This window comes from Paenibacillus polymyxa, assembly GCF_015710975.1.
GTDB classification, from domain to species: Bacteria; Bacillota; Bacilli; order Paenibacillales; family Paenibacillaceae; genus Paenibacillus; species Paenibacillus polymyxa.
Map to the genome: position 1 here is coordinate 922,744 of NZ_CP049783.1, position 57,671 is coordinate 980,414.

The window sequence follows — 57,671 nt, forward strand, 5'->3', positions numbered from 1 at the left end:
GCTTGTGGTGCAGAAAGTTGTTCGCTTATATAATTAACAATCTCTAGCAAGTCTGATTGTGCTAGGGTGAGGTAACGTAATTTATACTTCTTTTCCATTAGAGGACTCCTTTAATTTTGATTACGTATTATGAATTCCTAATTTTTCAAGCAGTACTTGCTTTTGTATGACAAATCTTTCTTTAGTTTCTTTGATTATTTCTTCATATTCCTGTTTGTTATATTTGAGTTTCTCACCTACTTCATTCATTAATTCTATAGTAAATGTCGGGACTTCAAGTTGCTCTAATTTAGAGGGATTAATTAGTTTAATTGTAGTACCAGTTTGTAGACCATCAATCATTCTACGTCCCACCTCACTTTGTAAAAATTCATACAAAACATATACGTTGTACCGTTTAGGATCCACTCGAATAATCGATAAATTCCCGCTAATAAATGCCTTTTTATATGGCTCTTCGACAATGACAAACTTGATAGTTGAGCCTTTGGAGGTAATCAGAATATCCATTGGTTGAATCGCAAACTTTTCCAACCAATCTGGCTTTTTATAAGTTATTTTTGACTCCTCATCATAAGTAATTCTTCCATTCTCTATATCTTTAATATTTAGAAGATAGTGTGTAGTAGCTATAGAAAGTTCTTCATATTCCTCTTTAGACAATTGAACACCACGTCTAATCTCAGCAATCTCAGCAAGCTTAACTGTTTGGTGAAATGAATTTTTAAGAATATCAAAAACTAAATATTCTTTTGAATTAAGACTGTACTTGTAGTGTCTGATTTTTTCAACATCAATAAATCTACAAAACCATTCTTCTTCTGTCCCAGTCCAATAAGCGTCAATTATTTTACTTATTCCATCTTCAGTAATAGTATGTTGATTTCTATTAATCTTATATGAATGCTCACTAGCATCTATAAACAATATTTTTCCAAGTCTACTTTTCGGCTTAGCTTTATTAAAAATGATTAACTCCGTACTAATACTAGTCTTAGAGTAAAGACTCTCAGGCAGCGTGATAATTGCTTCGATTAAATCATCTTCAATAATTGCTTTTCTTATGTTAACCTCAGTGCTTCTAACTAATGTTCCTTTTGTCCCAACTACAATGGCCTTGCCTTTCTCATTCAGATGATATAAAACATTCTGATAAAATGCCCAGTCAGCAGAACTCCTTGGCGGAATACCATACTTGTATCTAGGATCATTAAGAGCGCTCTCACTATTCCATTTAACTCCAAATGGGGAATCTGATAAAATAAAATCAAAGGTTTGCTGCTCACCTTCTTTGCTCACAATGTCTAAAACATCTTTATTAATGATAGTTGTATTTGGCACTCTATTTACAATCATTAATAGCTTTGATATCAAACATGCGGAAACATTTATCTCTTCTCCATAATATGACATGCGGCTAGCTTCCTCTAGTGTTTCTAAACGACGAGACATCTCAAGAGCTACACTAGAAATCCCCGAGCAAAAATCAGCAAATGACTGAATATATTTAAAATCTACTAAACCCAAAGACAGTTTAGTTATCGCATCCGGAGTTTCATGTGCGCCTTCCTCTTTACTAAATTCAAATGCCAATAAATTAATAAGCTGAACAATTTCTTTTTGATCAATAAATTGAAAACTACTTAATCTGTCTATCACTATTCTTAATGTCCGCATAGTAGAGATGCTGGTAAATTGAAGGGACGAATCAATAAGCCCCGTGAATATTCCCTTTAAATCTTCATTATGGAACTCCAATTGTTTAATTTTATTGACTAGATTATCAACTATTGAATTTTCTACTGGCTGCACCCAGTTCTGCTCAAATTTCTTTGAATTATTTTGTTCAAAGCTATCCAGGTAATAACTGGATACTACGACTAATAAAATGCGAACAGATTGCTCACTAGTATACAATCCCCTTAACTCATCAAGACATGCCTGCATTAATTTATTTAATTCAATTTCTCTATAAATCACAAGCACTCTCCTTCCCCTTTAGGTATAGGTATACCTAATTAAAATATCAAAAAAAATAGGTATTTATATACCTAAAATATATCTTAACATGGTGTAAATTGGTTTGTCAAACACTCCCAATACCTTTTGTATCCATCATATCACTAAAAACCGGGAGCAATCCCCGGTTTTCATGACACGACTTATTCCTCTTGTTTAGTGCTAATTTTCATTCTTAATTTATTAAAGACCTCAGCGTGGCTATAACGTAATTTCGAACTATCTGCCTCTAGCTCTGCCTCTTTCAACTTTATAAAAATCTCGTTATCGTGCTGAATATTCTCATATTGCTCAATACTCATGACAACCATATCGCCATATCCGTTTTTTGTGAGGAAAACTGGCTCACGGCTCTCGTGAACAATTTTTGATATCTCAGTAAAATTATTTCGCAGATCGGATACAGGCCTAATTTGTGGCATAGAATCCCCTCCTTTACATATCGTTATATTATCATTATTATGATAACACTTCAACAATTCTAATTCATTTTGTGACTAATTTTGACCCCACCTCTATAAAGCGTCCTAAAAGAATACCTTTCAATATGAATCCGTATATCTATACCACCGACTTCTCATGCTTTTGAATTAATAAAATATATTCCCACACTCAATCCTAAAACGTTATTTGGAATGCAGGAATATATTCAAGTTGCTCTTAAACCCTCGTTCATCAATGCTTCTCATCTCGATATATTACTACCACGGCCTCCACATGCACTGTATGCGGGAACATATCCACAGGCTGTACTTCCACTGTTTTATACCCGCCGTCCTCCAATATCCTTAAATCCCGCGCCAGTGTGCTTGGGTTACAGGATACATACACCACGCGCTCTGGCTTCATCTCCAGGATGGTGTGGAGCAGGCGTGGGTCGCAGCCCTTGCGAGGCGGATCGACGACGATAACGTCGGCGGTGATGCCTTGTTCTTTCCACGCAGGAATGACATCTTCGGACGCGCCTACCTCAAACTTTACATTACGCATTTCGTTCAATAGCGCATTACTTCGTGCATCGTCAATGGCTTCTTTGACGATCTCCACCCCATACACCTGATCTGCATGCTGAGCGAGGAACAAGGAAATCGTGCCGATGCCGCAATACGCATCAATTACTGTTTCTTTGCCTGTGAGTCCGGCGTATTCGACTGTTTTGCTATACAGCACTTCCGTTTGTACGGGATTCACCTGATAAAAGGATCGCGCGGAAATCGCAAACTGGACGTTTCCAATGTAGTCGTAGATCACGTCACGACCCCACAGTACACGAGTCTCGTCGCCAAAAATAACGTTCGTTCGCTTTGTATTCACGTTCTGGCATATGCTTGCCACGTGTGGAATATGCTCACGGATACTGCCGATCCACGCATCTGCATGCGGAATATCTCGTCCATTCGTGACGAGCACCAGCATCATTTCACCCGTGCGGAAAGCAGTCTTTACAACGACATGGCGCAGCAGCCCACGTCCGGTTTCTTCATTATATGCACTGATGCCCAGCATTCGGCCAATCTCTTTCACACGTGCGACAACTTCGTCATTGCGCTCGTCTTGAATGAGACAAGTGTTCATATCCACGATGCGATGGCTGCCGCGTGCATAGAAGCCGCCGACAAGCCCGCCCTCGGTGACACCAATCGGGACCTGGGCTTTGTTGCGGTACCGCCACGGCTCACTCATACCAAGCGTAGGATGCACCACTACACCTTGTACATGCGGCAAATCAACGGATGTGTCGTCGTCATCCGCCACACTCAGCTTCCCGATACGTTCCAGCACATCCACTACATGCTGTCGCTTCCAACTGAGCTGCGCTTCATAGCTCATATGCTGGATCTGACAACCGCCACATTGATCGTAGATGGCGCACGGAGCTGCAATCCGGTCAGGGCTAGATTGCACAATATCCAGCAGCTTGGCATAGCCATATTGTTTTTTCGTTTTCAGCACCTTGACCCGTACCTTTTCACCCGGTAACGCACCTGGAACGAACAGTGTAAAACCCTCGACACGACCTACACCCTCGCCGTCATGGTTCATGCCGATGATGTCTAACACGGCCTCATCATTCTTTTGCACAGGCAGATCGCTACGCTCTGCATTAGACCTGCTACGATTGGAAGCTTCCTGATTCCGTCTATCGTTACTCCGTTCACCTTTGGAAAAATGACGAGATTTCCGTTCATTCCCCCGCATTTCCCGATCCGAATTATCCATATTTCCATTTTTGTTTTCGGTTCCAGCCCGAAGCATTCTATTCCCAGCTCCAACTCGTGACTGTTCCAGTTCTCTCTCTTTTTTCACCTGCATGGTCTTTTTGTGCTGATTCCCTTGAACTGGAGTTGTTGTTGCTGTATTCCGGCGGCTTTTTCCACGTCCGCTACGGTTATTCGTCATGATGGTCACTTCTTTCTGTTCTTCTTTTCATGCTTATCTTCATTCAGCCATATCATTCAAATCGTCATCTAGACGATGTTTAAACATCAACTCGAAAATGCCGTTACTCCCCACGGAGAACGGCAAGGACCGATATGTTCCCTACATAAACAATTATCTACTCTGCGTTCTGTATGTCGCACTGCTCAACCAACTGGGAACCAATTCATTCCCGTTCATTTCCTTACCGAAAAACATTCAAATGATGCGGAAGATTCCGGAAGGTCGCTGGCAGTGTGCCTCCTAATTCGCCATCCAGATTAAGCTGGACATAGCCAGGTGAGGTCACTTCCATGTAATCTGTTCTGAAATAAACGATTTTTTTGTCCTGCAAGTGCTCCCCGCGCAGCGCAAGTGTAACCAAGCGGATCATTTCCGCCAAATTGCATTTGCGCACAGCGATGACATCGAGCAGTCCATCATCTATTGTCGCCCCAGGAGCAAGCTTTTCAAACCCGCCCACCGAATTTGTATTCGCGATCAGGAAAAGCATAAATTCGTCGTGGATCACTTCCTGACCCGTTGCCTTGATGATCAGCTCCTGTGGAGCAAGGCTGACCATTTTCTCCATACCTTTAAAATAATACGCCAATTGGCCAATCATCGTTTTGAGCTTGCTTGGAACTTCATACGTAAGCTCGGTTAAAGTTCCGCCGCCTGCGATGTTGATAAAGTAGCGGTCATTGGCTTTTCCGATATCCAGTGGCTTCGGATTTTGACGAATAACGAGGTCACAATAATCCTCCCAGTGCTTGGGAATGCCCAGTGCTCTGGCAAAATCATTCGTCGTTCCCAGAGGAAACACACCCAGAGGCGGGCGGTTTTCCCTTTCAGCCATCCCGTTAATGACCTCATACAATGTACCATCGCCACCAGCGGCAATAATCATATCATAGCCACGCTCAACGGCCTCTGTTGCGGCACGCGTTGCGTCCCCTTCTCCTGTAGTTGCATGGCAAGAGGCCTCAATGCCACCTTCATCCAGGCGCTGCAAGACATCCGCAAGGCGACGTTTCATTTCCTCACGCCCAGAGGTCGGGTTATAGATTAATCTAGCTCTTTTCATTCCGTTACGCCACCCGTATATTTAATGATATTTATATTCACATCGCAGTTCATCACATTCAGTCTGTACAAAATATCATCATACTGGAAAAAGACCTCTTTTACAATAAAAGAAGCCAGTCACTATCCAAATAAGGGAATTTCAGGTTAGAAACACTATCACCGAATTCAGACCATCTTATCTATTGTCAGTCCTTGCTTGTTTCTGCATACTCTGTAACAGTTCACAAACTTGTCTGTCCATCCAGCTTGTAAGCAAAGGATGCGGCAATAAAGGATCTCCTGAGTAACGATAATCGAGTCCCTGTAAGCGTTTGGGAATCATATGCCTTGTAAAATAACCCGAACTCAAAAACAGCGGTGCCACAATAACATCATGACCCCGCTCCTGATTCCAATACGCTGCCTTGTCATGCACACCCTCAGGATTTAACAAAGCGTAATCCGTGATGATACCACTCACGTTTTGCACCGTACGGGCCAACGAGGAAATCCCTTGCTCCCAGCGCTGAAGAAAGCCGTTGTGCACGCTCCCGTGTCCTACGAGTAAAATGACCTCGCGCGCAGGATCGACTGACAACGAGCGAACCTTGTCCCACACCATGCGGGCAACATCTTCGCCATCATCCAATGGACTACCAAAATGCACACGTGCCTTCAATCGAAACGGCTCCAAATCCGTTTCTTTGTCTGGCGCAGCTTTGACTCCCAGCGCATAGCTAATTTCATCTACATGCGTACTGCCTGATGACACAAACAAAGGAATAACTAGTAAATCTGTTACCCCCAAGGCTTCCAAACGGTCAATCCCATCTTGAATCAATCTTCCTTTAACCGTTTCCAAAAATGAAACCTCTATCGGCATTTCTTCCAGCAATTGAAGCTTTGCAACTGCCTGATCCACCTGTTCCACCCAATATGGCTCTCTAGAGCCATGACTGATGACCAGTATCCCAGGGATCTGCATTAGCGACCTAAACGTTCCAGAGTCATTTTATACCCGTCATTCCCATAGTTCAGACAACGTTTCACACGTGAAATGGTGGCTGTACTGGCGCCTGTCTCAGCTTCAATCTGATTATATGTGCTGCCTTTACCAAGCATACGGGCAACCTCCAGACGTTGGGAGAGGGATTGAATTTCATTAATTGTGCACAGATCATCAAAAAATACATAGCACTCTTCCAAATTTTTAAGAGTTAAAATAGCTTCGAACAATTGATCAATACTTTTATCATTAAGCTTTTTAAGCTGCATAGATTATCATCTCCCAAAGGTTACAATCTCTCCTCATTGTACTCGACAAATAGTTAGTTTTTCAAGCATTAACGGTTTCACGCATTACAGAACAACATTACATGACTACAGAAACTTCCTGTACGAATGCCCAAATCCGCTTTTATACCTCATTTCAGGACACGCGCCTAAACCCACTGTGCGTTTGTAACATACAGTAGAGTATCAATCTGCAAAGGAATGTGATCTCATGCCTGGACATTACTATCATCGGAGGGCGCAAACGCGTTCCATTTCCGATCCGTATAGTTCAACTCCTTATCCTGGACTCGATCCCTACAGCGAAGTTCCGCAAGTCGATTCCTCCGCCGTGGTGCCTTATGAGGCACCAGCGAGCATAACAGATGCCGCCGTGGTCACGCCAGACCCCGCCCCAGCCAAAGGAGGGCTGCTTGGCGGTCTTGGCAATCTTGGTAATCTCAACGATATTAAAGGTATTATTGACCGTATGGGCGGTATTGACGGGATTGTTGCTACGGTCGGCAAGGTACAAAAGATCATGTCTAGCGTGCAGCAATTTGCTCCGATGGCAAAACTGATTATGGGCTCGCTCCCAGCATTCAACAAAAACGCAAGCAAAAAAACGACAACACCAATTACTGAGGAACTGGATGAATATACACCACCACGCCGACGCCGGAAAAAGACATTGCGCAAAAGTACCACAACCCCGCGCAGACGTCCGCGCAAACGCACAAGAAAGTAGGCTATTTTATTTAAACCAACCTCGGCGCATAAACCACACCACCATCGCAACACTCAATAAGAACATAAAGAGCAGTACGCCAAAATATCCATATTTCCAGCCCAACTCGGGCATATTCGAAAAATTCATACCATAAATTCCTGCAATCAGCGTCAAGGGCATAAAAACGGTCGTAATTACAGTCAGCGTCTTCATAATTGAATTCATGCGATTGGAATTAAGCGATATGTAACTGTCTCTCAGGTCGGCTGTCATCTCGCGGTCGGCCTCCAGCATGTCCGTCAGCTTCAATAAATGATCATAGATATCCGTAAAATAAGCCATATGATCCCCCTGACCCTGCACATGCTGCGAATTTAAAACACGGTACATCAGATCACGCATCGGGACGATTGTACGGCGCAGCTTGAGCAACCTGCCACGCAGGTCAAACACCTGCTTCATTAATTCCTCTACCGATTCGTGTGCGCCCAAACCTTCCAGTTCGGCTAATTCATCCTCAATGATGAAAAGGCTTGGAAAATAGTTGTCTACCAGCTTGTCCATCACTGTATAAGCTGCAGCCAGCGGTCCGCGAGACCATATTTTGCGTTCGTTCGCATGCTCGACAATCCGCTCCCAGGCCTGATCCAGCTCCTCTAGTTCATGATGGTGATATGTAACCAAAAAACGGCTGCTAATAAACATATCCACCTCTTCCGCCTCTAATGTATCTACATCAAGCGCATGTACCACCAGAAACTGTACATTCTCGTAATAATCCAACTTGGGACGTTGCAGAACATGCATACAATCCTCTACAGCCAGCGGGTGAAAATGAAAATAACTCGTCAGCAGCTCTGACTCTTGATCTGTAGGCTCGTTAAAGTCAGCCCAGATCCATATGTAATCTTCCATGACAATCTGCTCTAACGGTTGTCCCACCGTCACCTGATGATCGTGCCCTATAGTCAATGTACGTATCACCGTACGTCCCCCTCGCATATACTGCCGTCTTATGTGTTATTTATATTTTATATAAGCCATTCCACATTATACAAATCTCAAGTTCTAGGTTTCATATGCTCTAATGAAGAAAAGGATATCTCCGGGCCAGCACGCTCCCGAAGATATCCTTAAAATAATTCATTCGTTACCCCTTAAATCTTTTTTCATTTCTTATACAGTTGTGGGATGCCCTGTTCCACCATTCAAATCGAATGATGCTTACTCGCTATATCCCCCTCGGCGCAGCAAGCAGAGCGCTGCGCCAATTCCCTCTGCCTATCCCACCTATTTAAAAGTGGGGCAGGCTTTTGCCAAGAAAGGAGCAGATTCAGCGGGCAGTAGCGGAGCGGTACATTTGAATCTGGAGAAGCGAAGCGCTCGCCTTTGCCCCTGAATTCTAACCTTTTCATGTGTTACATAATCCAAAAAAATTCAGAGGCAACAGCGATCGGAAGATCAAATGGAACGCGGAGCGGTCTCCTATGTCTTCGCCTGCACTCCCGGCAAACCCTGTCCCACTTACAATACTTTCTCCAAGAAACTTATAGTCCGCTCGTTTTTCGGATTACCAAATACCTCTTGCGGTGTTCCTTCTTCCACGATGTAACCACCGTCCATAAATACGACACGGTCACTTACTTCACGCGCAAAGCCCATCTCATGCGTTACGATCATCATCGTCATGCCTTCGCGAGCCAGATCTTTCATTACGCCGAGCACTTCGCCCACCATTTCAGGATCAAGCGCCGAGGTTGGCTCGTCGAACAGCATAATGTCTGGGTTCATTGCCAGCGCACGTGCAATCGCCACACGCTGCTTCTGACCGCCGGAAAGCTGTCCTGGCAATGCATCTGCCTTATCGGCCAAACCTACACGATCCAGCAGCTTCATAGCTGTCTCACGTGCCTCTGTCTTCGTCTGTTTGCCCAGTTCAGTCGGTGCGAACATAATGTTCTTGAGCACCGTCATATGCGGGAACAGATTGAAATGCTGAAACACCATCCCTATATTTTCACGGACCTTGTTAATGTCCACGTTTTTGTCACCTAATTTGTAATCATCGACGATGACCTCACCAGCTGTAATTTCCTCCAGCATATTCATACAACGTAAAAACGTACTTTTCCCTGAACCCGAAGGGCCAATGACGCATACAACTTCGCCTTCCCGCACTTGCATGTCAATGCCTTTCAGCACCTGGTTACTGCCATAGCTTTTTTTCAGGTTTTTAACGATAATTTTACCCACGGCGAACTCTCCCTTCAAGACGGTTGGAAATTTTGGTCAGGACTGTAATGACGATAAGATACATCACCGCAACGACCAGCCAAATATCAAAGGATTGGAACGTCCGTGCAATAATGATCTTGCCCGATTGAGTCAATTCAACCAGACCGATAACCGACAGAATGGACGTATCCTTCAACGTAATAACCAACTGATTGATAAACGACGGGATCATGATTTTCACGGCTTGTGGCAAAATGATCTTCAGCATGGCTGTCCGATACGGCAAACCAAGCGAACGAGCGGCTTCCATTTGTCCCGGATCAATGGACTGAATACCCCCGCGAATAATTTCGGTCACATAAGCACCAGCGTTTAGGGATAACGTCAACACCGCCGCGACAAAAAGCGGCATTTTAAAATCGAGTGCCTGTGGGATACCGAAGTAAATAAAGAATGCAAGTACGATCAATGGAATACCACGGAATACATCAACGAAAACAGTTGCAATACCGCGGAACACCTTGTTATGGCTCACTTTCATAAAGCCAAACACCAGTCCCAGCAAAAAGGCTACGAGCAAGGATACCAGGGTGTACAACAGCGTATTTCCCATCCCTTTAATCAACGCAGGCAGCGAAGCGGAAATGAGTTCCCAGCGGCTGCGTTCTACAGGAGCCACACCTTTGCCGGATTCTCCCAGGTATTTGGACATAATTTTGTCATATTCCCCGCTGTTACGAAGATTCACAAGCCCTGCATTGAATTTTTCTAGCAGCTCCGCATTTTTGCCTTGGTTGACAGCGAAACCGTAAGAGCCACCTTTTTCCTTATCAGTCACCAGCTTAAGACCATTATTCTGAGTCACACCGTATGCCAGTACCGGATAATCATCAAAGCAGGCAACCGAGTTACCTGTTTTAACTTCATCATACATTTGAGAAGAATCGTCGAACGGAACGGTAGTAAAGCCATATTTTGCCTTAATGGATTCCGCGAATGTGTAGCCTTGTGTTCCTGTTTTGACAGCGACACGCTGTCCTTTCAGGTCCTCATAGCGTTTAATCGTATCATTATCCTTACGGACCGCCATGACAACACCTGAGTCGAAATAGGGCTCAGAAAAATCAAATTTTTGCTTGCGTTCATCTGTAATACTCATCCCGGCAATGACACCATCCACTTGATTCGTTTCAAGGGCCTGCACTGCCGCGTTAAAGCCAAGTGGCTTAACGGTATACTCAAAATTCTGGTCCTTAGCAATAGCTGCCAGTAAATCCATATCAATTCCGACAAATTTACCATTTACATCTTCAAACTCAAAAGGCGCGAACGTTGTATCCGTGCCGATATCATACTTTGTTTTATTTTCTGCGTGGGCCACTACACCGAAATTACCGGCCAGGGCAACCACAGAAAACAAACAAATCATGAGTGCTATTAGTTTTCTTGGTTTTTGCATAAGATCCTCCAGTCAGTTGAACGGTTCAAAGTTTTCTGTTTATTCTACAGGAGTTATTAAAAATTGACTACTTTGATGTCAGGTATTTTTTAAAAAACATCTCATGGAACTATCTGGATGTGTAAACTTTAGAGATGTATTTTTGCCCGAGAATGCCAATAAGCCCCTGCCGCAAAAAGCGGACGGAAGCTTATTGTGTATCCTATATTGTATGTTCTTTTTCTAGAAACCATGAAGAAAACTAGAAAAGAATTTTGAATATCAAACCTGACAATAGCGCAGAAATTGGAATCGTTATTACCCAGGTTATTACAATACGACCAGCTAATGACCAGCGAACCGCACTAAAACGCTTCGCAGACCCTACACCCAGAATAGCCGAAGTAATGGCATGAGTGGTACTTACTGGCAAATGGAGTAAAGTAGCTGTGAATATAACGGAAGCCCCCGAAACATCGGCTGCAAATCCATTGATTGGGTCAATTTTAAAAATCTTAGTTCCCATCGTCTTGATGATCTTCCAGCCCCCAATAGACGTACCAAGCGCCATGGCTGTTGCAGCTGAAATTTTCACCCACATGGGTACTTCCAAATGATCTTGATACCCTGCCGAGACGAGTGCAAACGTGATAATCCCCATCGCCTTCTGAGCATCATTCGTACCATGCGTAAACGACTGAATAGCTGCCGTAATCACCTGCATGGTGCGAAAACCCTTGTTCACCGTATGCGGACTGCGATAAGCAAAGATGTATTTCAAAATCATCATCACAATGTAACCGACAACAAAAGCAATCAACGGGGAGAAAATAAGACCCTCAACAATCCCGATGAAGCCGCTCCAATTTAATTTATCCTGTCCTGCACCTACATACACCGCTCCGGCCAACGCACCAATCAATGCATGGGAAGAGGATGAAGGAATACCGAACCACCAAGTCAAGAGATTCCAGATAATGGCGGCGATCAACGTCGCAATGACGATATCAATTCCGTTCGTAAGCTTGGTTGGATCAGCGACACTTCCACCAATGGTCTTGGCAACCCCGGTAAACAAGATCGCTCCGAGAAAGTTCATAACCGCAGCCATAATAATCGCACGTCGCGGCGTCAATGCACGGGTCGAGACCGAAGTAGCAATTGCGTTCGCCGTATCATGAAATCCATTAATAAAATCAAATGCCAGAGCAAGAAAAATAACAATACCTAATACCAGTAAACTTGTATCCATGTAAAAGGACTCCCTTACGAGTTACGCATAATGATGGATTCCAGCATATTTGCAACATCCTCGCATGAATCCGTTGTCGTTTCAAGGCGTTCGTACAATTCTTTGCGTTTAATCAGCTCAATAGGATCAGTTACAGTTGCAAACAGGTTTTTGATGCAAATACGCAGTAATTCATCCCCCTGATTTTCCAAATCATTCAGGCGAATGGTGTATTCACGAATAGCCAGCAATTTTTTCTGTGAAAGCAAATGTACAGCCTTTTGAATTTCGTAAGCTGATTGACGCAAAATATCAGCGAACTGCACAATATACTCGTCCGGCTCTGTAATGTTGTACATATAAAAACGAGAGGCTGTCGCTTCAAGACCGTCCAGCACATCATCCATGGTCGTTGTCAGTTCCATGATATCGTCGCGTTCGAGCGGCGTAATGAAGGTCTTGTTCAACTCAGTAATAATCGTGTGTGTGTAATCATCACACTTATTTTCATACTTCTTCATCTCATTGGTAAACAAAGTCACATCTTGAAGATTTGAAGTATGTTGGGCAAAATAATCGGCTGCTTGCACGATCGTATCTGCCATATTTTCCAACGTCTCGAAGAATATATCCTTTTTCTTCAATCTCATAACGATTACCCCTTTACGAAAATATCCGCAACCTGTTTCGACTGCAATAGACAACCTTTGCTATCTTATCACACTCATCAATGTTTTTGTAATGTTTGTAAAAGCAAATTTCTAGATATACGTATACAATGCCCGACATGGAAGGTCATTATCCGACAATTTTTCCCTAAAAAGGAGTATTACGTTTTCTAATTTACTTCTATTGTTACATGTTCCGCTAGTAAAGTATCTGCAGGTACCACATGTATATAGGATGTACCTGGCGTTAACGGGATTTCAACCCCATTTTTCATAAACCGAATCGCATCGCCAGATATATGCTGCCATTCAGCACGTATTAGCTTTCCTTGTTGAAACACCATGGCTTCTCCGCTACCGTCCAGCTCAACACTTAGTCTACCTACATCATCCAACGTTCGATGCCTCGTGCTCATCACAATCACATTGGCCGCTGAGAGCTGTTGATTATTATTTTGATCTAGATGTGACTTTTCGTTCACAAAACGCTTATATCGTTGATCAGCTGGATCATAGGTATAAGATACGCGATAGCTTTTTAACAAAAATCGGATGTGCAAAGAGACAGCACTCTCGTCCACCATAACTGGAGTTTCGCCAGTTTTAAGATAACGATATACTGGAACCTCCGTCTGCTTGGCATACCCTTTGCTATCGCTTCCTTTACGCAGTCTGCTCACATCTGTGTATAAATTATGTGGAGGACGACGGTCTTTGCTTCGCCAGAAGTAAGCCCCTCCATTTGAAATCTCGTCCAGATGTTCCTTCCGCTGCTGCTGTAAAATCGCATAGGCATCTGTACTTCCCCCTGCATGTATCGGCAACGCACCATAGGTTTCGCCCAGTTCAATCAAATATGGCCGAATACTGCGGACCGGACCAATCTTCACATCACCACCATGACTTTGGAAAAAAGCTACCAAACGGGTAATTCCGCCTTCTGCAAGAACCTCATATACCATGTCTGCCTGGCTAAGCCCTGCCTGTGGACGCGCAGCCGGGGCATTGTTAATCATGACAGCCAGTGGCCGCTCCAAAACAGGCTGCTCCACCGGAAGCCCGGTAAGCGGAGCTGTAAATGCCGGAACAGATGGCTCCTTAGGCGGTTCAAGCATCTTCTTCTCTGTTTCTTGCTGGTTCGGTTGGGGAACGGATTCAGATTCACCCGTATTGGACAAAGCAGAACAAGATATCATTGTCATGCATAACAGAGCTGAGGCCATCACACGCAACCAATGATTTCGTTGAAACATGGGCCCGGACAAGTTCATCCCTCCACATCGTTATTTTTCTCATTATAAGCTTTATTTCCTGTTTTTGTCTTGATTGAGGCATTACCTCTCTATAGAATACTTATCTAAAGACATTAAAATTTAAAAAATATTCGAACTTTGTGATTTTTATCACAAATAACTGTAACTGAACCTAATACAATAAAGGTGTAGCAAAGATGATCATCCCAAACAAAATGAAATACAACCCATCATTATAGATTAAGAAAGAGGAGTGATTTGAATGTTTAACAACTGGTTACGTGAGAACAAAGTAGCAATGTGGCTGCTGACTGTAGTACGGGTTTATCTAGGTTATGAATGGATGACCCACGGACTTGAGAAGCTGACTGGCGGATTCGATGCAGGTGGATTTATCTCGGGGGCCATTGCTAAAACAGGTGGAGATCATCCCGCTGTACAAGGCTGGTGGGGATCGTTCCTTGAAGCCTTTGCCCTGCCGAATGTCGGTTTGTTTAACGTCCTGATCCCATTGGGTGAGTTCTTGGTCGGGGTTGGCCTACTGCTTGGTACATTGACTACACTGGCTACTTTGATGGCTATGGTTATGAACTTCTCGTTCCTGTTCTCGGGTACAGTAAGCACCAATGCAATCTACCTGTTGGTTGAAATCTTCCTTATCGTTGCTGGTGCAAATGCCGGAAGAATCGGCTTTGACCGTTGGGTACTGCCCTTCCTGCGTGGACTGTTTGGTAAAAATAAAGATACTTATCAAACGGACCCCAATCGAAAAATAGCTTAACTATCCAAAAAACAACCGTTATCCTCTGGCTAATGGTTGTTTTTTTGTGCAGCTATGCTGCTTCTCTTTGGTGTTTTTTGCAGCTATGCTCCTTCTCTTCGGTGTTTTTTGCCAGCTATGCTCCTTCTCTTCGGTGTTTTTGTGCAGCTATGCTGCTTGTATGTGTGACCATGCTACCCCTCCTCTATTTAAATGAACAAAGGAGTCCTCAAGTCCACTCTGACTTGGAGACTCCTTTTTCGGATTCATCTTCCCCCACAAACGTTTACAAGTTGGATACAACATGGAATGTTCACGATACATTTACCCTGTACACTACAGTTACATCAAAGAACGCAATGGAGGGTTATATCATGAAAAAAATCACCAAAGCCTACCTCATGCTCGCAGCAGTAACTTTCACAGTACAGACGATCGGATTGGGATCTACGACATCAGCCAAAGCAGCGACATCTACTACAATATCTCTAGCAGAAGGTGTGCAACATATTTCGAAAACCTTCGAGCAGCTACTACGCCAACCAGGCAAGCTACCTCAGGCATTCACTTATTTACAAAAGCATATCCAATCCATTCCGGCCTCTCAAGCTACCATCCTAGCACTACACTTGGAAAATGCACAGAAACAGCAATTGGATTCATATGCACAGACCTTATATCCGACCTCTGTTCAAACTAAGATTAATCAAGTCTATAAACCCGGTGATTCGTTCACTAATGTAATCAGTCGGACAAACGATGCAAAACTGAAAAAATTACTCACTCAATCAAGAGATGCCGGCTACAAACTTGAAACCGCAGAAGGCATGTTTTACCCAGTCATCAACTATGAAAAATATAAAGTATTCGGAAATGACATTACCGCAGATATCCGCAGCTATATTGACATCATGGCAACGGAATCTGGACAGCCGGCTACCAAGGATGCGGCATTACACATCGGTTATCAACAGTTAGCCGGAAGGGTGCTGGCGCAAGAGTCATTTATAACCCAATATCCACATTCCAATCGTACACAGGCAGTCAAATCATTACATGATCTCTATTTCTTCTATACTTTTTATGGTACGAACAATACACCACTATTCGATGATGACACCGGGAAGATTCGCCCCAATGCCAAAAAAGGGTATCAGCTCGTCATTCAACGCAACAGGGATTCGAAGAGTACCTACATTCAAAAGCTGAAGGCATTTATGACACTACTAGATCAAAATGAAGATAAGCGAACTTCGCAAGTATCCACCTGGCTAAAAAAGAACGTGCCTGCTAATTAATCAAAGTAGCATACACCAAAAGAACTTCCAACCCCACACACCATGTGGTTTCGGAAGTTCTTTTTCTTACATTTACAGATTAGTTTCTTGACCAAAAACCCAACAATTCAGGCTTAATGAGCCAAGGACATACGACTGAAAAAGCTTACGCGCGGAGCGATCATGATCGGCAGCTCCCATCACGTAAAACAAAGGTGAAAAATGCTCTATTCCATACGAAGGAACCGCCTGCTTGGCATACGGAGCCTTCTTGTCATATTGGAACAGATGACGCAAATTCCAGTCTTGAAGCTGCTGTGCGATCCAGTCATCATATTGAACGGCCCAATCGGCTGGCTCACTCGTCTGCTCGAGTGTCCGCAAGTTGTGGACCAAACCTCCACTACCGAGGATCAAAATCCCTTGATCACGCAGTGGCGCCAGCATCCGTCCAATCTCGTATTGCTCCTGAGGATCGCGCCGTGAATCAATGGATAAGGGTACGACCGGTATGTCCGCATCAGGATATATATGCCGCAAAACCACCCATACTCCATGATCCAGTCCCCGGTTCCGAACCGGCTGGTGGAACAGGTTATGCTGACTGAACAGATGCCCTATCTCCTCATACAGCTTTGGATCGCCTGGTGCAGGGTAATCAAGAGTGTACATTTCTTCAGGAAAGCCGTAGAAATCGTGCAACGCTGCATGCTGATCATCCGCGCCGATACATTGATCGGGGCTATCCCAATGCGCGGAAAAAATGACAATTCCTTTGGGTCGGGGCAGGCTCGCGCCCAGCTTTGCAAGAAAACTGGTATATGCGTTATTTTCTACAGCCAGTGTCGGTGAACCATGCGCAACAAAAATTGAGGGTAATGTCATCGCTGCCAACCTCCACACGCCAGTATAGTGTTACTCTTTCATTTTACTCCGGCGGAGGCACAATTTCCAATACAAACCGTTACACCCTGAAATCAGATCATCCAATGCTGCCAATCCCGTTGAATATTTTCTTGTTCATCCAGCCATTCCAGTGTGCGGTCAATCAGCTGTTGCCGCTCTTTACCTGATGAGAAAGTGTGATCTCCCTGAAAAATAATCTCCTTATCACAGCGTCCTTCTGGACGCATCCAGAACACCTTTTGAAACAGAAACGCATAATCCACAGGAATGATATCATCCGAGGTGCCATGAATAACGAGCACATCACCGTTAAATTTAACGGCCTCCTGGAACGGTTGGAATTGAGCTAATGACTCAAAATAAGCTGGTGTGAACTTATAGCCCAGGTAGTCTGCATGACCGGTTTTAACAGATTCGTCGTATACGCTTCGCTCCGTAATTTTGACAATGTCGTTGAATGGATAGCCGACAGCTGACCAAAGGACCAGGTTCTGTACTCTCTTGTCCCGAACAGCTGTGAGAAGGGCAACTGCGCCCCCCAAACTGTGACCGATCAACGTCACCTTAGTCGGGTCAATGTCCGCGCAATTCACGGCGTAATCCAACACAGTGCGTGTCTGATTGATCATGGATTCGAGCCCCTGCTTGCCGTATTCACCAGTGCTTTCTCCACAACCGGCAAAATCAAAGCGCAGTACAAAATACCCCCCTTCAGCCAGTTCACGCGCAGTCTTGACAAATAATCGATCGACTCCGATTCGATTGCCCACAAAACCGTGGCAAATAACAACGAGTGGAACACGTCTTTGACGCTCTCCCTCATTTGTACGGTTTGGATAATGAATTGTAGCGGCCAGTTCCTCATTTTCAAAACGAATTCCAATTTGCCGTTCCATCCTGATTCCCCCTGTTTCAAGCTTCATTACAGCATTTCATCATTCAAGCTCATATAGTAACGTGGAATATCCATCCAGAATGTTCATTCACTTTAATTCCGATAAGTTTAATAAGTTTTATAGTAAAGTCAGTCTATCATCGCCCTGCTTCCTTGTCAACCTGTCAGTTCATACCGATATGGAAGTAAACAAATGGCGCTCCCCAATGCTTGCCGGAGAACGCCATACTACTCGCTTATTAGAGTGCAATCTCTACATTAAAGTAGACGACTTGTTATTCGTAGCTGTGCCTGAACATTTGGTGGGTTTCGACTCGTCCCTCCCACTCCAGTTTACAAGAGGCGCCGTTATTTTGATCCTCATGCCACAGGCTGCGGTAGCTCTGTTCACCCAGTTCACCTGCAAATTCTGTGTCCTCAGCCAATTCAGTATCGTCCAATATACGGTACGTTGGAGATGTCCCTTGAACGCTCCGGTGACTCACGTTTGCAAGCAAGGCTCCCCCACTGTTCCCGTTCGGAGCACCTGTCAGTCGTTTTTGGACCGAATAATCTGCCTGGTTCTCCAGTTCCATGATGCCACATCCTCTCAACGTTTTATATTCAGGTTGCTCCATGCGCTCACCCTGTATCCAGTTTGAGGAGAATGCGGCGGTAATATACATAATGGATAAGCCTTTTGCCATCCGGCGTTTCCTCACGTATACTGTCTTTGTTACAAAATGGCGATTCCATCAGCTTGGAATACGATCATAAAGCAGGAGGAAGCAATGAATAAAGCAAAAAATTATACGCTTATTGCATGGGTTGCCTTGTCCATGTTTTTCTTGACACAGGCGATTATCGGTTGGTTTATCACATTTACAGGCGGGGATATCAAACCTTTTGAAAAAATTAGCCTTTCCACCCTCATCATCATCGCCGCAGGTGCCATTCTGCTGGTTGAAGCACTGATGAATTTCATGGATCGTCCGGAAGAAGGCGAGGAGACACAACAACCAGACCATGCTCCCGTGAAACCCCAAATGAATTTCAAATCTATCTTGATGTATGTAGTACTGGTTGTTGTCATTCTTGTCGCCGGACTTGCGCTGCGCAGTGTGCTGCCGGTATTCAAAATCTCACCATGGATGAATTTAGTGCTGGCGGCTATTGGCTTTATTGGACTCAAACCGATTTTTTTGCGTAAAAAACATTCATAACCTCGCAATTCTCACAGTGCTGGAGCTGCCTCATAACGGAATCGTAGCAGCTCCTTTTTATTTGCAATCAGCCATCTCACTTGAAGCTTGGGATCGTCAGAAAAACCGTATCCCCACCTGCAAGAAGATGCATGGGAAATACGGCTTGCTGTACTTTAGCATTTATTTGGAAAATAGTTGTTCTGCATTATCCAATGCAATTTTGTGCCCCATCGCGGAATAGTCCAGCCAAGGCTGTCCGTCCAGCATGTAGACATGACCTTGCTTCACAGCCTTAAGTCCTTGCCATACTGTATTCCCCTCCAGCTGCTTGTATACCTTTTGCGCATCCGTACCTTTACTAATAATAACCAGGATGGCATCGGCATTATAATCCGGCAAAACCTCTTGGGATACAACCTGGTAGGCCTTGTTGATCTTTTCCACACCTTTGGCTGGCTTCAAGCCTAAGTCCTGATACAATAACGGTCCTACTGGACGCTTCATCCCCATGACACGAACTTCTTTCGCTGTGACACGTACAGCCATGACAGTCCCGTCTCCGATTTTGGAATGAATGAGCTTTTTGACCCGTTCCCTCTGTGTATCATAATCTTTCAGAAAAGTGTCTGCCTGTGCTTCATGTTTAACCATGGCAGCTATTTTTTTCAATTGATCTTTCCATGTACCTTCATCCAAATCAAAAACCTCGGTTGGTGCAATTTTTTCAAACTTGGCCACATCAGTTCCTGAATATTTTTTGTCGAGGAAGATATGATCAGGTTGAAGTTCCAGTACCGCTTCCATATCGGGGTCTGTGACAACTCCCAGCTTACGAGTATTTTGAAGACGATCTTTTACATGGGGCAGAAAATCCTTCACATCTCCACCAATAACTGAACCTGCTGGAGTAATGCCCAATGCCAGCAGATTATTCGTCAAATGAATAGACATTGAGGCAATACGCGAATCCGCACTAATGGTGGTTTGGGCACTATCGTCCGCTTTCGTATCGCTAGCCTGTTTGTCTGCTGCTTGTCCACAAGCGGACAGCATGATCATGCATGCCACAAGAGACAGGGCTACCCATGAACGTTTAAGCCCTGAACCCTCAAATCTATTTTTTCTCATGAATATTCTCTCCTATACTATGGAAGCTCTATTTTATAATGTTAAATCGTCAAAACTTCTACTTCGTTGTTGTTCCGCACGCTGCATCATGTGCAGCTTTAGATTTCATATGTAACCTAATCCTATTGTCATTTGGTTCGGGATAACAAGAATAAAAAATACGGAGCTCCTATCACAGCAACCACTACACCTGCTGGAATCGCATTCGACTGAAATACCGAACGACCAATCGTATCTGCTGTGACCAGAATAACGACCCCGACCAAAGCGGCTACTGGCAGCAAATGCTGATACATCGGTCCAACCAGACGGCGAGCCAGATGAGGCGCAATCAGCCCAATAAAACCGATGCCTCCGGCCATGGATACGCTGGCGCTCGATAGAGCCACTGCTGCGCCCAGCAGTATTAAGCGCTGGCGCTTCACACTTGTACCAATTCCAGCTGCGGTCTCATCACCCAGCGACAGATTATTCAGGCTACGTGTCTGAGATAGAACATAGGGCAATACAATGACAATCCACGGTAGTAAAGCCACTGCATGTATCCAGTCCCGTCCCCATACGCTGCCAGCCAACCAACGTGCGGTAAATGCGTACGTATCCTCATCCAGCCGCAACGACCAATACAGCGTTATGGCGCTGAGCCCTGAGGCTACACCGATACCGGACAGAATCAATCGCACAGGCACGATTCCTCTGCTGCCACTATAGGACAACATAACAATCAGTACCGCCGCAACGACACCTCCTGCAAAGGTAAACAAGGGAATGAACAAGGCTACTGATCCTTCCAGATCGCGAAAAAAGCTAACATACATCACCAGGCCCAACGCAGCCCCCGCATGAAGGCCCAGCACTCCCGGATCTGCGAGTGCGTTTCGCGATAAGCCCTGCATGACTGCCCCGGCTGCACCCAGTCCCGCTCCAGCCAGCACTGTTACAACAATCCGCGGCAGACGGTATTCAAACAGAACCATATGATCACGTCCGCTCCCGCCGCCAAACAGTGTATCCAGCACGCGTAGCGGTGGAATACGAATCGTTCCGGTATTCAAACCCAGCACAAGAACAGCAAAGCTGATTCCAGCCAATACGAAGCAAACGAGCCAAGCCTTGGTCGTTCTTGTATCCCCTGTCCCTAGAGAGCGACTCACTATAATTCCCTCCTTTCCTTACGAGCGAGAAAGAGGAAAAAAGGTACTCCGATAAAAGACACCATAATTCCAATAGCTAGCTCCTCCGGTGGATTCGCCATTCTCGCTCCCAAATCAGCCAGCACTAGCAGCACGGCTCCCAATATTGCAGACAATGGTACGATCTGGCGATAATCCACACCGATCAGCTTGCGAGCAATATGTGGAACGACCAAGCCTACAAAGCCGATGGCCCCGGCAGCCGATACGGATAGCCCAGCCAGGACCACCACAGTCAGCAACCCCAACAGCCGGATACGCCGGAGATTTAGTCCCAGGTTCAATGCTACCTCATCGCCCATTGAAATCAATGAAATGGAGCGTGCGAGCCCCATAGACCAAGCGATCACAATAAGCAAAATCGGCGCAAGAATCTTAAGCTGCGACCATTTGATTCCGGCAACACCACCCGCATACCAGAAGGCTAGATCCTGACTTAGATCAAAATAAATCGCAATTCCCGAAGTCATGGAACCTAACAAGGCTGCTGTCACAGCTCCAGACACCGTTAGTCTCATGGGTGTCAGTCCTCCCGGCGCGGATGCCCCCAGCCCGAATACCAGTAAGGTACTCATCAGTGCCCCCAGGAACGACAATATAATTAACGTCCCATAAGGTAGATCGGGGAAAAAAGCAAAACTCACTGCAACTACAAACATCGCTCCTGCGTTAATGCCCAGCACACCTGTATCCCCCAACGGATTGCGTGTAATGCCTTGTATCAGAGAGCCTGCAACCGCCAGGGCAGCCCCAATGATAGCTGCACCGAGTACACGCGGCAATCGCAGCTCATGAATGATCCTGTGTGTCATCAGCGAACGATCATAGTGGAATACTGCCGACCACACCGTGCTTACGGTCAGGTCTTTGGCTCCAAAAGAAATGGCAGCGAATATGGCCAAGGTCAACAATACAGCAGAAGCTGTAAACAACAACGCCTGCCGAATCCTACCCGCTCGGAGCACCGGACGGGCTACAGAGGCTACTTCAGGAGCGTTCCTCTCTGTCGAAGCTGTATGTTTGTCCATGCTGTCTTTAGACTGCATTCGGTGAGGTCACTCCCTCCATACCTGAAAGCCACCATGGCTCTCATTACGATAACGTCAATGATAATGATTATCAACTTGATACATAATAGCATGTTTCTATGACATTGCAAGCCAAAAACTGTTCCCCCATTAGGAGGAACAGTTTTTAGATATACCTATGTGAGATCGCTGTAAATGATTTCAAGTAATCCTCTATTTAATACGTAGGCCAGCCTGCGGAATCCCATTTCAAATCACTAATCAGCAGCTTTGGATTTCCGCCATCGGTGGCATCATAGGCATGACGCGCAATCACACTGTTGTTATAGACAGATTGTCCGCCCGGTCCCTTCCAGCGATCATTCCCCGCATCCAATATCGTTCCACCGCCGTCCATCATGCTTTTTCCGCTCTTGTCCACATATGGCCCAGTGATATTGGTGGAGCGACCATAAACGATTTTGTAATTACTGTTCACGCCTTTGCAGCAGTTATCAATGGAAGCAAACAGATAATAATAGCCATTGCGGTATGTAACATGCGGTGCTTCCAAACCACCAGCTGTACGTCTAGCAATAGAATAAATCTGACCCGTAGGCTTCATCGTATTTTTATCCAGTCGAGTCACTTTCAAGCCCGTATTCCATGAACCGAAGGAAAGCCACGGGTTACCGGAAGCGTCAATGACCAGATTCGGGTCAATCGCATTATAATCGTCAGAATCCGTTGTACGCAGCACCAGTCCATCATCTCTCCAGCTTCCTGCGCCAATGCTCGTTGCTGAAGTCAAGCCAATGGCCGAAGTACGAGACCCAAAAGTAGAAATGGAATAGTACACCCACACACGTCCATTGTACTTTTGAGCATCCGGTGCCCACACATCATTTGGGGTTTGTTTAGGTACATACGATTTCCACCATGATGGCGGCGACAAGAATATTTGCGGCAATCTGTAAAAATTACGGCCGTCATCTGATCTTTGAACCTGTATTCCCTGTCCTGTGGAGAAAATATACCATGCATTGCCTTCCTTCGTGATGGATGGATCATGTACTGCCACATCGCCTGTTAACGCCCAATGCTCGGCCGATGTGGACGGCACCACGGACAGCAACAAAGCAGCCGAAGTTACGGCAGCAAACGCTGTTCGGGCGAATTTACCCTGTACTGATTTTTTCCATGCTTTCAACATTCTTTCGCACCTCCGAATAAGTATCTTATAATGAGAAATTTGGTGATACGTCTATTACGTTAGTGTTTTCGCTTATGAAGTTACACATATATTAACCTATTAACTTCATTTTTGTAAACGCTTTATTTCAAATAAAAAGAAATTCATAAACTACGCATAACATTGCATATACAAAAAAAAAGAGCCCGTAGGCTCCTTGTTAGATTAGCATATTAAACAGATTCTCATTTTTGTTTAATTCCGTATATTGAATCCCTTTGCGATTCATCCGTTCAATTAAAGGAAGATAGTCCTCCTTGTGGAACAACTCAATGCCGACCAGCGCCGGGCCATTTTCCTTATCATTCTTTTTCGTATACTCAAACCTTGTGATGTCATCGTCTGGTCCAAGCACATCCTGAAGAAACTCACGCAGTGCCCCTGCTCTTTGCGGGAAATTAACCATGAAATAATGTTTTAGCCCTTCGTATATCAGGGAGCGTTCCTTAATCTCCTGCATACGATCAATATCGTTATTGCCACCACTGACGATACAGACTACTGTTTTGCCTTGAATCTGCTCACGATACAGATCAAGTGCTGCTACAGGCAGCGAGCCCGCAGGCTCCACAACAATCGCATTTTCATTATACAGCGCCAGAATCGCTGTACATGCCTTGCCCTCCGGTACCTTCACAATATCATCCAAGGTATGTTTACAAATGTCATACGTTAACTGACCCACTCGCTTCACCGCAGCACCGTCAACAAACTTGTCTATTTGCTCCAGTGTAACGACCTTGTTCAAACGCATCGCTTCCGTCATTGATGCTGCGCCCAGGGGCTCTACGCCGATTACTTTGGTGGTCGGACTCACAGTTTTAACATATGTGCTTACGCCTGCCGCCAAACCGCCGCCGCCAATCGTCACGAACATATAGTCCGCAGGTGTATCCAGACTCTCCATCACTTCCATCGCAATCGTACCATTACCCGCGATAATTTTCGGCTGATCGAACGGATGGATGAAGGTCATTCCCTGCTCGCTACACACCTTCATAGCCTCGTCATAAGCATCGTCAAATGTATCTCCGGTCAAAATAACCTCTACACTGTCTCCGCCAAAGCGACGTACCTGCTTCACCTTCTGATTAGGCGTTGTGCTCGGCATAAATATTTTACCGTGGATGCCGAGCGCGTTACATGAAAAAGCCACACCTTGTGCATGATTACCCGCACTCGCACACACGATCCCTTTTTCCATCTGCTCAGGAGTCAAGCTGCGGATCATGTTGTAAGCTCCACGGATTTTAAAGGACCGCACAACTTGGAGATCCTCTCGTTTCAGATACACATTACAGTTATATTTGGCCGATAGGACGGCATCCCTCTGTAAAGGTGTACGAACAATCACCTCACGCAGCATATGATGCGCCCGTACAATATCCTCCATGCCAACGGTTGACGCTGTGGCCGGCTCAGTTTTCTGGGTTTCTGTTGGTTCCATAGGTTCTCCACGCTCCGCCTGAATATTTCTGTATTGAGCATTTTGCATAAATCCCAAGAGCGATTTCAAATCAGTGATATATAGATCGAATCGGTTTAGTTCGTCTATATATTAAACTTTTGAGCGTTAGGAATCGAATTATGCAAAGTGCTATATTTGAAATCTTTCAAACATCATACCACGTTTACCTATAGCTTGTGCAGTTGATAGTCATGAAAATGAGAATGAAAATCATTGAGTTCATAAAAAAACAGGCCGAGACAATGCCCGGCCCGCCTTTCCTGACTCTATACATTTCTTGTATTCAGTCGACTCATTCAGCACCGCAATGATTATCCTTTCACCCCGCCTGCAGTCATCCCTTCAATAAAGTAACGCTGGAAGAACAGAAACACGACGAGAATCGGCAAAATAGCCAGGACTGAACCGGCAATCAGCACATCATAATTGTTGCCATATGGCGTCAGCAGACTGGACAGACCGATTGGCAGTGTCAGCATGTCGTTAGTACGCAATACGATCATCGGCCACAGGAAGTTATTCCAACTGTTCATAGCTTGTAAAATAGCCATTGCCGCAAAGGCAGGTGCCATCAGAGGCATCATAATCCGCACAAAAATACCATACTCTGAACAGCCGTCAACCCGTGCAGCATCCATAAAGTCCTTGGGTACCCCGCTTAAATATTGACGGAAGAAAAAGATCGGAATCGGTGCGACGACAAATGGCAAAATCACACCCCATACCGTATTGATCAGCTTCATACCGATCATGAGTTTGTAAAGTGGCAGCATAATAATTTCTACCGGGATCATCATCACGACCAACACCAGTGTAAAAATCACATTTTTCAGTCTAAAACGATACATCTCCAGGCCATACCCGACCATCGCGGACAATATCAGACATAACACCGTAAACAAGATAGTAATGACAAGACTATTCCAGTACCATTGAAAATAATCCGTCGTCCCCTGAAAGATGAACGCATAGTTTTTTAAGGACATGATGGCCCACTCCAGCTTGAGATTCAAGCCGTAGCGCAACAGCTCCGTTGATGGCTTGAATGAGGCAAGCGTCACGGCAAATAGCGGAAACAGGGCGAACCCGGCAAACAGAATGAACAGGACAACGAGAAATGCAGATAACGGGCCTTTTTGTTTCTGAGCCATCGCTTAATCCTCCTTCCGAAACATGCCAAAAAATTTGAGCTGGATCAGGTTCAGTACTAATGTGAATACGAGCAATACAATACCCACCGCTGCTCCAAAGCCCATGCTGTTCTGTTCCAGACCTTGGCGATAGAGATAGCCAACGATCGTCAATCCAATATCATTCGGAGAGTTGTTTCCGTTCCACAGCATATAGCTCTCGGTGAACATGGACAATCCGGCATAAATACTGATCGTAAATACGTAGATTGTCACGGGTTTTAGCATAGGAATCGTAATCCGCCAAAATGAATCAAAGCGGCTTGCCCCATCGATCTGAGCAGCTTCATACAACTCGGGAGGAATGTTCTGTAACCCCGACATGTAGTACAGCATGTTTACCCCCAGCCATCTCCATAAGGCCAGCACGATCAACGCTAAAAAGCCGGTGTTCGCATTCATTAGCCATTTGTAAGGCTCAAGACCGAATATCCCCAACAGGGAGTTCATCAGCGAGCCATCCAATTCCCCGAACATGAGTCGGAAGATTGTTCCTGCTACCACCACTGAGGTAAGTGCGGGTATGAACATTACGGAACGAAACAGCCCTCTACCCGGCATTTTAGGCGAATTTAGCAATACCGCCAGTACCAGTGGCAGAGGAATCAACACGACCAGTGTAAGCAGCGTGTACAGGACACTGTTCAATATTGCTTTTCCAAATGTAGGATTCATTAAATCCTTATAATTTTCCAGGCCAACATAAGTTGTTATCCCAGGCAAGACTTCCTGAAAGCTCATAATGACCGTCGAGATGACCGGATACGCAAAAAACAGCGCAAAGGACAGTAAAAATGGAAGGACAAATACATACGGTGCCGTACGACTGGAATGAATAAAGCGGCTCCATTGGCTTCTGGTCGGACGCTGAGTTTTTGGCGGCTGACCTGTCGGTACATTAGCGTTCGTATGAACGGGCGTTGCCATGAATCTCACTCCCTTTCCTGTTGGGGTCTATCTCAGTTCATCTGCTAGCTCATGCAGCACCGTGGCTGGATCTTCGCCACTCTGTAGTGTCCGATAAAGTATTTTATTACGTACAGCACTGGCGATGTCAGGCGTTTTCGGTCCAATATGCACCGCATTGATTTCATCTTTTACTTCGATCAGCGTATCAAAAATATTCGTTCCGAAATAATCCGTAAATTTATTTTTGGCTTTGGCTTCCGGCATAGTCCACACTTCACTGCGGATGGGATCAAACCCTAGTTGCTTCCAAATCTCCACATTCCCTTGCTTGGACAGCTTGGCAAAGGCTAGAAAACGCATCGCCAAATCCTGGTGCTTCGATTGGTTCGTGACTACCGTTCCGGTCCCGCCCATACCTGCTGAGCGATAGCCGCCTTTTTCCCACGCCGGCATCGGTCTAATGATGACTTTTCCTTTCAAGTCAGGCATGTAATCCGTAAAACGTCCCATATACCACATCGGCATCCACACTGAAGCGGCCCCGCCTTTGTTCATAAACCCGTAGTATTCCTCCATATGATGCCCGCCACCCGGTGCGGGAATAGCGATTTTGTCTTTTATCATCTGTTGGAGAAACTCAAGTGTTTTAATATTGGTTTCGTTATCCAGCGTCAACTCGCCCTTGTCATCCAAAAAATCTGAATTTTGCTGGGAGATCATCGGCCAGTAGCTCCACAGGTCATTGGTCTCCAAGGTCGCCATCGGCTTGCCCGTTTTGGCCAGCACTTGCTTGCCAGCAGCAGCGTAGTCTGCCCAGGTAACGATGGAATCCGGGTCTACCCCCGCCTGATCCATAATCTCTTTATTGTAATACATCACTTCGGCTCCAACGTGAAAGTCAATGCCGTAATACTTACCGTCTTTGCCGTAAATCTGTACTCTGGAAGGCACAATGTTATTGATCTCAGGGTCAATCACCGGATTGAGCGGGACCAATTGCGGTATTCCTTTGAGGAAATTACCAATTTTGTTGACCTCAATATCCGCGATATCTGGCGCTCCCACCCCTGATTGCAACGCAATCGAGAGCTTGCTGTGGTGGTTGTCATAAGGAAATGTATTCGCTTTCAAATTAATCAATTCATCAGGGTGCTGTTGGTTCCATTGGTCAGCCATTTGCAGAAAAAACTTCTCATGCAGTTCATTGAATGTCCATAATACAAGTTCTGTTCCCGGCCCATCCTTTTCATCAGTCTTGAAAGAACAACCTTGCAGCAGTCCAGCCATCAAAACCACCGCCATAAGCATCAAAGCCATGCTTTTTCTTCGCAGCAGCATATCCTTCCCCCTTCGCATGATGAAATCCTAATTCGTAAATGATTGCGCTTTCTTTTATTATTTAACATCAATACAAATTAGTTTACAACAATATTATTCAAAAAAATTTGTTTTTGTGTAAAACAGATCTCATTGCATTATAGGGGGAAAATGAATTGGATGGGAATATGATGATTTCTGCATAAAAAAACGACCCAACTCCAATTGAAACTCGGAGTTGGGTCGCGCTATGTTAACTACTCTTGCGAATGTGCTGCTTCGTCTTTCACTTCTTCTCGAAATGATCTAATACTTTGTTTACGACGATTATTTTTTTCTTCGATCTGCTGACGCTCCTCATTGCTGATTTCAGAGGAAAATTCGTTTAGATATCCTTCAGCCTCATGAAGATTCTGCAATGTATTCTGAATATTTTGTTGCAAATGCTCCACATTATCTGCTCGATTATCCGGTTTTGCCATCGGTTTGACGCCTCCTAATCATAGAATCGCTCACTAGAGCGCTAAACCGTAGCTTGATCGTTATCGAGTTATTTTATACATTAAAATGCTTTCCAAACCATCGGCCTGCGGCTTCGGCTTCAGTGCGAGTCAATTGATGACCATTGCGTTCCAAGTAGGCTTCTACCTGTGCTCCGGCCCCTTCCAGCAGGGCTTGCAGCTCCTGAGATTCCACCGCTGGAACAATCGGGTCATTTTCACCGGAAGACAGAAATACAGGGACACCGTTCAAGTCCGGCAGTTCCAGCCCTCGCAATGGCACCATAGCATGATGGAGAATGGCCCCACGTAGCGCTTTTGCATCATGGAAGAGCATACTGGCTGCTATGTTGGCTCCATTGGAATAGCCCAGAGCCACCACGTTGTTACGGTCAAAATCATATTGCTCTGCAGCTGAATCAACAAATTCGCTTAGTTCTTTGGTACGGAATACGAGATCCTCAATGTCGAACACACCCTCTGCCAAACGGCGAAAGAAGCGCGGCATTCCATTTTCCAGCACATTACCTCTCACACCTAAGACAGATGCGCCTGGTGCAACCAAATCAGCCAATGGTAGCAAGTCTTGTTCATTCCCACCGGTACCGTGCAACAGCAAAATAACCGGAGCTTGCGGATCATTTCCTTTACGAAAGACGTGTTTCATATCTATTCCCTCCTCCAATTAACTTTAAATTAAGAATCTTATTTTTGTATAATTTGATTATAGCCCATTTCACTGCTTTATACAAACATAATTGACCTCGTTAATTTTTTCTAAAATGATGTCTTGTTCCATTGACATGTAGTATAGCTTTATTTTACTATGTGATTAGATATTTAGAGAATTATCTAAATATCTAAAGGAGTGAGCAAACTTTGAATGATGCCTTCAAAGCCTTGGCTGATCCGACCCGGCGCAAAATATTGCAGCTTTTGAAAGAGAAAAGCATGAGCGCGGGCGACGTCGCTGAGCATTTTCAAATCAGCAAGCCCAGCATATCCCACCATCTGAATTTGCTGAAGCAGGCGGGGCTTGTGCTGGATGAGCGACAGGGGCAAAGCATTATTTACACCTTGCATACAACAGTTGTGGCGGATGTCATCGGCTGGATGTTCAGTATCGCCCAATCGGATGCCCCTGTAAAACCAACTTCGAATGATATTAAGGATACGGAGGGGTCTGAATGAAGTTCCGAACACGTTGGAGCTTGACGGATGTTTTGACGACTTTGCTTGCCTTATCACCTGCTATAGGCGCTTTACTACTGTATAACCGGCTTCCCGATGTGCTGGCCTCTCATTTTAGCATGGACAATACCGCAGACGGGTATATGAGTAAAAACAGTTCTATTCTCATGCTGGTGCTATTGGGGCTGGTGCCTTTGCTCCTTCGGCTATCCCGCTACATGGACCCCAACAGAGCAAATTTCAAGAAATTTACTAAAGCCTATGAGGTTACGCGTGTAGGCACTTCGCTCATTCTCGCTATAGCCGGTTGGGGAATGCTGCTGTATAACCTGAATTATCGGCTACAGATGCTTACGATCCTTTATGGAGTGCTGGGTCTGATGCTGCTGGTGCTGGGTAATTATATGACTCAGGTACAGCCAAACTATACCTTCGGTATCCGCACGCCATGGACTCTGTCCAATCCGGAGGTATGGCGTAAAACGCACCGTTTTGGCGGACCTATGATGATGCTCGGTGGTGCTTCGGGCTTGGTAGCGGCATGGGTCGATGGAGTGGCGGGCACCGTCATTTTTCTCACCGGGCTGTTTATATCCGTCGTCATTCCTGTACTCTACTCCTTCCTACTGCATCGCAAAATAAATCATCAGTAGGGATAAACAAGGAACCTCCCAAACCACGATAAACGCAGAATGGGAGGTTCTTTGTACATCTACATATTCCATTAGAACAACAGCTTATCGGGATGAGTACCCACACGCTCATCCAGATGAAGACCATTAATTCGGTCAATATCCTCAGTCGTCAGTTCAAAATCGAACAAATCGGCATTCTCGCGGATACGATGCGCGGTAACCGATTTGGGAATCGTTACAATTCCCCGATCCAGATGCCAACGCAAAATAACCTGAGAAGTCGTTTTGCCGTATTTGGCAGCAATCTCAACGATATCTGGCTGCTCCGTCAGTTTCCCCTTCATCAGAGGACTCCACGATTCAAGCTGGATCTGGTGTTCCCGGCAGTATTGATGCAGCTCCTGCTGAGTCAGACGCGGGTGAAGCTCTACCTGATTAATGACAGGTACAATATTACTGTCTTTCAGGAGGTTTTCGAGATGGTGAATTTGGAAGTTGCTTACTCCAATCGCGCGTACGCTTCCTTCTTCATACAGCCGTTCGAACGCCTTCCAAGTTTCCTTGTACTTGTCCTTGCCAGGCCAATGGATAAGGTACAGATCAATGATATCCAGGCCCAACCGCTTGCAGCTTTCCTCGAAAGCACGCAGTGTTGAATCGTAGCCCTGATCTTGATTCCATAGCTTAGTGGTCACAAACAGATTGTCTCTGTCCGCTCCACTGTCACGAATGGCTTGTCCGACCAGTTCCTCATTGCCGTAGATCGCCGCGGTATCAATGTGACGGTAACCGACCTTAATAGCTGTTTTGACTGCTTCGTAAACCTCATTGCCTTCCGCCTTGTATGTACCAAAACCAAGCCAAGGCATCTGAACTCCGTTATTTAGTAAAGCTGTATCCGCAATATTCCCCATGTCTATCTCCTCCTATTCCTAGTTATAAATTATCCAACGGGATAATTACAGTTTAGTTGCATCCTGAAAAGCATTCACTTCAAGCGGAGCAGCCAACAATTCTTTAGCTGCAGCAACAAATGCCTGGAAATGGGCAGACTTGTTATGGAAATCTACAGCAGCAGCATCCTTCCACTCTTCAACCATCGTAAATGCGTTGGGATCATTCAAATCCTGCATTAACGTATAGCGTACATTGCCTTCTTCAGCTTGTGATGCGCTGATCAACCCTTGGGTTTGTTGCAAAAAGGTCTCTCTCTTTTCTGGTAAAACTTTCATATCGGCATGAATAATAATCATAATATTTTCCTCCTCGTATTATGTAACTATTTCTATTATAGACCATTCTTTCGATAGATTAAAAGTGCGGCCGTTTCTGGAATACAGTAAAATGATTCATATTGGGGTGTTTATCCGCTGATCAACTGCTCCTATATTTTGTTTAATGGCGGTGAAGGCATGTGCGTTTTCAGACAAAATTAATGGTATTCATATCCCTTTTAGTGCTAGTCGTTACCGGGCTGTTGGGATTATCCCTGCGTTATATGATTACCTCCGCCTTGTACGAAGAGATTGGGAAAAGGGCACTGACTGTGGCCAATACGCTTGCGGTAGATGCACAGGTCAGGGATGCTCTAGAACAGACCGACACGACGCAATTACGTGTTCGGATCAACGAAGCAGTGAAACCTGTCCAAGCCAGCACCGGCGCTGATTTTATTACGATTGCAGATCGTCATCTCATTCGGCAATGGCATGTTAACCCGGAACGCATTGGGCAGCCTATGATGGACCCGCTGAATAATAAGGTGCTGCAAGGACAGTCCTTTATTACGGAATCCACCGGCTCTCTCGGACCGTCACTGCGAGCCAAAACCGCAGTCTATGATGAACAAGGCCGAGCTATCGGACTCGTTTCTGTAGGTTTCCTGATGACAGATGTGGCGCAAAATATTCGTACATACACATATACATGGCTGTGGTTCATGGTAGGCGCGCTAATGATCGGCATATTAGGAAGTCTGGTTATAGCACGACGGGTAAGGCACGAACTGCATGGGCTGGAGCCAGTGGAGATTGGACGTTTGTATCAGGAAAAGCAAGCCATTCTCGAATCCATAGGTGAAGGGATTATCGCGGTTAATAGCAGTGGACAAGTCACACTTGCCAATCCACAAGCCGTCCGTTTGCTTGGTCTCCCTCCGGAAACTAGCCTCTATGGATGCGAGCTTCGTCACTTGGCGGGCGCGGCATATCAGCTGGCAGATGTACTTGCTACAGATCTTATCGAAAAGAATCCTAGCATGAAGCCGGATCAGGAACAAAACGTATTCAATGAGGAAATTGAGCTCCAACAACGAGTCGTAGTCGTCAGCCGTGTACCGATCAAGGATCGATTCGGACGAATGCTAGGCACCGTTGCCAGCCTGCGTGACAAAACAGAGCTGCTTCGCATGACGCGGCAGTTGACAGAGGTCAAGGATTATGCGGACGTGTTACGATCACAAACACATGAATATACCAATCGGCTATATCTCATATCCGGCCTGATTCAGTTGGAGTGTTATGACGAAGCAGTGGACTTTATTACTCAGGAATCGGAAGAGTATCGTGTACATAGTTCCGTTTCGTCTTCTCTTTCACCCGATTCAATCATCGCCAGCCTGCTGATCAGCAAGAAAAAACAGGCGTTGGAAAAAGGGATTGTACTCCATTCATATATAAAAGGAGCATTTTCAACCCCGTCTCCTGCGTTGGAGTGGTCGCTTCTTGCTACCATTGCCGGAAACCTGCTGGACAATGCTATGGAAGCAGTTGCAATAGGCTCTATACCTGACGGACAGGTCTGGTTCCGGCTTGAAGAAATGACTGAAGCTATCGTCGTCGAAGTTATGGATAATGGATCGGGTATTTCGGAGGATATCCAGGAAAAACTGTTCGTTAAGGGAGCATCAACTAAAGCAGAGGCAGGACACGGATATGGCCTTGCTCTCGTGCAGGAGTATACCGAACGAATGAGTGGCTCCATAAAAGTACATGAACGGCCTGGTGGAGGTAGCATTTTTGAAGTATACATTCCTTTAATTAGAACAGACACGAATCATGATGTAAAAGGAGGTTACGGCCATGAATGAGCGGGTATTATCGGACATTGAGGTTCTTATTATTGAAGATGATCCGCGAATTGCGGAGATTAACCGACGATTTATTGAAAAGGTGGACGGGTTCACCGTATGTGCAATAGCAACGAACGAATTTGAGGCAAAGCTTCAACTGGATGTATTGCGACCGTCTTTACCCGTGCTGGATGTTTATTTTCCCGATACGAATGGTCTAACCCTACTATCGTTCATCAAGCAACACTATCCAGCTACAGATGTCATTATGCTGACTGCCGCCAAAGAAGCTGAAACTGTGGTACAAGCGGTTCGAGCAGGCGTATTTGATTTTATCGTAAAGCCGCTCGTATTCGAGAGATTGCGGGCGACCTTAGAGGAATATGCTCGTTTTCGCCGCCAAGTCACAACATGGCAAGAAGAACACTCTACGGTGGAGCAATCGGAAATTGACCGTCTGCTTCAAAGCGCGGGCACGGGTCCGATGACGGGTAACGGAGTAGGAGAGCTATGGGCCAAAGGCATTGATAAAGTCACTTGCGAAAAGGTGCTTGATCTCCTGAACCGACGAGGTGAGGTAACTACAGGTACAGTGGGAATTGAGCTAGGTATGAGCCGATCTACCGCCAGAAGGTATCTGGAATATTTAGTGGAAAGTGGCGATGCTCACCACGATCAGGTATACGGAACTGTCGGCAGACCGGAGCGTATCTATCGCAGACGGCAGGAAAATGCATAAACCACCAATTCATACGTCTGGTCTCTTCCATCCTCTCATCTCGCTTGTGATTTTAATGAACTTAATTCTCATAATAGGCTAAAACGGTTTAAATGATCACATTATTTACGTCCCCTTTCCCGGTTGCTAGAATGGTCAACAGTTAGTTAATTGATAATGATTATCAGTTTCTCTGGTAAGCATATTTGGAACGGGGGACAACATATGGCAACACCGAAACAGCCACTACGTACAGGCGTGCTGCTTGCAGCGATTCTGGTACTACTGACGGCCGTTATGGCGGGATGTGGAGGCCAGTCACAAAATAATAACGCAGCAGCACCTCAAACCACAGGCGACACTCGAACGATCAAACATGAGATGGGAGAAACCAAAGTTACAGGCAAACCCAAAAGAATCGTGACGTTGGAATTCTCTTTTGTCGATGCTGCTACCCAACTGGGCGTGATGCCTGTCGGCATAGCTCAGGAAAATGATGATGATATCGATGGGCTGCTTGGCAAAAGAATCGACTTTACACCTGTCGGCACACGCAAACAGCCGAACCTGGAAACGATCAGCTCTTTGAAGCCCGATTTGATTATTGCTGATCTGAATCGTCATAAGAGCATATACAAAGAACTAAGTGAGATTGCTCCTACCATTATTCTAAAGAGCCGCAATTCCTCTTATGAGCAAAACCTGGCATCCTTCGGCGTTATCGCTGACGCGTTGGGTGAGAAGGAAAAGGGTGAGCAAATTCTCGCAGCACATAAAGCTACAATGGCAAAGCTGAAAGAAGGCATCCAAGCTGGTGAGTCACGTAGCGTATTGCTTGGGGTATTTCGTTCTGATTCACTATCGGCTCACGGCGCTTCATCTTTTGATGGACAACTGCTGGAGCAAGCAGGCATCCACAATGCCCTTCAAAATACAAGCGAGCCTACAGTCAAGCTGACACTGGAGCAGATTGCACAAGCTGATCCGGACGTGATCTTCTTAGTGGAAGCCGATGAGAAGCTGCTTGCAGAATGGAAGCAAAATCCGTTATGGCAAAACATTACGGCCGTGAAAAAAGGGGAAGTTTACGAAGTAAACCGGGCACTGTGGACCCGGTACCGTGGACTCGGCTCTGCCGAGAAAATACTGGAGCAAGCGATTTCGCTTCTGTATCCCGCGCAAACTAAAGGAGACGGCTCCCGTTGATCGGACAAGCCTTACGCGACCGGCTAAATAAGCCGGTCTTCTTTGCACTTCTATTCGCGCTGCTGGCTGGACTATTGCTGAGCGTGGCGATTGGCCCAGTCAGGATGGACATCCCCACCATGCTGACTGCACTATTCACCGAGCATCCGTCCAAGGATCAGCTCATTATCTTGACGATACGCCTGCCACGTGCCGTCATTGGTCTGATCGTCGGCGCCGGGCTTGCCGTGGCCGGAGCGCTGATGCAGGCCATCACACGCAACCCACTGGCTTCTCCGCAGGTATTTGGGGTCAGCTCTGGCGCTTCGCTGGCTGTCGTCCTGTCGGTCGTGCTGCTGCCGAATATCGGGTCGTCCGGCAGCATTTATTTTGCTTTTGCCGGAGCGATCGCAGGTGGCTCCTTCGTATATGCGCTGGCCGGAACGGCGGGCATGACGCCAGTCAAGCTGGCTCTTGCCGGGATGGCTGTGCATCTGCTGCTGGCCTCTGTCACTCAGGGACTGCTCGTGTTCAACGAGCAGATATCCGATGTACTGTATTGGCTCGCTGGCGCCATCGACGGGTCTACTTGGGCCGACACGCGTCTGGTGCTGCCATGGTTCGCCGTCGGTATGATCCTTGCACTGGCGCTGGCCCCCTCGCTATCTGTGCTTAGCCTTGGTACAGAGGTCGCACAGGGACTGGGACAAAACGTACGGCTTGTCCGCTTACTGGCCTCGGTCTCAGTTATTATGCTGGCAGGCTCTGCTGTAGCGGTAGCTGGGGCCATCGGCTTTGTGGGTCTGATGGTGCCGAATATCATTAAGGTATTTACAGGCGACAATTACAAACGGGTCATCCCCCTGTCTGCAATCTGCGGAGCTCTGCTGCTGACATATGCGGACGTGCTTGGACGATTTATTGCCTTTCCTTATGAATCGCCCGTTGGTATTGTAACCGCGCTGGTGGGTGCGCCCTTCTTTTTATATCTGGTGCACAAGAATGGGAGGGCTTCACGATGAAAAAGCTGTGGATTTTACTCGTGCTCATGCTAGGTATTTCTTTTATTGCTATTGGCGTGGGCAGCACTTACATTACACCCGCTGAGCTGATCACGGCACTGACTGACCCAAATGCCTCTTCCTGGTTCATCGTTCACCATTATCGACTGCCTCGTGACCTGCTGGCCATCATGGCCGGTGCTGGTCTTGCTGTAGCCGGCGTGCTACTGCAAGGCATGATTCGCAACCCACTGGCTTCGCCGGATGTGGTGGGTGTATCCAAGGGAGCCGGCTTTGCTGCGGTTCTCGTCATCGTGCTGCTCCCCTCATCCCCGGTGGCGCTACTGCCTGTCGCTGCCTTTGTCGGTGCCGGGTTAGCTGCACTACTGCTCGTACAGCTTTCGATGAGGGGAGGCATGCGTCCTAATATGCTAGCCTTAACCGGGCTGGCGGTAGGTGCTATCTTCCAGGCTGCGACCGATTATATTCTGGTCAAATATCCACTCGAAGCCAGCGATACGCTGACTTGGCTAGCTGGAAGCTTGTGGGGCAAAGGCTGGGATGAAGTATATGGGCTTTTGCCATGGTTAATTGTATTGCTGCCTCTCGCCTATACACTACAGCACAAGCTGGATATTATGAGTCTGGATGAGGAAAGCTCCGCTGGTTTGGGACTTAGCGTGAAGCGTATGCGCACAGGACTGCTGGCCGTATCTGTGGCCTTAGCTGCTTCCTGTGTCGCTGCCATCGGCTCCATCGGCTTTATAGGGCTGCTGGCACCACATCTGGCACGGCGGTTGTTTGGTAATCGCCACCGCTATCTATTGCCCGGCGCAGCCATGATCGGTGCCCTGATCCTCGTCCTTGCCGATGCGCTCGGACGGGGGCTGAAGCCGCCGCTCGAAATCCCCGCCGGCATCGTGACAGCCGTAATTGGCGCGCCCTATTTCCTGTATCTCTTGCTGCGGGAACGCAAACAAAAAAGCAGAGGATAAGGAAACCTCTACACCGATCCGCTGATTAATATCTTTTCTAAACGATTCTTTGTACAGTAACTCTGTATGCACTTCGTACACAAGATTTCATGAAGTGTCATGTTGTCAGACAACATAAAAAAAGAGAGTCAGCCTGTATATAACACAGGCTGACTCTCCTCAACACTTACGCTGGATAGGGTACTTCTGTTCCATTCAAAATGAGGTGCATCCGAATTTCCGCTTTTAGGGAATCAGATACTGCACAATATTTTTCCTTACCCATCTGAATCGCTTTCCATACGCGGTAATCTGGAATATCTCCATCTACGTGGAATGTCAGATCAATCGCTGTAAATCCTGTTGGCATTTGCTCCTTGCGCGTACCTTCTGCATCAATATCAATTCGCTGAATGTCTGACAAAAAACGATCCAAAATCATCGTAATATCAATACCGATACATCCCGCCAGACCTGCAAGCAGCAGTTCCATCGGTGTCATCCCTTTACCATCGCCGCCATAAGCCGCCGTAGCATCCATCCCTACGGAATAACCGGATGGTCCTTCCGATGTAAATGCGCGTTTGCCGTGCCAAGTAGTAGATACTTTCATAATCAATTGCCTTCTTTCCATCTTAATAATCTATGATTCATCCTCTAACTTAAAACTCGCTAATTTGACGCAAAAACTTTTGTGTCCTCTCATGCTGGGGAGCATCAAAAAATGCCTGTGGTGCAGCTTCTTCCACAATGATACCGTCCGCCATAAATACAACCTTGTCGGCCACCTCGCGGGCAAATTTCATTTCATGAGTCACGACGACCATCGTCATTCCGTCTTGAGCCAACTCCCGCATAACTCCCAGCACTTCACCCACCAGTTCTGGATCAAGCGCCGATGTAGGCTCATCGAACAGCATAATCGCCGGGTCCATCGCCAGTGCACGTGCAATAGCTACCCGTTGCTGCTGTCCACCGGACAGACGAGATGGATGTACATCCTGCTTATCCAGTAACCCCACCCGCTTCAGCAGCTGTTGTCCGATAGACATAGCCTTGTCACGCGGCATTTTCTTTACTGTCAGCAGTCCTTCAATGACATTGCCGATAGCTGTTTTGTGCGGATACAGATTGAATTGCTGGAACACCATCCCCGTCTGCTTGCGAATATCACGAATGGCTGCTTGACGAGCACGAACAGGAGCCATAGCATCAACCTCAATCCCGTTCACCTCAAACTTGCCAGAAGACAACTCTTCCAGTCCGTTCAGGCAACGCAGCAGGGTACTTTTACCTGAACCGCTGGGACCGAGCAATACGACGATTTCACGAGCGGCAACCTGAAAATCAATGCTTTTCAGAACCTCTACCTGTCCGAATCGTTTACCTAATCCGTTTGTTGTTATCATCATCTATCATCTCCACCTTAATAAGCTCGAGCCAGACGCTTTTCCACCCGCTCCAGTATAGCGGAGAATCCAATGCTCATAATCCAGTACATCAGGGCAATTTCGAGCAGAAACGGCATGTAGCGCAAATACTGCGCCTGTAAAAGCTGTGCCTGTCGCATCAATTCACTAACCCCGATAACCGACACAAGCGACGTTTCTTTAAGCATACCCACGAACGTATTCCCCATCGGTGCAATTGCAATGCGCAACGCCTGTGGAAGAATGATACGCCACATCGTTTGACCAGGCGACATTCCCGTCGCATAAGCAGCCTCGGTCTGTCCCTGTGGTACGGCTAAAATAGCTCCACGGAACGTCTCCGATAAGTACGCCCCTGTATTAATACTAAGCGCGAGACAAGCAGCCGTTAACGATCCGAAAGATATTCCGTAATCATCCAGACCATAATAAATGACCGCAATCTGCACCAAAACCGGCGTTCCCCGGATGATCGATACATACATACGAGCCAGCCACCGAACAGGTCGATTCCCCTTCAAGCGCGCTACAGCAACAATCAAACCAATAATTAAACCAAACAGCATAGAAACAATCGTTATATACAGCGTATAATAAGCGCCCTTCAATAAAAAAGGGACGTTCTCCCACATTAATTCTAGCATCAATTATATTCCCTTCTTTCAGACGAGTGGCCCCATGTCAGCATAAAAGCCAAGACTGGAGCCAGACGCCTGTAACAGGCTTACGTTATTCTTTTGGCTCCTCGCCAAACCATTTTTTGAAAATTGTTTTGTAAGTGCCGTCTTCCTTCATTTCCTTCAGAGCCTTGTTCAAGGCTTCCTTGAGCTCAGGAGTTTTCTGGTTAATGGCTACAGCTGCTAGGTCTGATTTAATCGGCTCGCCTACGGCTTTAATTTGGAACCCGTTTTTGTCGATAATGGGTTTGAGAGCATATAGATTGTTAATGGTTGCATCAATACGACCAGAGTTTAGATCCTTCAATGAAGTAATGACATCATCATATGTTTTGATCTCAAAATCGCCTACCTTTGGCAGCACTTCGTTGCGCAGATAAGATTCATCATTTGTCCCCAAGCCGACACCAATGGTTTTGCCTTTAAAGTCTTCCAACTTCGTAATGTCATTTGTTTTGCTATTCACGATAATATTCACATTATTGGTGATATAGGGATCTGTGAAGTCAATGGCCTTCTTGCGATCCTCTGTAATCGCAACCTGGCTAACCACTGCATCGAATTTTTTCTTTTGCAGACTTGGAATCAATCCCGAAAATTCTTGGGCCGTGAATTCCGCTTTTACTCCAATCCGTTTCGCCAACTCTTTGGCAATATCCACATCAAACCCGTCCAACTCCTTGTTGTCGTTCAAGAAATTGTACGGTGGGTAAGTGCCCATCATGCCTACCTTCATTACACCGGCCTTCTTGATGGCTTCGAGCTGATTGGCGGCTGCTTCATTATTGCTGCCCGTTCCAGTTCCGGTATTGGAAGCTTCCTGTTTGGTACCGCAAGCGCTCAGCACAAGGCTGAACAATGCCAGAGCCATGAGTGTGGTCACCAAGAATCCTTTTTTACGTGTTTTCATGTATCGTTCTCTCCTGTCTAGATGTAAATGTTTAAGTTTGTATGTGTAATTTGGCTATATTATTTGTTGCCCACTACTCATTCATGCGATGTTAACCGTCTAGCTTTGACCTAATAGTCCGTAAAATTCAAAATTAGCAGCCTCTTCTGCCAATCTTGTAGCGGATACCTGCTTGATGTGGTCATGTGTTCCCTCTGAACCGAATAACCAGCGTATAATGATCCCTTCGATCATGCTCATGAGTAGTGCTGCCCTTAATTCGACATCTAATTCGGCAGGCAACATGTTCAGCTCGATTGCTCTCTCCATATTGCGCCGGAATGCAAGCTCCATCGCAGTTCTGGTCTCACGGATACTCTGCCGCACGGGTTCATCGACACCACTGCCGATCAGCAGCAAACCCATCAGATAACGGTTCTCCAATGCAAAATGAAATAGCCGAACAAACAGCGCTTCCGATGCCTTGACCATATCAGCCAGCGTTCCTGCATCACGGCGATACCCCTGCCCGATCGCTGACAAAAGTTGTTCACGGCCTGTTGCGATAATCTCCAGTGCCAGAGCCTCTTTACTTTTAAAATGCCAATAAAATGTGCCTTGAGCTACTCCTGCCTCCACCACAATATCTGAAATCTTCGTTTGGTGGTAACCCTGCTCAGCAAACCGCTTTAACGCAATGTGAAGAAGCTGAGTCCTGCGGTCTTTTTCTTCTCCCCCGTGATTAACAGGTGAGTCATTCGAAAGGGTTTTGGATTGCTTCGCCTTGCGTGGCTGCATGGGTTTCCTCCTCCCGATTGATCAGTCAGTCAGTTTTGTATTTTTAATCCTATAGGATAAGTATACTTTTGTCAAACGAAAAAAGAGAACCTCCGCAGAGGTCCTCTTATCCTATATATTGCTGTTATAGCAATGCTTTTGCCGCAATGTCTGTACGGTTTTGCTTGCCTTCAAAGGTAATACGAGCCGCCTGCTCGTAAGCTTTGTCCCGTGCCTCGGCAATGTCACGTCCCAAACCAACCACGCCTAATACGCGTCCGCCGTTCGTTACCCACTCACCCTGTTCGTTGATATCTGTGCCGGCATGGAATACGATGGCTTCATCTGCCTGATCCAATCCTTGGATAGGTATCCCTTTGGCGTAAGCTGCGGGATAACCTCCGGATGCCAGCACGACACACACCGCAGCTTCATCCTTCCACTCGATCTCCACCTGATCCAGTGTACCGTTCACGGCAGCGAGAAAAATATCGAGCAAGTCGGATTTTAGGCGAGGCAATACGACTTGTGTTTCTGGATCACCAAAACGTGCATTAAATTCAATCGTCTTCGGCTTGCCGTCCGGCGAAATCATCAGTCCAGCAAATAAAACACCACGGAACGGGCGTCCTTCAGCAACCATAGCCTTGGCCGTCGGCTTAATAATCGTCTCAATGGCTTCCTCAATAATGGAATTGGCTATGTGAGGCAACGGGGAATACGTTCCCATGCCACCTGTGTTCGGTCCTTTGTCACCGTCAAAAACCGGCTTGTGATCTTGGGCCGCTGCCATTGGACGAACCGTTTCACCATCCACAAAGGAGAGAATCGACATTTCCTGTCCAGCAAGGAACTCCTCAATCACGACCTGTGCACCCGCTTCTCCAAAAACCTTCGCTACCATAATATCGGACAGCGCCTTTTCCGCTTCCTCCATCGAGTAAGCAACTGTCACGCCTTTGCCTGCTGCCAATCCGTCGGCCTTAATGACCACCGGAATAGGCTGTTCCTTCAAGTAGGCATGTGCTTCCTCATAGGTATAAAACTTGCGGTAAGTTGCTGTCGGAATTTGATATTTGTGCAGCAAATCCTTCATGAAGATTTTACTGCCTTCAATTTCCGCTGCATTTTTACGCGGTCCGAATACTGGAATGCCCTTCGCTTCAAAGGCATCCACAATGCCGTCTGCCAGCGGATCATCGGGACCTATCACGACAAGTCCGACTTTTTTAGATTCCGCCAGTTCTGTCAGCGCGTCAAACTCACTCACCGGAATCGGCACACATTCCGCTAATTGTCCGATACCAGCATTACCTGGCGCACAATAGATTTGTCCGGCCTTGGGGCTTTTCTTCAGCGCCCATACAATTGCATGTTCGCGGCCGCCCCCTCCGATAACCAAAATATCCATTCAGGTGATTCCTCCCGCCCCATTATGATCGTTCAGGTGTGCTGCCTCCACCACTCACACAACTTAGTGCTTGAAATGACGTACGCCTGTAAAGACCATAGCAATGCCATATTCGTTAGCAACCTTGATAGATTCTTCATCTTTAATGGAACCGCCCGGCTGAATGACTGCTGTAATGCCTGCTTTAACTGCCAACTCCAGCGTATCGCCCATCGGGAAAAATGCATCCGATGCCAATACGGCACCTTTTGCTTTGTCACCGGCCTGCTCGATCGCAATCTTGGCTGCTCCGACACGGTTCATTTGTCCTGCGCCTACGCCAATAGTCATATTATCTGCCGCCAGTACGATAGCGTTGGATTTCACATGTTTAACCACTTTCCAGCTAAACAAAAGTTGTTTCAGTTCCTCCTCGGATGGCGTACGCTCTGTTACAACCGTAAGTGCATCCGGGTCCACAGCATGAACGTCATTTTGCTGAACAACCATGCCGCCTTCAATGGAAGTCACGACGAAACGGCTCTTCGCCTCAGATGGGGAAAGCTCACCCAGATCAAGCAAACGGATATTTTTCTTTTTCGTTAAAATCTCCAATGCTTCTTTCGTGAAGCCCGGTGCCAATACAATTTCCAAAAAGATTTCACTCAGCTTGTTCGCTGTATCGCCGTCAATAATCCGGTTAGCCGCGACGATACCGCCAAAAATCGAGGTTGGATCTGCTGCGTAAGCTTTGCTGTACGCTTCATAAATACTGCCACCAATTCCCACACCGCAAGGATTCATATGCTTAACTGCAACTACTGTCGGCTCGCTGAATTCTTTGACGATTTGCAGGGCTGCATTCGCATCATTGATATTATTATAAGACAACTCTTTACCGTGAAGTTGCTTCGCTGTTGTTAGTGTACCCTTGGCCGCCAAAGGCTCACGATAAAATGCCGCCTGTTGATGGGGATTTTCGCCATAACGCAAATCCTGAATTTTTTCATAGGTTACAGTGTAACGCTCAGGCAGAGGATCACCTGTCACATTCGACAAGTAATCGGAAATCAAAGCGTCGTATGACGCCGTATGACGGAACACTTTTGCAGCCAAACGCTTACGAGTATTTAGCTCCGTGTCGCCATCCTTACGTATTTCCTCCAGTACAGTGCTATAGTCATCCGCATCGACCACTACACTGACAAAAGCATGGTTTTTTGCCGCAGAACGGAGCATCGTTGGACCGCCGATATCGATATTTTCAATCGCGTCCTCATAAGTTACACCGGGTTTGGCGATCGTTTCCGCAAAAGGATACAGGTTCACAACGACCAGATCGATATAATCCAATCCAAGCTCCTTCATCTGGCGCTGATGCTCTTCATTATCCCGAACAGCCAGCAAACCGCTGTGTACTGCAGGGTGGAGTGTTTTAACACGTCCATCCATAATTTCTGGAAATCCCGTTACCTCTGAAATACCGATGACAGGAATGCCCTCCTTCGACAGCAAGCTGCTCGTTCCCCCTGTCGAAACGATCTCCACACCCCATTTGGACAACTCGCGACAAAACTCCACGATTCCCCGTTTATCTGATACGCTGACGAGCGCTCTTTTAATACTCACCCTGTCTCCTCCTTTAGCTCTTTCAGAATTTTGCAAATTTCTCTTCTATCAATTTATTTCCCGAGAAATATCGGAAAATGCCTGTACAGTATCCTTGTTATGACAATGATATGACAAATTACAGTCATCTTTAGAGAAGTGAGCTCACCTTGCGGCCATTCAATTGGATTTGGCCTTGGGCCAGTCTGCCAACTACCTCTGGATATAGCTGACGTTCCACGGATTGAATGGCTGCGGATAAGGATTCCGCTGTATCATGATCGTGAACTTCTACGACACGTTGGGCAATAATCGCACCAGTGTCCATCCCGCCGTCCACAAAATGGACGGTGACTCCACTTACCTTGACTCCATAGGCCAATGCCTGTCCAACAGCATCTTTTCCTGGAAATGCCGGAAGCAGTGACGGATGAATATTGATGATTTTCCCAGCGTAGGCATCAACCATGACACTGGATAGCAAACGCATATAGCCTGCTAACACGATGAGGTCAATCGATTTCTGCTCCAGCAAAGCCACCAATTCACGCTCATAGTCTTCTCGGGCAGGATATTCCTTAGGGCGAAAAGTATGACAGGCAATTCCAGCTTTCTGTGCTCTAGCTACAGCCGGAGCCGCAGGCTTGTCACAGATAAGTAGTTCTACCGAGGCGCCGCCCAGTTCACCCCGTGCGGCCGCATCCACCAAAGCCTGAAAGTTCGTCCCTTCGCCTGATGCAAAAACAGCAATCCGGTAATTGCCCATTATACCTCGGCTCCCGTAAAGGTCACGATCGAGCTGCCTTCCGTTACTTTTCCGATCACATACGCAGCTTCACCCTGTTCCTTCAGAACTTCCAATGCAGTCTGTGCGTGCTCTGCCTCAACAACGATCACCATTCCAATCCCCATATTGAAGGTCGTGAACATGTCTTTGTTAGAGATTTCTCCCTTTTCCTGCATGAGCTGGAAGATCGGCAGAATTGGCCATGTGCCATACTGTATATCTACATTGACGTGATCCGGTAATACTCTAGGGATATTTTCAATAAAACCGCCACCCGTGATATGCGCCATACCTTTTACTTTTACCTTGTCCAGCAATGCCAACACAGATTTCACATAAATTTTCGTTGGCTCCAGCAGTACATCGCCCAGTTTGCCATTCAAGCCTTCAATTTCATCATGCAAATCATAGCCTTGCTGTTCCAATAACAGCTTGCGAACCAGTGAAAAGCCATTACTGTGAACACCGCTGGAAGCCAGCCCGATTACGGTATCTCCAGGAGCAATAGAACTACCGTTAATGATTTTGCTTTTATCTACAATCCCTACCGTGAAGCCAGCAATATCATATTCGCCCTCACTGTACATCCCCGGCATTTCTGCGGTTTCGCCGCCGACCAACGCACACCCTGACTGATGGCAGCCCTCTGCGATTCCAGCGACTATAGCTTCAATCTTCTCGGGCACAACCTTGTCACAAGCAAGGTAATCTAGAAAAAAGAGAGGTTCTGCACCTCCGACGACAATATCGTTTACGCACATCGCAACTGCATCAATGCCAATGGTGTCATGACGATCCATTGCAAAGGCAAGCTTCAGCTTCGTGCCGACACCATCGGTACCGGAAACGAGTACAGGCTCTTCATACTTATCTTTATTCAGGCCGAACAACGCACCGAATCCGCCCAAGTCCGTGAGCACTTCCGGACGGAAGGTACGTTTTACGTGCTTTTTCATCCGTTCTACTGCTTCATTACCAGCAGCGATATCTACCCCTGCGTTTTTGTATGCTTCGGACATTCATGAACACTCCTTCAAATGATTGACCCTCCTAAGTCCTCCCTAGCAGGGAGGATTCCATGGGGCTGCTCCCCCTGGACCCCTCAAGAGTCGGTCAGATGCGTAGGATTGGGTGCTGCTTGGTGGTGGTTCGTAATGAGCGTCGCGTGTTTTCCATTGCGAGTTGCGGGTCTTCCCGTAATTCACAAGGACACGCTTTGATGCGTGGCCGCCTTTGGTAGTGACGGCGGCAAGGGCACGTCCCGGACTGTTTGCTTCGCAAAGGCGGGAACGTGCCCGGCCAAAGAAGTGAGCAGCGCCAACGGGCGGCTTACTTCTTTGGCCCTTGAGGCAGGTAGCTTCGCCCTGCCTGCTGCCTGAGCCTCGCTTCGCTGGCTCACAGGCGGCTTTACAAGCCGCCTGTTAAAAACTCATGGCATGAAATAGTTATGCCATGAGTTTTTAACAGCCTGTACCTCTTCTCTTCCCCGTGGGAACAGAAGAGGTACAGGCACTGCTTCAAAATGCTGAACACCTGAGGAACGCAGCGGGTGGAAGGATTCTGGAGAAGCGAAAGCGTTCGCCTTTGCTGCTGGATTCTAACCCTGTAAGGGGTTATTCCACTCCAAGAATCCAGCGGCAACAGCGATCGTAAGAACCTTGCACACGCGGAGTGGTCCCCTCAGAACCTCCATCCCATGCCTCCATGCACCTCTGTACCTCTTTTGTTCCCTATATTAACAACTACACCCGAACTTTTCTTCGCCTTTAAAATCTACCTGTGTCGGATAATCATTATCGAAACAAGCCAGGCACAAACCGCCCTTGTAATCCTGTTCGTTATGTCCGCCTACCGCGGCAATCAATCCCTCGGCGCTCATAAAATAGAGCGAATCGGCGTTAATCTCTTGCCGAATTTCCTCCACGGTTTTGGACGAAGCGATCAGTTCCCGACGGTCCGGCGTGTCGATACCGTAGAAGCACGGGTTTTTGAAAGGCGGTGAGGTAATTCGTACATGTACTTCCAACGCGCCCGCATCCCGCAGCATATTTACGATTCGACGAGATGTGGTGCCCCGAACGATAGAGTCGTCGATCATAATGACCCGTTTACCTTCAACAACACGGCGTACGGCGCTCAGCTTCATTTTCACACCCTGCTCGCGCAGCTCCTGACTCGGTTGAATAAAGGTACGTCCAGTGTATTTATTTTTAATCATGCCCAGCTCATAGGGAATACCTGTTTGCTCTGCATAACCAATTGCAGCCGATATGCTGGAATCCGGTACACCGGTAACCAAATCTGCATCGACAAAAGCCTCTAGCGCCATCTGGCTGCCCATTCGTTTGCGTGCTGCATGAAGATTAGAACCATTCAAGTCACTGTCAGGACGAGCAAAATAAATATACTCCATCGCACACAGCGCTTTACGCTGCTTATCTTCCGTATAACGGTCTTCGTGCAGTCCGTTTTTATCCAGAACTAGCAGTTCACCTGGCTCGATATCGCGCAACAGTTCTGCACCAATGGTTTCCAAGGCACAAGACTCGGATGCAAACAAATAAGCATCGCCCAATCTGCCCATCGTCAATGGACGCAAGCCGTTGGGATCAGAAGCCACAAGCAGCTTGTCATTGGTCATAATAAGGAAAGCAAACCCACCGACAATACGCTTTAATGCATCCTTGGCAGCCTCCACTAAATCCTTGGACGACCGAGCGATCAAATGTGCTACTACTTCGGTATCGCTGGTTGTTTGAAAAATAGACCCACCCTGCTCCAGTTCATGCCGAATTTGCAAAGCATTTACGATATTTCCGTTCGTCGCTACCGCCAAATCACCATCACGATACTTGAACACCAAAGGCTGTGCATTCGTCAGCTTACTGTCTCCACTTGTCGAATAGCGCACATGTCCTATGGCAATATCGCCTGTCAACGAAGCCATTAAGTCTTTATTAAATACTTCTTTGACAAGTCCCATTCCACGATGATAATGGAATTCGTCGCCACTGCTCACACAGATCCCTGCACTTTCTTCACCACGATGCTGAAGCGCGTGCAAGCCGTAATAGGCTAGGGAAGCGGCATCGGAGTGTCTGTACACCCCGAATACGCCGCATTCCTCTTTTAATTTATCAAACAGCCCCTCTTTACCTGAGCCTTCATTATAATAATCTCCAGTCCACAACGTCCGTGCTGTTATTTCATCAGACATGGAATGACATCCTCCCAGATTTGCTTCAAACTGGCGACTGCCTCGTTCAAAGCGGGTTGTCCGTTCACCTCAACTGTCAATTGTGATCCTTCAACTTTTCCCAATACGGTAACTGGTACTTCCAGTCCACGCAGATGTGCTTCCAGAGCAGACGCTTTATCCGGTGATGCAGATAACAAAATGCGGGATTGACTTTCGCTGAATAAAGCATGGTCAGGGCGCAAAGACGTTTCTACGTTAACCTGCGCTCCCAATCCGCCGCTAATTCCAGATTCGGCAAGTGCTACAGCCAAACCGCCCTCTGCCAGATCATGTGCGGATTGTACCAATCCGGCCTGAATCGCTCCTAGTACCGCAGTCAGCAGTTTTTTCTCTACATTCAAATCGAGCTCAGGCGGACGTCCTTCGGATACACCGTGCACGATAGCCTGGAACTCACTGCCTCCTAGCTCAGCCTTCGTCTCTCCCACTAGGAAAATGACGTCGCCTTCGGCCTTGAAGCCTTGTGTCGTAATATGATCTGTATCATGTACGAGACCTACCATGCCGACTACAGGCGTTGGATAAATTGCACCTTTGGCATTCTCGTTGTACAAGCTGACATTTCCTCCGATGACAGGAGTATCCAGCACACGGCATGCTTCTGCCATACCGTCAACGGCCTTTTCCATTTGCCAGAAAATATCCGGCTTTTCAGGGTTACCGAAGTTTAGGTTGTCCGTAATCGCCAAAGGCTCTCCGCCGGAGCATACAATATTACGAGCTGCTTCGCTGACTGCAATTCGTCCGCCTACCTCTGGATCCAGGTATACATAACGTCCGTTACAATCTGTAGTCATCGCAAGTCCCTTGCGGGTGCCGCGTACGGTCACTACAGCTGCATCCGAGCCCGGACGAACGGCCGTACTGGTGCGAACCATGTAATCATATTGCTCGTATACCCATTTCTTGCTAGCTAGACTTGGTGAAGATAGCACCTTTTTCAGCGCGCCGTTCAAGTCCGTTACTTCTGCATACCGAAGTGTGTCAATCGCAGCATTTTGCTCATAATAAGCAGGGACTTCGGAAGGTTTGTCATAGATCGGACACTCGTCAACCAGCGCCGTCACTGGCATATCACCCACCACTTCACCGTGATGGAACAAACGCAAACGACCGTCATCCGTCACTTTACCGACCTTGGCACAAATGACGCCCCAACGCTCGAAAATTTCAAGCGCCTGTGCTTCATCCTTTGGCTCAACCACGAACAGCATACGCTCCTGTGATTCGGACAGCATCATTTCATAAGGTGTCATGCCCTCTTCACGCTGCGGTACCTGATCCAGATACAGCTCAAGACCGTTGCCCGCCTTACTTGCCATTTCAGCACTGGAGCAGGTAAGTCCCGCTGCGCCCATATCCTGAATACCCAGTACAATACCGCTGTCGATCAGTTCCAGACATGATTCCATAACCAGCTTCTCCATAAATGGATCGCCTACTTGAACCGCAGTCCGATTCGCTTCGGATTCCTCTGTCAGCTCAACAGATGCGAAGGTAGCTCCATGAATCCCGTCACGACCTGTTGGAGGTCCCACATAAAACACCGGGTTACCGACCCCTTTTGCCACACCGCGCTGAATTTTATCATGGTCAATCAGTCCGACACACATGGCATTGACGAGCGGATTGCCCTCATAGCTTTCATCAAATACAACCTCGCCGCCTACGGTTGGAATACCGATACAGTTTCCATAGCCCGCAATACCGGATACCACATGCTCGAACAAATATTTCACACGGTCGCTCTCCAGCTTGCCAAAACGCAAAGAGTTCAACACAGCTACAGGTCTTGCGCCCATGGAGAAAATATCACGGATGATGCCGCCTACCCCAGTCGCTGCCCCTTGAAAAGGTTCTACAGCGGATGGATGGTTATGACTTTCGATTTTAAATACAACCGCTTGGTTGTCTCCAATATCTACAATCCCTGCTCCTTCACCCGGTCCCATCAGCACTCGCGGACCGCTCGTCGGGAAACGTCTCAACAACGGCTTGGAGTTTTTGTAAGCACAATGCTCTGACCACATAACACTGAACACGCCAATCTCCGTATAATTCGGCTGACGCCCCATGAATTCGCAGATCAGCGCATATTCACTGTCCGACACACCCATCTGCTGATACAGTTTATGTTCGGCAACCTGTTCTGCCGTCGGTTCCTTAGCGGACACTTGCTGCGCCATGACGATCCCTCCAAGCATTCAAAATAGATGTAAACATACGTTTGCCGTCATCCGTGCCAAGCAATGCATCCACCGCACGTTCCGGATGGGGCATCATGCCCAGCACGTTACCTTGTTCATTACAAATCCCCGCAATATCCGTCATGGAACCATTGGGATTATCTTTATACGTAAATACGATCTGATTGTTCGCCTGCAAACGAGCCAGCGTCTCATCATCACAGTAATAGTTGCCTTCACCATGTGCGATCGGAATAATGATCTCTTCACCAGCAGCATAATCTCTTGTAAAAGGCGTTTGGTTATTCGCAACCTGCAACACCGTATCACGGCAAAGGAATTTCATCGACAGATTACGGCGCAAAGCTCCTGGCAACAGCCCGGCTTCGGTCAAAATTTGAAAACCGTTGCAAATCCCCAAAATATATTTGCCCTCGGCAGCCGCTTTGGCTACTTCCTTCATCACTGGAGCAAACCGGGAAATCGCACCACACCGCAGATAATCCCCGTAGGAGAAGCCTCCTGGAACAAGAATACAATCGTAAGGTGACAGATCCGTTGCCGTATGCCAAACATAATCGACAGGTTCACCGACCGTGTCCTCTATCGCCTTATAGCAGTCAATATCACAGTTGGAGCCCGGAAAAACCAGAACTGCAAATTTCATGGAATCAGCCCTCCAGTTCGTAGCGGTAGTCTTCAATGACCGTGTTGGCCAACAGCTTTTCACACATCTCGATGATGCGTTTCTCTGCACTCTCGCGGTCTGTTGTATCCAGATTCAGTTCCATATACTTACCAATTCTGACGCTGTCCACTTCTCCGAAACCCATAGAATGCAGTGCGCCTTGCACCGCGACCCCCTGCGGGTCCAAAACGCTTTGCTTTATCGTGACATAGACTGTTGCTTTCATCATGTTCCTTCAGTTCCTCCTCCGAATGAGTGAATCCTATTGGTTGAATTATGATTACTATTTACTGTGCCGTCAGACGCCGCCAAATATCCGTATATCTTGCAGTTGTTTCTTCTACGACCTCAGCAGGCAACGGATCGGGCTTGCTATTCTTGTCCCAACCGGAGGATGCCAAATAGCTTCGTACCGGCTCCTTGTCCATGCTGTCAATCTCAACATCTAGTTCATACTTTTCCTGCGCCCAAAAACGGGATGAATCCGGGGTGAAAATTTCATCAATCAAAATCACTTTGCCATCAACAAGACCAAACTCAAACTTGCAATCCGCTAAAATGATTCCTCGCTTTTCGCAGAAAGCACGCGCAAATTCGTACAATGCCAAGCTTTTTTCCTCAAGTTCACCTGTTAGCTGGGCCCCGACCAGTTCCTTCATTTGGTGAAGGGAAATGTCCTCGTCGTGACCGACGTCGTTTTTGGCAGCCGGTGTAAATAAGGGCTTGGGAAAGCGTTCATTCTTACGTAGCCCCTTAGGCAATGGAATACCGTTTACCTCACCGGTCTGTTCATATTGACGCCAGCCGCCTCCGGTAATATATCCGCGCACCACACACTCGATGTCGATGCGTTCAGCCTTCAGCGTGACCATGATCCGATCCTTAAGCAGCTCTTTATTCTGTTCGTCGATGACATGTCCGAGCTTGTTTACATCGGTATGCACGACATGGTTTTCCAGCAGGTCTTTCGTCTGCTCGAACCAGAAAGTACTGAGCTTGTTCAGAACATTCCCCTTTTCCGGTACAGGCGGCTCCAACACATAATCAAAAGCTGAAATCCGATCCGTCACGACAATCAGAAAATGTTCTCCGAGATCATACAACTCACGCACTTTGCCTTTGTACAAAAGCGGCGCATGAATCAGACCTTCGGCGGTAGACAATGACATTTCATTACACCTCTTTCAAAAGAGTATGGCCCCTCCTAAATCGAGCCTTTGCCCCTCCTAAATCCTCCCCTCAGGGAGGACCCCCAGGGCTGCTGCCCTCGGGACTCCCGCAAGGGTTGGCTAATGGGCAAGGTGAGGGCGTGTATTTTGTAGCTATGGTGAAGTGAGCGCGTTTCGCTGGATGAAGGCTTGTTCGCACAAGCCCTCATCCAGCAACGCTTTTACGTTGGTGCGAACGGCTGGCTCAAGGCTTCGCTTCTTGAGCCTGTGCGTGCTCGTGAGGACTGCCGGCTGTTTGCTGCGCAAATTCGGCAACCCCCACGAGCACGTGGTCTGTGATAGAAAAGCAGTGGAACACGCTTTTCTATCGCTCTTGGGAAGGTGCGGCATCTTATGTGCCGCACCTCCCCTAGCTCTGCTCCCACACGAAGGTTGGTGCTGGAAGCAGCGGAGCGGACGGAATCGTTCTGGAGAAGCGTTAGCGCTTGCCTTTGCCCCTGGATTCCAACCTTTGCAGATTTTCCAGGAAACCAGGGGCAACAGCAATCGGAAGAATGATCCGTTCGCGCAGCGGCCTCATCACGCTCCTGAGCCTCTCCCAAGCACCAAACCGTCCTCTACTCCCCTAATCCCAACTTTTTAAAGATCGTATCCACGTTCTTCAAATGCCAAGCCGGGTTGAACGCATCCTCGATTTCATCCGGACTGAGCACGGCAGTAATTTCCGGAGTCGCCTCGACAATTTCGCGGAACTGGCGTTGCTCTTCCCATGCCTGCATCGCACGCGGTTGTACGGTATCGTAAGCTTTTTCACGACTAAAGCCCTTGTCGATCAGCTTCGTCATAATGCGGCCGGAGAATGGTACACCATACGTACGCGCCATATTGCGCTTCATATTTTCAGGGAAGACCGTCAGATTTTTCACGATATTGCCAAAACGGTTCAGCATATAGTTCAACAGCATCGTTGCATCTGGCAGAATGATACGTTCTACAGAAGAATGCGAAATGTCGCGTTCATGCCACAACGTTACGTTCTCATACGCCGATACCATATGCCCACGAATCACACGTGCCAGACCGGAGATGTTTTCACTTCCGATCGGATTGCGTTTATGTGGCATCGCGGAAGATCCTTTTTGACCTTTGGCAAAAGCTTCTTCCACCTCACGGAATTCACTCTTTTGCAATGCACGGACTTCTGTAGCAAACTTGTCCAACGATGTGGCGATCAACGCCAACGTGGCCATGTATTCAGCATGACGGTCGCGCTGGAGCGTTTGTGTAGAAATCGGGGCAGGCTTGGTGCCGAGCTTGCGGCATACGAATTCTTCCACAGCCGGGTCGATGTTGGCGTATGTTCCGACCGCACCGGACATTTTACCGTATTGTACTTGGTCAGCAGCATAGCGGAAACGTTCCAGATTGCGCTTCATTTCCTCGTACCACAAGGCCATTTTCAGTCCAAATGTGGTCGGCTCAGCATGCACTCCATGTGTACGTCCCATCATCGGTGTGTGCTTGTAAGCCAATGCTTTTTCCTTCAAAATTTCAATAAAATTCAGAATATCTCGTTCCAGAATTTCATTCGCCTGCTTTAACAGATAGCCCAGAGCCGTATCAACCACGTCTGTAGAGGTTAGGCCATAATGTACCCATTTGCGCTCGTCGCCAAGACTTTCGGATACCGTGCGGGTAAAAGCAATGACATCATGTCTTGTCTCCTGCTCAATTTCATAGATCCGTTCAATATCAAAGCTTGCATTTTTACGCAGAGCCACGGTATCTTCTTTTGGGATAACCCCTAACTCAGCCCATGCTTCACAGGCACACAGTTCTACTTCCAGCCAAGCTTTAAATTTATTTTCTTCCGTCCAAATCGCTCTCATTTCCGGTCTGCTATAGCGTTCGATCATGACTATTTATTCCCCCAAATATTGGTTTGATCAATCCATTCCAGTGCTTGTTCCGTATCCTGGCACAACAGATTAATATGTCCCATCTTTCGGCCTGGCTTGGCTTCACTTTTTCCATACAAATGCAGCTTTGGTACAACACTCAATCCTTCAGCTTCAGCATCTGATTGTCCGAATCTTCGAATTACGTCCTCCAAATGCTCACCTAGTACATTGACCATCACCACCGGAGTCAGCAGCTTCGTGTTGCCCAGTGGCAAACCACAAATCGCACGTATATGTTGCTCAAATTGCGAGGTGGCGCAACCCTCCATCGTGTAATGGCCGGAGTTATGGGGTCGTGGTGCCAACTCATTAACGTATAATTGTCCGTCTTCGGTGACAAACATCTCCACAGCTAGCAGTCCCACCGCATCCAATGACTCCGCCACAGCCAGCGCCAATTTGCGTGCTTCCTCCTGGACAGCTTCAGGTACGCGTGCGGGTACAATCGACGTGTGCAAAATATTGTTCACGTGGATGTTTTCCGCAGGTGGAAAGGCTTTGGCTTCACCGTTCGTGCTGCGAGCTACAATCACCGAGATTTCGCAGCGAAAACGGATGAACTGTTCCAACACCAGTTCCGCACCGCTTCCAGCCAGTTGCTCGTAGGCATTCGTGGCTTCCTCCGATTGGCGAATGACCACTTGGCCCTTGCCATCATAACCGCCGACTGCTGTTTTGAGCACACACGGCACACCCAGTTCGGCTACCGCTTGAACCATATCGGCAGGACTGCTAATTTCACGATATGGAGCAACAGGAACACCAGCTGCTTCAATAGAACGTTTTTCCCGCAGACGATGCTGTGTCGTGTACAAAAGACTGCTGCCCTGCGGTACACTGGATTCCTGTTCCAAAAGTGCGGCTACACCCGCATCCACATTTTCAAACTCATACGTGATCACGTCACACCGTTCAGCCAGTTCTCTGGCCGCGTGCTCATCATCATAGGCAGCACGGATTTGTTCTGACACCTGTCCACACGGACTATCCGGTGCAGGGTCCAGTGTCACGAAGCGATAGCCTAGGTTAGTTCCTGCCAGTACAAGCATTCTGCCTAATTGTCCGCCTCCCAAAATTCCAATCACTGTGCCAGGAGGGCGAATACGGCCAGCGGATTCACATGCTTCATTCATAGCGAGTCACTGCCTTCCAGTACCTCGTCACGGATACGGTCGCGTCTTGCCACAACCCGCTGACTTATCTTTTCGTCAAAAGCACCTAATATTTGTGCAGCCAGCAACCCTGCGTTGGTAGAGCCTGCCTTACCGATTGCCACAGTGGCGACTGGAATACCACCCGGCATCTGCACAATGGAGAGCAGGGAGTCCAGACCATTCAGAGCCTTCGACTGGACAGGCACACCAATCACTGGCAAGGAGGTCTTCGCAGCTACCATTCCCGGCAGATGTGCAGCCCCACCCGCTCCAGCAATAATGACCTTTAGTCCGCGCCCGGCGGCCTCTTCTGCAAAACGAAACATTAAATCCGGTGTACGATGGGCTGAAACTACTTTTTTCTCATATCCGATTTCAAGCTCGTCCAGCACAGCACATGCATGTTGCATGGTGTCCCAGTCTGATGTGCTGCCCATAATGACAGCGACCTGCACTGACATGTCCTTCACTCCCTGTTTATCAATAAGCGCCAAAAATCCGGCACTCGAAAATAACGTTATTTTCAAGACACCGGACTACGAAAAAACAAACGACAGAGCCTCTTAAAGGCATGCCAAAAGCAAGCCTGTTCCACCGCATCCAATGCGGCTTCAGCCGTATGTCTCCCGTAGTCCGGAAATTTAAGGTTTCCAGGTAGAAACTTCCGGGCCATATCCCCGGCATTATACGAGTCAGGATTGTGCTTACTCCATACCCAACGATATACTTTCCCAGCATAATCGTGATGGATTTCGGCTCCAACATGTGTACCTAATTAAATTGTACCTAAAGTTCATTTTTTATCGACAATACACTTCATAGTTTAACAATTCCCTACACCCTGTGTCAACTTGAAAACGAACATTGTCATAATGATACAATTTAATGTTCGTGTTTAACAAAAACCAAGCCCTTTATATGCATACCTCAGGACTATTGTATTACATTTAGCTATCACTCTACCTACACTGGTAACGGCCAGCAATACATCTTTCCAACAAAAATAAAAAGCCGGCACTTCCTGTACAGGTAGTGATCCGACTTTTGCTTTTTACTTCGTTATTTTACGACCAGCACGGGGATACGTGCATGCTGCACCACATTGTGACTTACGCTACCTAATACAAATTCACGAATACCACCCAATCCGCGACTGCCAATCACAATCACATCGAAGCCATTCTCATTGGCATAATCCAAAATGACTTCGGCCGGCGAACCTTGAATCAGCTCTACCTTGGCGTCTACACCTTGCTCAGCAAGCCGCTTTTTAACTTCATCCGTAGTTTGCTCAGCCAAATCATAATACTCTTTATTCACCGAAGCTGGAATTGGAGCCAAACCTTCGCCCATAAAAATCCGCGGGAAATCGAATGCTGTCACTACCTCAAGCTTCGAGGAGGGTGATGCCTTCACCAATTCAGCCGCCTTCAATAAAGCTTTGTTGGAAGCATCCGAACCGTCATAAGCAAGCAATACTTTTGAAAATAGCATAATACGCACCTCTTCCGAATTCAGTTTGTTAAATCAAAGCCTGAAATTATGTATTCCTGTGGTTGTTCACTTCATACATCATGTAATGGCTGAGAATAGCCTTCTCAATC

General features: G+C 46.9%; 58 protein-coding genes and 1 riboswitch (1 of these 59 running past the window's edge). Of the genes, 12 read left to right on the plus strand and 46 right to left on the minus strand.

Annotation, left to right across the window (positions count from 1 at the left end):
• The 7 genes from G7035_RS04180 to G7035_RS04210 form a co-directional block, all read right to left on the minus strand.
• Positions 1 to 98, minus strand: partial view of a type II toxin-antitoxin system RelE/ParE family toxin gene (locus G7035_RS04180; RefSeq protein WP_019686196.1) — the beginning only. Its footprint begins 214 nt before the window's first position; the window shows 98 of its 312 coding nt (coding positions 1–98); the start codon lies at positions 96 to 98; its stop codon lies off the left edge, out of view.
• 22 nt (positions 99 to 120) lie between these two features.
• Positions 121 to 1,980 carry an N-6 DNA methylase gene (locus G7035_RS04185; RefSeq protein ID WP_019686195.1) on the minus strand — a complete coding sequence of 620 codons (1,860 nt, stop codon included), beginning with the start codon at positions 1,978 to 1,980 and terminating at the stop codon, positions 121 to 123.
• A 182-nt stretch (positions 1,981 to 2,162) separates the two neighbouring features.
• Positions 2,163 to 2,441 carry a type II toxin-antitoxin system Phd/YefM family antitoxin gene (locus G7035_RS04190; RefSeq protein WP_019686194.1) on the minus strand — a complete coding sequence of 93 codons (279 nt, stop codon included), beginning with the start codon at positions 2,439 to 2,441 and terminating at the stop codon, positions 2,163 to 2,165.
• 253 nt (positions 2,442 to 2,694) lie between these two features.
• On the minus strand, positions 2,695 to 4,419 hold the full coding sequence (gene rlmD / locus G7035_RS04195; protein ID WP_019686193.1) for a 23S rRNA (uracil(1939)-C(5))-methyltransferase RlmD: 1,725 nt from the start codon (positions 4,417 to 4,419) through the stop codon (positions 2,695 to 2,697).
• 223 nt (positions 4,420 to 4,642) lie between these two features.
• The gene (locus G7035_RS04200) at positions 4,643 to 5,524 is read right to left on the minus strand and encodes a diacylglycerol kinase (protein WP_019686192.1); all 882 of its coding nucleotides are present in this window, start codon (positions 5,522 to 5,524) and stop codon (positions 4,643 to 4,645) included.
• Positions 5,525 to 5,701: 177 nt separating this feature from the next.
• Positions 5,702 to 6,490, minus strand: a complete 789-nt coding sequence (locus G7035_RS04205; protein WP_019686191.1) for a sirohydrochlorin chelatase — start codon at positions 6,488 to 6,490, stop codon at positions 5,702 to 5,704.
• Positions 6,490 to 6,780, minus strand: coding sequence for a YerC/YecD family TrpR-related protein (locus G7035_RS04210; protein WP_007428885.1), 291 nt, complete (start codon positions 6,778 to 6,780; stop codon positions 6,490 to 6,492). The genes G7035_RS04205 and G7035_RS04210 overlap by 1 nt, the downstream gene beginning before the upstream one ends.
• Positions 6,781 to 7,009: 229 nt before the next feature.
• On the opposite strand from G7035_RS04210, the gene G7035_RS04215 reads away from it, so the two are divergent.
• Positions 7,010 to 7,525: a hypothetical protein gene (locus G7035_RS04215; RefSeq protein ID WP_019686190.1), complete on the plus strand. Its 516-nt coding sequence runs from the start codon at positions 7,010 to 7,012 to the stop codon at positions 7,523 to 7,525.
• Positions 7,526 to 7,531: 6 nt separating this feature from the next.
• On the opposite strand, the gene corA is transcribed toward G7035_RS04215, so the two are convergent.
• The 6 genes from corA to G7035_RS04245 all read right to left on the minus strand — a co-directional run bounded on the left by corA (position 7,532) and on the right by G7035_RS04245 (position 14,344).
• Positions 7,532 to 8,491 carry a magnesium/cobalt transporter CorA gene (gene corA / locus G7035_RS04220; protein ID WP_019686189.1) on the minus strand — a complete coding sequence of 320 codons (960 nt, stop codon included), beginning with the start codon at positions 8,489 to 8,491 and terminating at the stop codon, positions 7,532 to 7,534.
• Between the two features lie 540 nt (positions 8,492 to 9,031).
• Positions 9,032 to 9,760, minus strand: a complete 729-nt coding sequence (locus G7035_RS04225; RefSeq protein WP_013369518.1) for an amino acid ABC transporter ATP-binding protein — start codon at positions 9,758 to 9,760, stop codon at positions 9,032 to 9,034.
• Complete coding sequence (locus tag G7035_RS04230) at positions 9,753 to 11,201, minus strand: amino acid ABC transporter substrate-binding protein/permease (protein ID WP_016819806.1); 1,449 nt, start codon at positions 11,199 to 11,201, stop codon at positions 9,753 to 9,755. The genes G7035_RS04225 and G7035_RS04230 overlap by 8 nt, the downstream gene beginning before the upstream one ends.
• 241 nt (positions 11,202 to 11,442) lie before the next feature.
• Positions 11,443 to 12,432, minus strand: a complete 990-nt coding sequence (locus G7035_RS04235) for an inorganic phosphate transporter (RefSeq protein ID WP_016819805.1) — start codon at positions 12,430 to 12,432, stop codon at positions 11,443 to 11,445.
• A gap of 14 nt (positions 12,433 to 12,446) precedes the next feature.
• Positions 12,447 to 13,061, minus strand: a complete 615-nt coding sequence (locus tag G7035_RS04240) for a DUF47 domain-containing protein (protein WP_007428879.1) — start codon at positions 13,059 to 13,061, stop codon at positions 12,447 to 12,449.
• Between the two features lie 188 nt (positions 13,062 to 13,249).
• The gene (locus G7035_RS04245; protein WP_019686188.1) at positions 13,250 to 14,344 is read right to left on the minus strand and encodes a DUF3048 domain-containing protein; all 1,095 of its coding nucleotides are present in this window, start codon (positions 14,342 to 14,344) and stop codon (positions 13,250 to 13,252) included.
• Positions 14,345 to 14,594: 250 nt separating this feature from the next.
• On the opposite strand from G7035_RS04245, the gene G7035_RS04250 reads away from it, so the two are divergent.
• Positions 14,595 to 15,113, plus strand: a complete 519-nt coding sequence (locus tag G7035_RS04250; protein WP_013369513.1) for a DoxX family membrane protein — start codon at positions 14,595 to 14,597, stop codon at positions 15,111 to 15,113.
• A gap of 353 nt (positions 15,114 to 15,466) precedes the next feature.
• Positions 15,467 to 16,390, plus strand: coding sequence for a hypothetical protein (locus G7035_RS04255; protein ID WP_019686187.1), 924 nt, complete (start codon positions 15,467 to 15,469; stop codon positions 16,388 to 16,390).
• 72 nt (positions 16,391 to 16,462) lie between these two features.
• Here the strand turns inward: G7035_RS04255 and G7035_RS04260 are convergent, their stop codons facing one another.
• From G7035_RS04260 to G7035_RS04270, 3 genes are all read right to left on the minus strand, one after another.
• Positions 16,463 to 17,254 carry a dioxygenase family protein gene (locus tag G7035_RS04260; protein WP_019686186.1) on the minus strand — a complete coding sequence of 264 codons (792 nt, stop codon included), beginning with the start codon at positions 17,252 to 17,254 and terminating at the stop codon, positions 16,463 to 16,465.
• A gap of 92 nt (positions 17,255 to 17,346) precedes the next feature.
• Positions 17,347 to 18,171, minus strand: coding sequence for an alpha/beta hydrolase (locus G7035_RS04265; RefSeq protein WP_016819801.1), 825 nt, complete (start codon positions 18,169 to 18,171; stop codon positions 17,347 to 17,349).
• A 274-nt stretch (positions 18,172 to 18,445) separates the two neighbouring features.
• Positions 18,446 to 18,745: a hypothetical protein gene (locus G7035_RS04270; protein WP_025364061.1), complete on the minus strand. Its 300-nt coding sequence runs from the start codon at positions 18,743 to 18,745 to the stop codon at positions 18,446 to 18,448.
• A gap of 195 nt (positions 18,746 to 18,940) precedes the next feature.
• On the opposite strand from G7035_RS04270, the gene G7035_RS04275 reads away from it, so the two are divergent.
• Positions 18,941 to 19,372 carry a hypothetical protein gene (locus G7035_RS04275; protein ID WP_029514841.1) on the plus strand — a complete coding sequence of 144 codons (432 nt, stop codon included), beginning with the start codon at positions 18,941 to 18,943 and terminating at the stop codon, positions 19,370 to 19,372.
• A 162-nt stretch (positions 19,373 to 19,534) separates the two neighbouring features.
• On the opposite strand, the gene G7035_RS04280 is transcribed toward G7035_RS04275, so the two are convergent.
• The 10 genes from G7035_RS04280 to G7035_RS04325 form a co-directional block, all read right to left on the minus strand.
• Entirely contained in the window at positions 19,535 to 20,482 is a 948-nt protein-coding gene (locus tag G7035_RS04280; protein ID WP_017426197.1) for an ABC transporter substrate-binding protein, read from the minus strand.
• A gap of 128 nt (positions 20,483 to 20,610) precedes the next feature.
• A complete protein-coding gene (locus tag G7035_RS04285) occupies positions 20,611 to 21,636 on the minus strand; it encodes a FecCD family ABC transporter permease (RefSeq protein ID WP_019686184.1) in 1,026 nt (341 codons plus the stop codon).
• Positions 21,636 to 22,703 carry a FecCD family ABC transporter permease gene (locus G7035_RS04290; protein ID WP_374984059.1) on the minus strand — a complete coding sequence of 356 codons (1,068 nt, stop codon included), beginning with the start codon at positions 22,701 to 22,703 and terminating at the stop codon, positions 21,636 to 21,638. The genes G7035_RS04285 and G7035_RS04290 overlap by 1 nt, the downstream gene beginning before the upstream one ends.
• A gap of 217 nt (positions 22,704 to 22,920) precedes the next feature.
• Positions 22,921 to 23,895 (minus strand): arabinan endo-1,5-alpha-L-arabinosidase AbnA, encoded by a 975-nt coding sequence (gene abnA / locus G7035_RS04295; RefSeq protein ID WP_016819796.1) that lies wholly within the window; start codon positions 23,893 to 23,895, stop codon positions 22,921 to 22,923.
• Between the two features lie 199 nt (positions 23,896 to 24,094).
• Positions 24,095 to 25,381 carry a threonine ammonia-lyase IlvA gene (gene ilvA / locus G7035_RS04300; protein ID WP_029514838.1) on the minus strand — a complete coding sequence of 429 codons (1,287 nt, stop codon included), beginning with the start codon at positions 25,379 to 25,381 and terminating at the stop codon, positions 24,095 to 24,097.
• Positions 25,382 to 25,713: 332 nt separating this feature from the next.
• A complete protein-coding gene (locus G7035_RS04305; RefSeq protein WP_016819794.1) occupies positions 25,714 to 26,553 on the minus strand; it encodes a carbohydrate ABC transporter permease in 840 nt (279 codons plus the stop codon).
• A 3-nt stretch (positions 26,554 to 26,556) separates the two neighbouring features.
• Complete coding sequence (locus tag G7035_RS04310) at positions 26,557 to 27,519, minus strand: carbohydrate ABC transporter permease (RefSeq protein ID WP_016819793.1); 963 nt, start codon at positions 27,517 to 27,519, stop codon at positions 26,557 to 26,559.
• 27 nt (positions 27,520 to 27,546) lie between these two features.
• Positions 27,547 to 28,839: an ABC transporter substrate-binding protein gene (locus G7035_RS04315; RefSeq protein ID WP_016819792.1), complete on the minus strand. Its 1,293-nt coding sequence runs from the start codon at positions 28,837 to 28,839 to the stop codon at positions 27,547 to 27,549.
• 236 nt (positions 28,840 to 29,075) lie between these two features.
• Positions 29,076 to 29,300 carry a small acid-soluble spore protein Tlp gene (gene tlp / locus G7035_RS04320; protein WP_016819791.1) on the minus strand — a complete coding sequence of 75 codons (225 nt, stop codon included), beginning with the start codon at positions 29,298 to 29,300 and terminating at the stop codon, positions 29,076 to 29,078.
• 73 nt (positions 29,301 to 29,373) lie between these two features.
• A complete protein-coding gene (locus tag G7035_RS04325; protein ID WP_016819790.1) occupies positions 29,374 to 29,985 on the minus strand; it encodes an alpha/beta hydrolase in 612 nt (203 codons plus the stop codon).
• 212 nt (positions 29,986 to 30,197) lie between these two features.
• Here G7035_RS04325 and G7035_RS04330 point away from each other — a divergent pair, with 212 nt between their 5' ends.
• Positions 30,198 to 30,509, plus strand: a complete 312-nt coding sequence (locus G7035_RS04330) for an autorepressor SdpR family transcription factor (protein ID WP_016819789.1) — start codon at positions 30,198 to 30,200, stop codon at positions 30,507 to 30,509.
• Positions 30,506 to 31,162: an SdpI family protein gene (locus G7035_RS04335; protein ID WP_019686181.1), complete on the plus strand. Its 657-nt coding sequence runs from the start codon at positions 30,506 to 30,508 to the stop codon at positions 31,160 to 31,162. Before G7035_RS04330 ends, G7035_RS04335 begins: the two co-directional genes overlap by 4 nt.
• 71 nt (positions 31,163 to 31,233) lie before the next feature.
• Here the strand turns inward: G7035_RS04335 and G7035_RS04340 are convergent, their stop codons facing one another.
• Positions 31,234 to 32,058: an aldo/keto reductase gene (locus tag G7035_RS04340; RefSeq protein WP_019686180.1), complete on the minus strand. Its 825-nt coding sequence runs from the start codon at positions 32,056 to 32,058 to the stop codon at positions 31,234 to 31,236.
• Positions 32,059 to 32,103: 45 nt separating this feature from the next.
• Positions 32,104 to 32,397 (minus strand): putative quinol monooxygenase, encoded by a 294-nt coding sequence (locus tag G7035_RS04345; protein WP_017426184.1) that lies wholly within the window; start codon positions 32,395 to 32,397, stop codon positions 32,104 to 32,106.
• A 182-nt stretch (positions 32,398 to 32,579) separates the two neighbouring features.
• Between G7035_RS04345 and G7035_RS04350 the strand changes: the two genes are divergently transcribed.
• The 5 genes from G7035_RS04350 to G7035_RS04370 all read left to right on the plus strand — a co-directional run bounded on the left by G7035_RS04350 (position 32,580) and on the right by G7035_RS04370 (position 38,113).
• Positions 32,580 to 34,232, plus strand: coding sequence for an ATP-binding protein (locus tag G7035_RS04350; RefSeq protein WP_019686179.1), 1,653 nt, complete (start codon positions 32,580 to 32,582; stop codon positions 34,230 to 34,232).
• A complete protein-coding gene (locus tag G7035_RS04355) occupies positions 34,225 to 34,953 on the plus strand; it encodes a response regulator (protein ID WP_019686178.1) in 729 nt (242 codons plus the stop codon). The genes G7035_RS04350 and G7035_RS04355 overlap by 8 nt, the downstream gene beginning before the upstream one ends.
• Before the next feature lie 204 nt (positions 34,954 to 35,157).
• Positions 35,158 to 36,138, plus strand: a complete 981-nt coding sequence (locus tag G7035_RS04360) for an ABC transporter substrate-binding protein (RefSeq protein WP_019686177.1) — start codon at positions 35,158 to 35,160, stop codon at positions 36,136 to 36,138.
• Positions 36,135 to 37,139: a FecCD family ABC transporter permease gene (locus G7035_RS04365; RefSeq protein ID WP_019686176.1), complete on the plus strand. Its 1,005-nt coding sequence runs from the start codon at positions 36,135 to 36,137 to the stop codon at positions 37,137 to 37,139. Before G7035_RS04360 ends, G7035_RS04365 begins: the two co-directional genes overlap by 4 nt.
• Positions 37,136 to 38,113 carry a FecCD family ABC transporter permease gene (locus G7035_RS04370; RefSeq protein WP_019686175.1) on the plus strand — a complete coding sequence of 326 codons (978 nt, stop codon included), beginning with the start codon at positions 37,136 to 37,138 and terminating at the stop codon, positions 38,111 to 38,113. Before G7035_RS04365 ends, G7035_RS04370 begins: the two co-directional genes overlap by 4 nt.
• 166 nt (positions 38,114 to 38,279) lie before the next feature.
• Here the strand turns inward: G7035_RS04370 and G7035_RS04375 are convergent, their stop codons facing one another.
• The 9 genes from G7035_RS04375 to purM form a co-directional block, all read right to left on the minus strand.
• Positions 38,280 to 38,705 carry an OsmC family protein gene (locus G7035_RS04375; RefSeq protein ID WP_013369486.1) on the minus strand — a complete coding sequence of 142 codons (426 nt, stop codon included), beginning with the start codon at positions 38,703 to 38,705 and terminating at the stop codon, positions 38,280 to 38,282.
• A gap of 49 nt (positions 38,706 to 38,754) precedes the next feature.
• On the minus strand, positions 38,755 to 39,504 hold the full coding sequence (locus G7035_RS04380; RefSeq protein ID WP_017426178.1) for an amino acid ABC transporter ATP-binding protein: 750 nt from the start codon (positions 39,502 to 39,504) through the stop codon (positions 38,755 to 38,757).
• A gap of 14 nt (positions 39,505 to 39,518) precedes the next feature.
• Entirely contained in the window at positions 39,519 to 40,166 is a 648-nt protein-coding gene (locus G7035_RS04385) for an amino acid ABC transporter permease (protein ID WP_016819779.1), read from the minus strand.
• A gap of 85 nt (positions 40,167 to 40,251) precedes the next feature.
• Positions 40,252 to 41,109 (minus strand): transporter substrate-binding domain-containing protein, encoded by an 858-nt coding sequence (locus G7035_RS04390; RefSeq protein ID WP_017426177.1) that lies wholly within the window; start codon positions 41,107 to 41,109, stop codon positions 40,252 to 40,254.
• Positions 41,110 to 41,208: 99 nt separating this feature from the next.
• On the minus strand, positions 41,209 to 41,886 hold the full coding sequence (locus tag G7035_RS04395; protein WP_017426176.1) for a TetR/AcrR family transcriptional regulator: 678 nt from the start codon (positions 41,884 to 41,886) through the stop codon (positions 41,209 to 41,211).
• 124 nt (positions 41,887 to 42,010) lie between these two features.
• On the minus strand, positions 42,011 to 43,276 hold the full coding sequence (gene purD, locus G7035_RS04400) for a phosphoribosylamine--glycine ligase (protein ID WP_019686174.1): 1,266 nt from the start codon (positions 43,274 to 43,276) through the stop codon (positions 42,011 to 42,013).
• A 63-nt stretch (positions 43,277 to 43,339) separates the two neighbouring features.
• Complete coding sequence (gene purH, locus G7035_RS04405; RefSeq protein WP_019686173.1) at positions 43,340 to 44,884, minus strand: bifunctional phosphoribosylaminoimidazolecarboxamide formyltransferase/IMP cyclohydrolase; 1,545 nt, start codon at positions 44,882 to 44,884, stop codon at positions 43,340 to 43,342.
• Between the two features lie 130 nt (positions 44,885 to 45,014).
• A complete protein-coding gene (gene purN, locus G7035_RS04410) occupies positions 45,015 to 45,629 on the minus strand; it encodes a phosphoribosylglycinamide formyltransferase (protein ID WP_019686172.1) in 615 nt (204 codons plus the stop codon).
• Positions 45,629 to 46,669 (minus strand): phosphoribosylformylglycinamidine cyclo-ligase, encoded by a 1,041-nt coding sequence (gene purM / locus G7035_RS04415; protein ID WP_019686171.1) that lies wholly within the window; start codon positions 46,667 to 46,669, stop codon positions 45,629 to 45,631. The genes purN and purM overlap by 1 nt, the downstream gene beginning before the upstream one ends.
• 469 nt (positions 46,670 to 47,138) lie before the next feature.
• On the opposite strand from purM, the gene G7035_RS04420 reads away from it, so the two are divergent.
• Positions 47,139 to 47,303, plus strand: a complete 165-nt coding sequence (locus tag G7035_RS04420; RefSeq protein ID WP_182096042.1) for a hypothetical protein — start codon at positions 47,139 to 47,141, stop codon at positions 47,301 to 47,303.
• Positions 47,304 to 47,385: 82 nt separating this feature from the next.
• Here G7035_RS04420 and purF read toward each other — a convergent pair whose 3' ends face one another.
• The 9 genes from purF to G7035_RS04465 all read right to left on the minus strand — a co-directional run bounded on the left by purF (position 47,386) and on the right by G7035_RS04465 (position 57,561).
• The gene (gene purF, locus G7035_RS04425; RefSeq protein WP_017426172.1) at positions 47,386 to 48,867 is read right to left on the minus strand and encodes an amidophosphoribosyltransferase; all 1,482 of its coding nucleotides are present in this window, start codon (positions 48,865 to 48,867) and stop codon (positions 47,386 to 47,388) included.
• Positions 48,852 to 51,095 (minus strand): phosphoribosylformylglycinamidine synthase subunit PurL, encoded by a 2,244-nt coding sequence (gene purL, locus G7035_RS04430; protein WP_019686169.1) that lies wholly within the window; start codon positions 51,093 to 51,095, stop codon positions 48,852 to 48,854. Before purL ends, purF begins: the two co-directional genes overlap by 16 nt.
• The gene (gene purQ / locus G7035_RS04435; protein ID WP_016819768.1) at positions 51,073 to 51,762 is read right to left on the minus strand and encodes a phosphoribosylformylglycinamidine synthase subunit PurQ; all 690 of its coding nucleotides are present in this window, start codon (positions 51,760 to 51,762) and stop codon (positions 51,073 to 51,075) included. The genes purL and purQ overlap by 23 nt, the downstream gene beginning before the upstream one ends.
• A 4-nt stretch (positions 51,763 to 51,766) precedes the next feature.
• Positions 51,767 to 52,012 carry a phosphoribosylformylglycinamidine synthase subunit PurS gene (purS, locus tag G7035_RS04440; RefSeq protein ID WP_013308797.1) on the minus strand — a complete coding sequence of 82 codons (246 nt, stop codon included), beginning with the start codon at positions 52,010 to 52,012 and terminating at the stop codon, positions 51,767 to 51,769.
• Positions 52,013 to 52,070: 58 nt separating this feature from the next.
• Positions 52,071 to 52,952 (minus strand): phosphoribosylaminoimidazolesuccinocarboxamide synthase, encoded by an 882-nt coding sequence (locus G7035_RS04445; protein ID WP_019686168.1) that lies wholly within the window; start codon positions 52,950 to 52,952, stop codon positions 52,071 to 52,073.
• Positions 52,953 to 53,569: 617 nt separating this feature from the next.
• Complete coding sequence (gene purB / locus G7035_RS04450; protein WP_016819766.1) at positions 53,570 to 54,868, minus strand: adenylosuccinate lyase; 1,299 nt, start codon at positions 54,866 to 54,868, stop codon at positions 53,570 to 53,572.
• Positions 54,869 to 54,870: 2 nt separating this feature from the next.
• Positions 54,871 to 56,046 (minus strand): 5-(carboxyamino)imidazole ribonucleotide synthase, encoded by a 1,176-nt coding sequence (purK, locus tag G7035_RS04455; RefSeq protein ID WP_017426166.1) that lies wholly within the window; start codon positions 56,044 to 56,046, stop codon positions 54,871 to 54,873.
• A complete protein-coding gene (purE, locus tag G7035_RS04460; protein ID WP_013369467.1) occupies positions 56,043 to 56,528 on the minus strand; it encodes a 5-(carboxyamino)imidazole ribonucleotide mutase in 486 nt (161 codons plus the stop codon). The genes purK and purE overlap by 4 nt, the downstream gene beginning before the upstream one ends.
• 148 nt (positions 56,529 to 56,676) lie before the next feature.
• A riboswitch (purine riboswitch) is annotated at positions 56,677 to 56,778 on the minus strand.
• A 348-nt stretch (positions 56,779 to 57,126) separates the two neighbouring features.
• Positions 57,127 to 57,561, minus strand: a complete 435-nt coding sequence (locus G7035_RS04465; protein WP_013369465.1) for a universal stress protein — start codon at positions 57,559 to 57,561, stop codon at positions 57,127 to 57,129.
• Positions 57,562 to 57,671: the final 110 nt, after the last annotated feature.

What these genes read in the sequence shown, in the direction of transcription:
- purK (WP_017426166.1), bottom strand. Translation starts at nt 56,046, where the DNA reads ATGAATGAAGCATGTGAATCCGCTGGCCGTATTCGCCCTCCTGGCACA.
- G7035_RS04375 (WP_013369486.1), bottom strand. Translation starts at nt 38,705, where the DNA reads ATGAAAGTATCTACTACTTGGCACGGCAAACGCGCATTTACATCGGAA.
- ilvA (WP_029514838.1), bottom strand. Translation starts at nt 25,381, where the DNA reads ATGGAACCAACAGAAACCCAGAAAACTGAGCCGGCCACAGCGTCAACC.
- G7035_RS04465 (WP_013369465.1), bottom strand. Translation starts at nt 57,561, where the DNA reads ATGCTATTTTCAAAAGTATTGCTTGCTTATGACGGTTCGGATGCTTCC.
- rlmD (WP_019686193.1), bottom strand. Translation starts at nt 4,419, where the DNA reads ATGACGAATAACCGTAGCGGACGTGGAAAAAGCCGCCGGAATACAGCA.
- purS (WP_013308797.1), bottom strand. Translation starts at nt 52,012, where the DNA reads ATGATGAAAGCAACAGTCTATGTCACGATAAAGCAAAGCGTTTTGGAC.
- G7035_RS04240 (WP_007428879.1), bottom strand. Translation starts at nt 13,061, where the DNA reads ATGAGATTGAAGAAAAAGGATATATTCTTCGAGACGTTGGAAAATATG.
- G7035_RS04260 (WP_019686186.1), bottom strand. Translation starts at nt 17,254, where the DNA reads ATGACATTACCCTCAATTTTTGTTGCGCATGGTTCACCGACACTGGCT.
- G7035_RS04275 (WP_029514841.1), top strand. Translation starts at nt 18,941, where the DNA reads ATGAATAAAGCAAAAAATTATACGCTTATTGCATGGGTTGCCTTGTCC.
- G7035_RS04290 (WP_374984059.1), bottom strand. Translation starts at nt 22,703, where the DNA reads ATGGACAAACATACAGCTTCGACAGAGAGGAACGCTCCTGAAGTAGCC.
- G7035_RS04205 (WP_019686191.1), bottom strand. Translation starts at nt 6,490, where the DNA reads ATGCAGATCCCTGGGATACTGGTCATCAGTCATGGCTCTAGAGAGCCA.
- G7035_RS04315 (WP_016819792.1), bottom strand. Translation starts at nt 28,839, where the DNA reads ATGCTGCTGCGAAGAAAAAGCATGGCTTTGATGCTTATGGCGGTGGTT.
- G7035_RS04445 (WP_019686168.1), bottom strand. Translation starts at nt 52,952, where the DNA reads ATGTCATTGTCTACCGCCGAAGGTCTGATTCATGCGCCGCTTTTGTAC.
- tlp (WP_016819791.1), bottom strand. Translation starts at nt 29,300, where the DNA reads ATGGCAAAACCGGATAATCGAGCAGATAATGTGGAGCATTTGCAACAA.
- abnA (WP_016819796.1), bottom strand. Translation starts at nt 23,895, where the DNA reads ATGTTGAAAGCATGGAAAAAATCAGTACAGGGTAAATTCGCCCGAACA.
- G7035_RS04255 (WP_019686187.1), top strand. Translation starts at nt 15,467, where the DNA reads ATGAAAAAAATCACCAAAGCCTACCTCATGCTCGCAGCAGTAACTTTC.
- G7035_RS04270 (WP_025364061.1), bottom strand. Translation starts at nt 18,745, where the DNA reads ATGGAACTGGAGAACCAGGCAGATTATTCGGTCCAAAAACGACTGACA.
- G7035_RS04190 (WP_019686194.1), bottom strand. Translation starts at nt 2,441, where the DNA reads ATGCCACAAATTAGGCCTGTATCCGATCTGCGAAATAATTTTACTGAG.
- G7035_RS04230 (WP_016819806.1), bottom strand. Translation starts at nt 11,201, where the DNA reads ATGCAAAAACCAAGAAAACTAATAGCACTCATGATTTGTTTGTTTTCT.
- purB (WP_016819766.1), bottom strand. Translation starts at nt 54,868, where the DNA reads ATGATCGAACGCTATAGCAGACCGGAAATGAGAGCGATTTGGACGGAA.
- G7035_RS04210 (WP_007428885.1), bottom strand. Translation starts at nt 6,780, where the DNA reads ATGCAGCTTAAAAAGCTTAATGATAAAAGTATTGATCAATTGTTCGAA.
- G7035_RS04200 (WP_019686192.1), bottom strand. Translation starts at nt 5,524, where the DNA reads ATGAAAAGAGCTAGATTAATCTATAACCCGACCTCTGGGCGTGAGGAA.
- G7035_RS04310 (WP_016819793.1), bottom strand. Translation starts at nt 27,519, where the DNA reads ATGGCAACGCCCGTTCATACGAACGCTAATGTACCGACAGGTCAGCCG.
- G7035_RS04395 (WP_017426176.1), bottom strand. Translation starts at nt 41,886, where the DNA reads ATGCAGCCACGCAAGGCGAAGCAATCCAAAACCCTTTCGAATGACTCA.
- G7035_RS04350 (WP_019686179.1), top strand. Translation starts at nt 32,580, where the DNA reads ATGGTATTCATATCCCTTTTAGTGCTAGTCGTTACCGGGCTGTTGGGA.
- G7035_RS04390 (WP_017426177.1), bottom strand. Translation starts at nt 41,109, where the DNA reads ATGAAAACACGTAAAAAAGGATTCTTGGTGACCACACTCATGGCTCTG.
- G7035_RS04370 (WP_019686175.1), top strand. Translation starts at nt 37,136, where the DNA reads ATGAAAAAGCTGTGGATTTTACTCGTGCTCATGCTAGGTATTTCTTTT.
- G7035_RS04360 (WP_019686177.1), top strand. Translation starts at nt 35,158, where the DNA reads ATGGCAACACCGAAACAGCCACTACGTACAGGCGTGCTGCTTGCAGCG.
- purQ (WP_016819768.1), bottom strand. Translation starts at nt 51,762, where the DNA reads ATGAAATTTGCAGTTCTGGTTTTTCCGGGCTCCAACTGTGATATTGAC.
- purD (WP_019686174.1), bottom strand. Translation starts at nt 43,276, where the DNA reads ATGGATATTTTGGTTATCGGAGGGGGCGGCCGCGAACATGCAATTGTA.
- G7035_RS04325 (WP_016819790.1), bottom strand. Translation starts at nt 29,985, where the DNA reads ATGAAACACGTCTTTCGTAAAGGAAATGATCCGCAAGCTCCGGTTATT.
- purE (WP_013369467.1), bottom strand. Translation starts at nt 56,528, where the DNA reads ATGTCAGTGCAGGTCGCTGTCATTATGGGCAGCACATCAGACTGGGAC.
- G7035_RS04280 (WP_017426197.1), bottom strand. Translation starts at nt 20,482, where the DNA reads ATGAGAAAAAATAGATTTGAGGGTTCAGGGCTTAAACGTTCATGGGTA.
- purF (WP_017426172.1), bottom strand. Translation starts at nt 48,867, where the DNA reads ATGTCTGATGAAATAACAGCACGGACGTTGTGGACTGGAGATTATTAT.
- purN (WP_019686172.1), bottom strand. Translation starts at nt 45,629, where the DNA reads ATGGGCAATTACCGGATTGCTGTTTTTGCATCAGGCGAAGGGACGAAC.
- G7035_RS04340 (WP_019686180.1), bottom strand. Translation starts at nt 32,058, where the DNA reads ATGGGGAATATTGCGGATACAGCTTTACTAAATAACGGAGTTCAGATG.
- G7035_RS04265 (WP_016819801.1), bottom strand. Translation starts at nt 18,171, where the DNA reads ATGGAACGGCAAATTGGAATTCGTTTTGAAAATGAGGAACTGGCCGCT.
- purL (WP_019686169.1), bottom strand. Translation starts at nt 51,095, where the DNA reads ATGGCGCAGCAAGTGTCCGCTAAGGAACCGACGGCAGAACAGGTTGCC.
- G7035_RS04335 (WP_019686181.1), top strand. Translation starts at nt 30,506, where the DNA reads ATGAAGTTCCGAACACGTTGGAGCTTGACGGATGTTTTGACGACTTTG.
- G7035_RS04385 (WP_016819779.1), bottom strand. Translation starts at nt 40,166, where the DNA reads ATGCTAGAATTAATGTGGGAGAACGTCCCTTTTTTATTGAAGGGCGCT.
- G7035_RS04355 (WP_019686178.1), top strand. Translation starts at nt 34,225, where the DNA reads ATGAATGAGCGGGTATTATCGGACATTGAGGTTCTTATTATTGAAGAT.
- G7035_RS04235 (WP_016819805.1), bottom strand. Translation starts at nt 12,432, where the DNA reads ATGGATACAAGTTTACTGGTATTAGGTATTGTTATTTTTCTTGCTCTG.
- G7035_RS04250 (WP_013369513.1), top strand. Translation starts at nt 14,595, where the DNA reads ATGTTTAACAACTGGTTACGTGAGAACAAAGTAGCAATGTGGCTGCTG.
- G7035_RS04345 (WP_017426184.1), bottom strand. Translation starts at nt 32,397, where the DNA reads ATGATTATTATTCATGCCGATATGAAAGTTTTACCAGAAAAGAGAGAG.
- G7035_RS04380 (WP_017426178.1), bottom strand. Translation starts at nt 39,504, where the DNA reads ATGATGATAACAACAAACGGATTAGGTAAACGATTCGGACAGGTAGAG.
- G7035_RS04305 (WP_016819794.1), bottom strand. Translation starts at nt 26,553, where the DNA reads ATGGCTCAGAAACAAAAAGGCCCGTTATCTGCATTTCTCGTTGTCCTG.
- purM (WP_019686171.1), bottom strand. Translation starts at nt 46,669, where the DNA reads ATGTCCGAAGCATACAAAAACGCAGGGGTAGATATCGCTGCTGGTAAT.
- G7035_RS04215 (WP_019686190.1), top strand. Translation starts at nt 7,010, where the DNA reads ATGCCTGGACATTACTATCATCGGAGGGCGCAAACGCGTTCCATTTCC.